The sequence below is a fragment of the Sphingopyxis sp. MWB1 genome, assembly GCF_000763945.1.
Classification (GTDB): domain Bacteria; phylum Pseudomonadota; class Alphaproteobacteria; order Sphingomonadales; family Sphingomonadaceae; genus Sphingopyxis.
The window spans coordinates 1364056-1419810 of record NZ_JQFJ01000002.1; the positions used below are offsets into that span (position 1 = coordinate 1364056).

Annotated in this window: 56 protein-coding genes (2 of these 56 cut by a window edge); 24 read left to right on the forward strand and 32 right to left on the reverse strand. The window is 63.9% G+C overall.

The features are described 5' to 3' along the window. Positions 1-855, forward strand: partial view of a DUF418 domain-containing protein gene (locus JV18_RS0107035; protein WP_033073951.1) — the 3' portion only. 393 nt of this gene lie to the left of the window's left edge; 855 of the gene's 1248 nt are visible here — the last part of the coding sequence; the start codon falls outside the window, past its left edge; it ends in the stop codon at positions 853-855. A 16-nt stretch (positions 856-871) separates the two neighbouring features. Here the strand turns inward: JV18_RS0107035 and JV18_RS0107040 are convergent, their stop codons facing one another. From JV18_RS0107040 to JV18_RS0107080, 9 genes are all read right to left on the reverse strand, one after another. Then, positions 872-1282: an Hpt domain-containing protein gene (locus JV18_RS0107040; RefSeq protein ID WP_200879074.1), complete on the reverse strand. Its 411-nt coding sequence runs from the start codon at positions 1280-1282 to the stop codon at positions 872-874. Between the two features lie 114 nt (positions 1283-1396). Continuing rightward, complete coding sequence (locus tag JV18_RS0107045; protein ID WP_268746265.1) at positions 1397-1624, reverse strand: sulfurtransferase TusA family protein; 228 nt, start codon at positions 1622-1624, stop codon at positions 1397-1399. A gap of 24 nt (positions 1625-1648) precedes the next feature. Further along, positions 1649-3019, reverse strand: coding sequence for a ribosome biogenesis GTPase Der (gene der, locus JV18_RS0107050; RefSeq protein ID WP_033073952.1), 1371 nt, complete (start codon positions 3017-3019; stop codon positions 1649-1651). 42 nt (positions 3020-3061) lie between these two features. After that, complete coding sequence (locus JV18_RS0107055; RefSeq protein ID WP_033073953.1) at positions 3062-4396, reverse strand: outer membrane protein assembly factor BamB family protein; 1335 nt, start codon at positions 4394-4396, stop codon at positions 3062-3064. Position 4397: 1 nt separating this feature from the next. Continuing rightward, positions 4398-5192 carry a tetratricopeptide repeat protein gene (locus JV18_RS0107060; protein ID WP_033073954.1) on the reverse strand — a complete coding sequence of 265 codons (795 nt, stop codon included), beginning with the start codon at positions 5190-5192 and terminating at the stop codon, positions 4398-4400. Between the two features lie 121 nt (positions 5193-5313). Continuing rightward, positions 5314-6177: a 3-methyl-2-oxobutanoate hydroxymethyltransferase gene (gene panB, locus JV18_RS0107065; protein ID WP_033073955.1), complete on the reverse strand. Its 864-nt coding sequence runs from the start codon at positions 6175-6177 to the stop codon at positions 5314-5316. A gap of 69 nt (positions 6178-6246) precedes the next feature. Continuing rightward, positions 6247-7305, reverse strand: coding sequence for a glycerophosphodiester phosphodiesterase (locus JV18_RS0107070; RefSeq protein WP_033075070.1), 1059 nt, complete (start codon positions 7303-7305; stop codon positions 6247-6249). After that, positions 7302-7652, reverse strand: coding sequence for an ArsC family reductase (locus JV18_RS0107075; protein ID WP_033073956.1), 351 nt, complete (start codon positions 7650-7652; stop codon positions 7302-7304). The genes JV18_RS0107070 and JV18_RS0107075 overlap by 4 nt, the downstream gene beginning before the upstream one ends. 4 nt (positions 7653-7656) lie before the next feature. After that, the gene (locus tag JV18_RS0107080; RefSeq protein WP_033073957.1) at positions 7657-8334 is read right to left on the reverse strand and encodes a Crp/Fnr family transcriptional regulator; all 678 of its coding nucleotides are present in this window, start codon (positions 8332-8334) and stop codon (positions 7657-7659) included. A gap of 267 nt (positions 8335-8601) precedes the next feature. On the opposite strand from JV18_RS0107080, the gene JV18_RS0107085 reads away from it, so the two are divergent. After that, positions 8602-9975, forward strand: coding sequence for a class II 3-deoxy-7-phosphoheptulonate synthase (locus JV18_RS0107085; protein ID WP_033075071.1), 1374 nt, complete (start codon positions 8602-8604; stop codon positions 9973-9975). 102 nt (positions 9976-10077) lie between these two features. On the opposite strand, the gene JV18_RS0107090 is transcribed toward JV18_RS0107085, so the two are convergent. Both JV18_RS0107090 and JV18_RS0107095 read right to left on the reverse strand, forming a co-directional pair. Continuing rightward, positions 10078-11598, reverse strand: a complete 1521-nt coding sequence (locus JV18_RS0107090) for a M28 family peptidase (RefSeq protein WP_235302940.1) — start codon at positions 11596-11598, stop codon at positions 10078-10080. 111 nt (positions 11599-11709) lie between these two features. Then, the gene (locus tag JV18_RS0107095) at positions 11710-12519 is read right to left on the reverse strand and encodes an HpcH/HpaI aldolase/citrate lyase family protein (RefSeq protein ID WP_033073958.1); all 810 of its coding nucleotides are present in this window, start codon (positions 12517-12519) and stop codon (positions 11710-11712) included. An 83-nt stretch (positions 12520-12602) separates the two neighbouring features. On the opposite strand from JV18_RS0107095, the gene JV18_RS0107100 reads away from it, so the two are divergent. Next, positions 12603-13526, forward strand: a complete 924-nt coding sequence (locus JV18_RS0107100; protein ID WP_033073959.1) for an SPFH domain-containing protein — start codon at positions 12603-12605, stop codon at positions 13524-13526. A 1-nt stretch (position 13527) separates the two neighbouring features. Next, positions 13528-13974, forward strand: coding sequence for an NfeD family protein (locus JV18_RS0107105; protein WP_033073960.1), 447 nt, complete (start codon positions 13528-13530; stop codon positions 13972-13974). Positions 13975-13977: 3 nt separating this feature from the next. Here the strand turns inward: JV18_RS0107105 and JV18_RS0107110 are convergent, their stop codons facing one another. Next, a complete protein-coding gene (locus tag JV18_RS0107110; RefSeq protein ID WP_235302942.1) occupies positions 13978-14547 on the reverse strand; it encodes a GNAT family N-acetyltransferase in 570 nt (189 codons plus the stop codon). A 269-nt stretch (positions 14548-14816) separates the two neighbouring features. On the opposite strand from JV18_RS0107110, the gene JV18_RS0107115 reads away from it, so the two are divergent. From JV18_RS0107115 to sppA, 6 genes are all read left to right on the forward strand, one after another. Further along, the gene (locus JV18_RS0107115) at positions 14817-15431 is read left to right on the forward strand and encodes a TetR/AcrR family transcriptional regulator (protein ID WP_033073961.1); all 615 of its coding nucleotides are present in this window, start codon (positions 14817-14819) and stop codon (positions 15429-15431) included. Positions 15432-15610: 179 nt separating this feature from the next. Next, positions 15611-16651, forward strand: a complete 1041-nt coding sequence (gene obgE, locus JV18_RS0107120) for a GTPase ObgE (protein WP_033073962.1) — start codon at positions 15611-15613, stop codon at positions 16649-16651. 57 nt (positions 16652-16708) lie between these two features. Next, positions 16709-17506 (forward strand): MipA/OmpV family protein, encoded by a 798-nt coding sequence (locus tag JV18_RS14655; RefSeq protein WP_052071803.1) that lies wholly within the window; start codon positions 16709-16711, stop codon positions 17504-17506. 43 nt (positions 17507-17549) lie between these two features. After that, entirely contained in the window at positions 17550-18653 is a 1104-nt protein-coding gene (gene proB, locus JV18_RS0107130; protein ID WP_033073963.1) for a glutamate 5-kinase, read from the forward strand. A gap of 44 nt (positions 18654-18697) precedes the next feature. Next, positions 18698-19597, forward strand: coding sequence for an NAD-dependent epimerase/dehydratase family protein (locus JV18_RS0107135; protein ID WP_033075075.1), 900 nt, complete (start codon positions 18698-18700; stop codon positions 19595-19597). A 77-nt stretch (positions 19598-19674) separates the two neighbouring features. Beyond that, complete coding sequence (sppA, locus tag JV18_RS0107140) at positions 19675-21660, forward strand: signal peptide peptidase SppA (RefSeq protein WP_052071804.1); 1986 nt, start codon at positions 19675-19677, stop codon at positions 21658-21660. A gap of 66 nt (positions 21661-21726) precedes the next feature. Here sppA and JV18_RS0107145 read toward each other — a convergent pair whose 3' ends face one another. Further along, on the reverse strand, positions 21727-22353 hold the full coding sequence (locus JV18_RS0107145; RefSeq protein ID WP_033073964.1) for a trimeric intracellular cation channel family protein: 627 nt from the start codon (positions 22351-22353) through the stop codon (positions 21727-21729). Positions 22354-22433: 80 nt separating this feature from the next. Between JV18_RS0107145 and JV18_RS0107150 the strand changes: the two genes are divergently transcribed. After that, positions 22434-22952 (forward strand): GNAT family N-acetyltransferase, encoded by a 519-nt coding sequence (locus JV18_RS0107150; RefSeq protein WP_033073965.1) that lies wholly within the window; start codon positions 22434-22436, stop codon positions 22950-22952. 395 nt (positions 22953-23347) lie between these two features. On the opposite strand, the gene JV18_RS0107155 is transcribed toward JV18_RS0107150, so the two are convergent. The 6 genes from JV18_RS0107155 to mdh form a co-directional block, all read right to left on the reverse strand. Continuing rightward, positions 23348-24733: an amidohydrolase gene (locus tag JV18_RS0107155; protein WP_200879075.1), complete on the reverse strand. Its 1386-nt coding sequence runs from the start codon at positions 24731-24733 to the stop codon at positions 23348-23350. 17 nt (positions 24734-24750) lie between these two features. After that, complete coding sequence (gene lpdA, locus JV18_RS0107160; RefSeq protein WP_033073966.1) at positions 24751-26163, reverse strand: dihydrolipoyl dehydrogenase; 1413 nt, start codon at positions 26161-26163, stop codon at positions 24751-24753. 222 nt (positions 26164-26385) lie between these two features. Beyond that, complete coding sequence (gene odhB / locus JV18_RS0107165) at positions 26386-27615, reverse strand: 2-oxoglutarate dehydrogenase complex dihydrolipoyllysine-residue succinyltransferase (RefSeq protein WP_033073967.1); 1230 nt, start codon at positions 27613-27615, stop codon at positions 26386-26388. 17 nt (positions 27616-27632) lie between these two features. Continuing rightward, positions 27633-30446, reverse strand: coding sequence for a 2-oxoglutarate dehydrogenase E1 component (locus JV18_RS0107170; RefSeq protein WP_033073968.1), 2814 nt, complete (start codon positions 30444-30446; stop codon positions 27633-27635). Positions 30447-30749: 303 nt separating this feature from the next. Continuing rightward, entirely contained in the window at positions 30750-31640 is an 891-nt protein-coding gene (gene sucD, locus JV18_RS0107180; protein WP_033073970.1) for a succinate--CoA ligase subunit alpha, read from the reverse strand. A 33-nt stretch (positions 31641-31673) separates the two neighbouring features. Next, positions 31674-32636, reverse strand: a complete 963-nt coding sequence (mdh, locus tag JV18_RS0107185; protein WP_033075078.1) for a malate dehydrogenase — start codon at positions 32634-32636, stop codon at positions 31674-31676. 312 nt (positions 32637-32948) lie between these two features. Here mdh and JV18_RS0107190 point away from each other — a divergent pair, with 312 nt between their 5' ends. Then, positions 32949-33992 (forward strand): polysaccharide deacetylase family protein, encoded by a 1044-nt coding sequence (locus JV18_RS0107190; RefSeq protein WP_033073971.1) that lies wholly within the window; start codon positions 32949-32951, stop codon positions 33990-33992. On the opposite strand, the gene zapE is transcribed toward JV18_RS0107190, so the two are convergent. The 3 genes from zapE to JV18_RS0107205 are packed head-to-tail and all read right to left on the reverse strand — an operon-like array spanning position 33945 to position 36447. Beyond that, a complete protein-coding gene (zapE, locus tag JV18_RS0107195; protein ID WP_200879110.1) occupies positions 33945-35075 on the reverse strand; it encodes a cell division protein ZapE in 1131 nt (376 codons plus the stop codon). The genes JV18_RS0107190 and zapE overlap by 48 nt on opposite strands. An 11-nt stretch (positions 35076-35086) precedes the next feature. After that, positions 35087-35611, reverse strand: coding sequence for a PaaI family thioesterase (locus JV18_RS0107200; RefSeq protein ID WP_052071805.1), 525 nt, complete (start codon positions 35609-35611; stop codon positions 35087-35089). 53 nt (positions 35612-35664) lie between these two features. Further along, positions 35665-36447 (reverse strand): succinate dehydrogenase iron-sulfur subunit, encoded by a 783-nt coding sequence (locus tag JV18_RS0107205; RefSeq protein ID WP_033073973.1) that lies wholly within the window; start codon positions 36445-36447, stop codon positions 35665-35667. Positions 36448-36609: 162 nt separating this feature from the next. Here JV18_RS0107205 and JV18_RS0107210 point away from each other — a divergent pair, with 162 nt between their 5' ends. From JV18_RS0107210 to JV18_RS0107230, 5 genes are read left to right on the forward strand one after another with little or no spacing between them, the layout of a single operon-like run. After that, a complete protein-coding gene (locus JV18_RS0107210; protein WP_033073974.1) occupies positions 36610-38154 on the forward strand; it encodes a lipopolysaccharide biosynthesis protein in 1545 nt (514 codons plus the stop codon). Beyond that, a complete protein-coding gene (locus JV18_RS0107215) occupies positions 38151-38864 on the forward strand; it encodes an HAD family hydrolase (protein ID WP_033073975.1) in 714 nt (237 codons plus the stop codon). The genes JV18_RS0107210 and JV18_RS0107215 overlap by 4 nt, the downstream gene beginning before the upstream one ends. Then, positions 38861-39973 carry a hypothetical protein gene (locus JV18_RS0107220; protein WP_033073976.1) on the forward strand — a complete coding sequence of 371 codons (1113 nt, stop codon included), beginning with the start codon at positions 38861-38863 and terminating at the stop codon, positions 39971-39973. Before JV18_RS0107215 ends, JV18_RS0107220 begins: the two co-directional genes overlap by 4 nt. A gap of 28 nt (positions 39974-40001) precedes the next feature. Beyond that, complete coding sequence (locus tag JV18_RS0107225) at positions 40002-41111, forward strand: CDP-alcohol phosphatidyltransferase family protein (protein WP_033073977.1); 1110 nt, start codon at positions 40002-40004, stop codon at positions 41109-41111. Beyond that, positions 41108-41536, forward strand: coding sequence for an HIT family protein (locus JV18_RS0107230; protein WP_033073978.1), 429 nt, complete (start codon positions 41108-41110; stop codon positions 41534-41536). The genes JV18_RS0107225 and JV18_RS0107230 overlap by 4 nt, the downstream gene beginning before the upstream one ends. On the opposite strand, the gene JV18_RS0107235 is transcribed toward JV18_RS0107230, so the two are convergent. Genes JV18_RS0107235 through JV18_RS0107245 form a run of 3 tightly spaced genes read right to left on the reverse strand, consistent with a single transcriptional unit; the run spans position 41524 to position 44044 of the window. Continuing rightward, on the reverse strand, positions 41524-42288 hold the full coding sequence (locus tag JV18_RS0107235) for a phosphocholine cytidylyltransferase family protein (protein WP_033073979.1): 765 nt from the start codon (positions 42286-42288) through the stop codon (positions 41524-41526). The two genes, JV18_RS0107230 and JV18_RS0107235, sit on opposite strands and share 13 nt — an antisense overlap. Before the next feature lie 20 nt (positions 42289-42308). Beyond that, complete coding sequence (locus tag JV18_RS0107240; RefSeq protein WP_033073980.1) at positions 42309-43091, reverse strand: nucleotidyltransferase family protein; 783 nt, start codon at positions 43089-43091, stop codon at positions 42309-42311. Beyond that, on the reverse strand, positions 43088-44044 hold the full coding sequence (locus tag JV18_RS0107245; protein ID WP_052071806.1) for an alpha/beta hydrolase: 957 nt from the start codon (positions 44042-44044) through the stop codon (positions 43088-43090). Before JV18_RS0107245 ends, JV18_RS0107240 begins: the two co-directional genes overlap by 4 nt. Before the next feature lie 125 nt (positions 44045-44169). Here JV18_RS0107245 and JV18_RS0107250 point away from each other — a divergent pair, with 125 nt between their 5' ends. Next, on the forward strand, positions 44170-45000 hold the full coding sequence (locus JV18_RS0107250) for a diacylglycerol/lipid kinase family protein (RefSeq protein ID WP_033073981.1): 831 nt from the start codon (positions 44170-44172) through the stop codon (positions 44998-45000). Then, positions 44997-45845: a metallophosphoesterase family protein gene (locus tag JV18_RS0107255; protein WP_033073982.1), complete on the forward strand. Its 849-nt coding sequence runs from the start codon at positions 44997-44999 to the stop codon at positions 45843-45845. Before JV18_RS0107250 ends, JV18_RS0107255 begins: the two co-directional genes overlap by 4 nt. Before the next feature lie 91 nt (positions 45846-45936). On the opposite strand, the gene JV18_RS0107260 is transcribed toward JV18_RS0107255, so the two are convergent. Further along, positions 45937-46158 (reverse strand): hypothetical protein, encoded by a 222-nt coding sequence (locus tag JV18_RS0107260; protein ID WP_033073983.1) that lies wholly within the window; start codon positions 46156-46158, stop codon positions 45937-45939. A 20-nt stretch (positions 46159-46178) separates the two neighbouring features. Beyond that, positions 46179-47294, reverse strand: coding sequence for an alanine dehydrogenase (gene ald / locus JV18_RS0107265; RefSeq protein ID WP_033073984.1), 1116 nt, complete (start codon positions 47292-47294; stop codon positions 46179-46181). A 180-nt stretch (positions 47295-47474) separates the two neighbouring features. On the opposite strand from ald, the gene JV18_RS0107270 reads away from it, so the two are divergent. The 4 genes from JV18_RS0107270 to JV18_RS0107285 all read left to right on the forward strand — a co-directional run bounded on the left by JV18_RS0107270 (position 47475) and on the right by JV18_RS0107285 (position 51276). Further along, positions 47475-47948 (forward strand): Lrp/AsnC family transcriptional regulator, encoded by a 474-nt coding sequence (locus tag JV18_RS0107270; protein WP_033073985.1) that lies wholly within the window; start codon positions 47475-47477, stop codon positions 47946-47948. A 123-nt stretch (positions 47949-48071) separates the two neighbouring features. Beyond that, on the forward strand, positions 48072-49424 hold the full coding sequence (locus JV18_RS0107275; protein WP_033073986.1) for a methyl-accepting chemotaxis protein: 1353 nt from the start codon (positions 48072-48074) through the stop codon (positions 49422-49424). A gap of 58 nt (positions 49425-49482) precedes the next feature. Continuing rightward, the gene (locus JV18_RS0107280) at positions 49483-50175 is read left to right on the forward strand and encodes an SDR family NAD(P)-dependent oxidoreductase (protein WP_033073987.1); all 693 of its coding nucleotides are present in this window, start codon (positions 49483-49485) and stop codon (positions 50173-50175) included. Positions 50176-50304: 129 nt separating this feature from the next. Further along, positions 50305-51276: a 50S ribosomal protein L11 methyltransferase gene (locus tag JV18_RS0107285; protein WP_033073988.1), complete on the forward strand. Its 972-nt coding sequence runs from the start codon at positions 50305-50307 to the stop codon at positions 51274-51276. Between the two features lie 41 nt (positions 51277-51317). On the opposite strand, the gene phhA is transcribed toward JV18_RS0107285, so the two are convergent. From phhA to JV18_RS0107310, 5 genes are all read right to left on the reverse strand, one after another. Further along, the gene (gene phhA / locus JV18_RS0107290) at positions 51318-52187 is read right to left on the reverse strand and encodes a phenylalanine 4-monooxygenase (protein ID WP_033073989.1); all 870 of its coding nucleotides are present in this window, start codon (positions 52185-52187) and stop codon (positions 51318-51320) included. Positions 52188-52250: 63 nt separating this feature from the next. Beyond that, positions 52251-52868: a molybdenum ABC transporter ATP-binding protein gene (locus JV18_RS0107295; protein ID WP_033075081.1), complete on the reverse strand. Its 618-nt coding sequence runs from the start codon at positions 52866-52868 to the stop codon at positions 52251-52253. Next, positions 52858-53553 carry a molybdate ABC transporter permease subunit gene (gene modB, locus JV18_RS0107300; protein WP_033073990.1) on the reverse strand — a complete coding sequence of 232 codons (696 nt, stop codon included), beginning with the start codon at positions 53551-53553 and terminating at the stop codon, positions 52858-52860. The genes JV18_RS0107295 and modB overlap by 11 nt, the downstream gene beginning before the upstream one ends. Continuing rightward, on the reverse strand, positions 53554-54324 hold the full coding sequence (gene modA / locus JV18_RS0107305) for a molybdate ABC transporter substrate-binding protein (protein ID WP_052071807.1): 771 nt from the start codon (positions 54322-54324) through the stop codon (positions 53554-53556). 52 nt (positions 54325-54376) lie between these two features. Next, complete coding sequence (locus JV18_RS0107310) at positions 54377-54997, reverse strand: Crp/Fnr family transcriptional regulator (RefSeq protein ID WP_033073991.1); 621 nt, start codon at positions 54995-54997, stop codon at positions 54377-54379. 101 nt (positions 54998-55098) lie between these two features. Between JV18_RS0107310 and JV18_RS0107315 the strand changes: the two genes are divergently transcribed. Continuing rightward, a protein-coding gene (locus JV18_RS0107315) for a sterol desaturase family protein (protein ID WP_033073992.1) crosses the window boundary here: on the forward strand, positions 55099-55755 show its 5' portion. 207 nt of this gene lie beyond the right edge of the window; the window shows 657 of its 864 coding nt (coding positions 1-657); its start codon is at positions 55099-55101; its stop codon lies beyond the right edge, outside the window.

Here is a 55755-nt window from a genome sequence, read left to right on the forward strand (position 1 = left end):
TTTCTGATGCGCGGTTGGAGCCATCAGCGTCTGATCCGCTGGGCCATCGGCCTGTATGCGCTCGGAACGCTGGTGATGACCATCCTCATGGGATCCAGCCTCGTCAGCATCCGCATAGGGGAAAGCGCGGGCGCTTCCTCCGAACAGGTTGAGCTTGCGCAGGAAATGCGCGCCGAATACTCGCTCACCGATGAGGAGATTGACGAGGAAGTTGCCTTTTACCGCAGCGATTATTGGACCATCACCGCCGACCAGTTCGCCAATGTCTCTGATCTACTCGTGGGCGTCGCATGGAGTTTTCTCGAGACCCTACCGCTTATGATGCTGGGCATGGCCTTGTTCCGCAGCGGTTTTCTGGTCGGCGGCCGGGAACGAGCCATCTATTGGCGCAGCGTCGCCGCCTTTCTGGTGCCAGGTTTTTTGCTCACGCTTGCCCTGCTGTGGGTAGAGTGGCGCACTGGTTTTGATCCGGTCATCGGAGTCAATATATTTGCAGCTTGGGGAATGCCCGCGCGTCTGATGATGACCATCGGCTATGCGGCGCTCCTTCTTCTGCTAATCGGGCGATACGCCCAAAGTGGCTGGATGATGCGGGTCGCGGCTGCCGGGCGGGCGGCTTTCACCAATTATCTGGGCACCAGTCTGGTGATGACCTTCATCTTCTATGGATATGGCTTAGGTTTATTTGGCGCTGTGCCGCGCGCCGAGCTTTATCTTTTCGTGCTCGGGGCCTGGGCGCTCATGCTGCTCTGGTCCAAGCCATGGCTCGATCATTTCCGTTATGGCCCGCTCGAATGGCTGTGGCGCTGTCTCGCGCAAGGGAAATGGGTACCGCTACGTCGCGGCAACGCTTAAGCCCCCCAGGAAGGGGTCAGAGTCGCGAAATCGCCCGGCCGAAACCGCTACGCGACGGGCGCGCAACAAGCGGGTTCGCTTCCTTGTCCAGCGCGCTGAGCGTCTCCTCGAACAATGCCCGCAGACCCGCCACGCGGGGAATAAACTCCTCCGGGCTGTGGCGGCTTTCGACGCAGCGGCGCGCGAACATCTCGATATCTTCGGCAAGCTGCCCCAGCCGTTCGGCGCCGAACTGACGCGCTTCGCTTTTCAGCGTATGGGCGGGCATGACCAGGCCGCGCGCGTCGCTTTCGCGCATTGCCTTTTCAATGGCCGCGACCGATTTGATGCCATCTTCCTGGAAATAGCCCAATATGCGCACAAACTGGTCGCCCAACTGGGCGCGTGTGGCGCGAAACTCGTTCCAATCCACCAGCGGCTCTGTCACTTTTCCATTCCTTGGCGTCCATCGACCAGCAGTCTTCGCTCACACATGCACCAAAAGCGGTTAAAGCGAAGTTACGCCAACCGCTTACTTGTGCCGATAATGGACCCAAATCTTTCAGCCTTTGCGGATGAGCCACCGCTCTTCGGTTGCTTCTGCCGCGCTCTGCGGCTCCATCGTCCACCCGTGCTGCGCCGCCAAAGCCGCAATTTCAGCGGGTGCGCGCGGATCGTCGGCGACCAGCAGCACGGCCTTTTCCTCGCGCATGGCGCGCGCCAGCCGCAGCGCGGGCCAGGGACAGCGCATGCCGCGGGTATCGACCAGCAGGGGAGAGCGTGACGTCAAGGCAGCAGGCCGCGACGCGGCCTCTTATTCATCATAGGGGTTGCGGCTGTTCCGGAAATTCAGGCGAACCGGAACCCCCTGAAACCCCAGTTCCTTGCGCATCCCGTTCACAAGATAGCGTTCATAGCTTCCCGGCAGCGCGTCGGTGCGGGTGCCAAAAACGATGAAGGTCGGCGGGCGGGTGCGCGCCTGGGTGATATAGCGAAGCTTGATGCGCTTGCCCCCCGGCGCGGGCGGCGGATTTGCTGAAACCGCCCCTTCGAACCAGCGGTTGAGCCGCGCGGTCGACACCCGGTTGGTCCAGATGTCGCGCTGTTCAAAGGCGACGCGGACCAGCGTGTCGATCCCCTTGCCTGTCGCGCCCGATATGCTGAGCAAGGGAACCCCTTTCACCTGGCTCAGCCCGTCATCAAGCGCATTCCGCACCCCGTTGAACAGAGCGGACGGCTCTTCGGCGACATCCCATTTGTTGAGGGCGACGATCAGCGCGCGGCCTTCCTCCAGCACCTTGTCGGCGATGCGCAGATCCTGCGCTTCCAACCCCTTGGTCGCATCGAGCAGCAGGACAACCACTTCGGCAAAATCAACGGCATGCAGGGCATCGGCGACCGACAGCTTTTCCAGCTTGTCCTGCACCTTGGCCCGCTTTCGCATGCCCGCCGTGTCGAAAAGCTGGATGGGGTGAACCGTGCCGTCATTTTCCCACTGCCAGTCGACGCGAATCGAATCGCGCGTAATCCCCGCCTCCGGCCCTGTGATCAGGCGGTCCTCGCCGATCATCCGGTTGATCAGCGTCGATTTACCGGCATTGGGGCGCCCGACGATAGCCAGCTTCATCGGCCCCAGCGGCGCCTCATCCCCCGCTTCCAGTTCGGCGGCCTCGGCCTCCATAAAGGGTTCGACAATGGGGCGCAGCGCATCGAACAGATCGACCATGCCTTCGCCATGCTCGGCGCTCAGCGCGATGGGGGTTTCAAACCCCAGCGCATAGCTTTCCATCAGCCCCGCTTCGCCCTGTTTCCCCTCGGCCTTGTTGACCAGCAGGATGATCGGCGCATTTTCGCTGCGCAGCCAGCGGGCGATTTCCTCGTCCAGGGGCGTGACGCCAGCGCGCCCATCGATCATGAACAACGCGGCATCGGCCTCGCGCACGGCTTTTTCGGTCTGGACCCGCATCCGGCCCGGCAGGGTCGCGGCATCCTGATCCTCAAAGCCCGCCGTATCGACGATACGGAAATTCAGTCCCAAAAGCTCGCCGTCGCCTTCGCGCCGGTCGCGGGTCACCCCCGGCTGGTCATCGACCAGCGCAAGCCTTTTGCCCACCAGACGGTTGAACAAAGTCGATTTGCCGACATTGGGACGGCCGACAATGGCGATCGTCGCGGACCGCGCCATGCTATTATCCTATCTTTCGGCGGGGCAAATCGCCCCGCCCATTTAACGCCAGGCGGTCAAACGCCCGTCGTCGGCCAGAATATAAAGAATATTGTTGGCGACAACCGGCGGCTGCGACAGCGGCGTCTTGAAATCGGTGGTGGCAAGGACCGAACCATCGGTCGGCGAAAATTCGACCAGCTGCCCCTCGCTGTTGACCGCAATCAGGCGGCCACCCGCCAGAATCGGGCCGGTCCAGCGGATCGGGTCCTTTTTCTTCTTCTCGGTTTCGACGCGGTAGCGGGCGAGCTGCTGCAGCCAGCGAACCTTGCCCGTTCCCCGCGCGACGCACAGCAGCTTGCCGTCGTCGGTCATCGCATAGACCCATTCGCCCACCACATAGGGGGTCGAAATGCCCGCGATGGAAATTTCCCAGATGCGCTGACCGGTGACCAGCTCATAGCTCGCCATGCGCCCGCCCTGCCCCAGCGCAAAGACGCGGCCCCGGTCGATGACCGGATCGGCATCGACGTCGGTCAGCGTGGAAACGGACAGCGCCATCGAGGTGCGCGCCAGCGCATCTTCCCAAAGGTCGCGGCCATTTTCATAGCGATAGGCCTGAACCTCGCCCGATGAATAGCCCGCGACGAGGGTGCTCTGCCCCGCGGCAGGCGAAGCGGCGCCAAAAACGCTGCCCGGCTCCAGCGAGGCCGTTGCCTGCCACAACACCGCGCCATCGGCGGCGTTGAGCGCAAGAAGCTGATTATCCTGCGTCACCACATAAACACCGCCATAGGCGATGGTCGGCGCGCCGCGCAGCAGCCCGGCGGGCTTCGTCTTCCAGATCAGCGAACCATCGGCGACGTTCAGCGCCGCAACATCGCCCGCGCCGCTGGTGGCATAAACGATATTGCCGTCAACGCCCGCACCGCCGCCGAACAGCGAATTCTGATAATCCTTGCCGGTGCTGCCGATCGACACGCTCCACAGCTTTGCGCCCGTATCAGCGGCAAAGGCGGTGACGACAGCATCGGTATCGACAACGAACAGCCGGTTGTCAGCAATAACAGGGGCGGCCGCGAGCCGCTGTTTCGTCGTACCGCCCGCCACATTGGCTGCCCACAGCTGCGTGCGCGTGGCGGCAAGCGCGGGATGGCCCATCGACTTAGAGGCATTGCCCCCCGATTGCGCCCAGTCGGCATTGACCGCGGGCGGCGGCAGGACCACCGCCGCCGAAGCGGTCGCCGGGTCCACCTTGATGCTGTCATCATTCGACAGGATCGAAATACGCTCGCCCACCGTCGGCGTGCGCGGGCCACCATCGCTTTTGAAAGCGCCGCAGCCGGCAAGCGGCAACGCCAACAGCGCGGCGTAAAATCCATAACGCCTTTTCAGCATATTATTTGGCTTCCTCAGTCTTGGCTGCGGCCGCTTCTTTTCCGGCGGCCTTCTTCGGGTCTGGCGCGCCGGCCTTGGCCGCACCGGCCTTTTCCGTCTCGTCGGCGTCGTCGGCGACCGCATCGACGCCCAGCATCCCGGCCATCTGGACGCTGCGCGATTGCAGCGAACGCGGCAAATCGGGCATCTCGGCAATCCGCCCATACAGGGCGCCCGCCTTGTCGAACTGGCCCATGCGATAATAGGCAATGGCGCTCAATTCCGCGGCGCTGGGGAAAAAGCTGGACACCGGGTCCTTGGCATCGACGATCGGCTTCATCCGCGCGATCACATCTTCGGCTTTCAGCGTATCAAATTCGAACGCGGTCTGGCGGATCAACGCCAGATCGCGCAGCGTCGAATCGAGTTTCGGATCGGCGGCAACCTTCGCCATCAAGGCCGCGGCACCTTTCAGGTCGTCACGTTCGGCGGCCATATTCGCCTGCTGGATCAACGCGGCGGCGCGATAGGCAGCTTCATCGCCCGCCTCGATCGCTTTCAGCGCCTTGGTCGCTGCGTCACCCTGACCGCTCGCCACCTTGTCGAGGGCGGCGACAAGCTCTTCGGCGCTTTCGCCGCGGGCCACATTCTGCTGGTGATCCCAATAAAGATAGCCGCCAAAGGCCAGCAATCCCGCGACCGCGAGACCGATGATCCACAGGCCATAGCGCTGCATGATCGTGTCGAGCCGATCCTTGCGAACCGCCTCATCCACTTCCTGTAGCAAGGCGGCATCGTTCGTGGGGCTCAGCGCCAATCAAACCTCCATAATCTCGTCTGCGATTGCGGCCAAAGGGGCCAGCGGATCGTTTCCTTAGCGGCCACGCCCGCAAAGGCCAAGCGTTTCGCTCAACCCAGCCGCCGCAGCGCGCGTCGGATCATCCAGCGTAGATTTGATCGTCGGTCGGGAATGAACGGGACCTGACCTGATCGGCATATTCCTGCACCGCGCCCTCGATCACGCCCGCCATATCCTGATAGCGCTTCACGAATTTCGGCACACGTTCGAACATGCCCAGCATATCTTCGGTGACAAGGACCTGCCCGTCGCAGCGTGCCGATGCGCCGATGCCGATGGTCGGGCACGCGACCTTTTCGGTGATTTCAATGGCAATCGATTCCAGCACGCCTTCGATCACGATCGAAAAGGCGCCGGCCTGCGCCACCGCGACCGCATCCTCGACAATCGAGCGCGCCTCTTCCTCGCTCTTGCCGCGCACGCCATATCCGCCCAGAATATTCACTGCCTGCGGCGTCAGGCCGACATGGCCCATCACCGGAATGCCGCGCTGGGTCAGAAATTCAATGGTCGGCGCCAGTACCTTGCCGCCCTCCACCTTCACTGCCGCCGCGCCGGTTTCCTTCAGCAGGCGCGAGGCATTGTCGAACGCCTGCTCCGGGCTGCCTTCATAGCTGCCAAAGGGCATGTCGACGATCACCGCCGCATGATAGGAACCGCGCACCACAGCGGCGCCGTGCAGCGCCATCATGTCCATCGTCACGCCGACCGTATGCGGCATGCCGTAAATCACCTGCGCCAGCGAATCGCCGACCAGCAGCATGTCGCAATGCGGATCGAGCAGTTGCGCCATCCGCACCGTATAGGCAGTCAGCATTACCAGCGGTTCCCCGCCCTTGCGCTGGCGGATGCGCGGCACCGTCAGCCGCTTCATCGGCTGCGGCGTCGGATTCGCCCGGCTGGTCGATGTATCGAGGGTGAGCATTTTGGAGGTCGTAGACATGGCGCGGGAGCCTAGCGATTTATGCTGCGCTGCGAAAGCGGCAATGCAAGGCGCGCTCCCCGGCGCGATTCAACGCCGCGCCGCGGTCGCCTCCGCCACATTGTCGCTGAACAATCCGTCGATGCCCGCGGCCAGATAGGCGCGAATTTCGGCCTGCACATCGCCATGCCCCGCCGGATTGACCCCCGCTTTCATCTCCAGCGGCAGGAAATAATTCTCGCGCCGAAAGGTCCAGGGATGCACCTTCAGCCCCGCCGCATGGGCATCGCGCACCAGCGTCGTCGGCTCTCCCAGCGCACCGAGCGCGCCGCGCGGGATCACCATCGCCTTGTTCGGCCCGATGCCGTCGGCATAGGCCGCCACCGCTTTCAACCCCTCCGGCGATGCCATCGCCGCATAACTGGCGCCGGGCTGATCGGCGGGCCCGCCTTCGGCATCCATCAACTGGATCAGCGGCAAGTCGCTCTTCGCGCGCAGCGCCTTCAGATTTCCGACTTCAAAGCTCTGGATAAAAACCGGCGCGGCGCGCCCGCGATAGCCAAAGCGCGCGAGCGCCGCGAGCAGGGGCGCTTCATGCGGCAGGCCAATCGACGCGAAATAGGCAGGATGCTTGGTTTCGGGATAAACGCCAATGGGCACCTCCCGCCCCTCATTCACCTCTTCGAGCAGCGCAAGTATTTCCTCAAATGTCGGCACGTCATAACGGCCATCATGCCCCGTACCGCGCAGTTGCGGCAGCCGCTCACGCGCGCGCAGGGTCTTGATCTCCGCCAGTGTGAAATCTTCGGTGAACCAGCCGCTCACTTCGCGCCCGTCAATCGTCTTTACCCGCTTGCGATCGGCAAATTCGGGGCGGTCTGCGACGTCGGTCGTTTCCGAAATCTCATTCTCATGCCGGGCGATCAGCACGCCATCGCGGGTCAGCACCAGGTCGGGCTCGATAAAATCGGCGCCCTGCTCGATCGCCAGCCGATAGCTCGCCAGCGTATGCTCGGGCCGTTCGCCCGAAGCGCCGCGATGCGCGATGATGATCGGCGGCGCGCCGGTCAGCGTGGGGGTCACCACCCGCTCCTCAGCCGCGCAGCCGGTGGAAAGCGCCAGCAGGACGGCAGCAAGCAGCGCCCTCATGCCGCAAGGCGCGCGCGCCATTCATCGGCCGAAAAGCCGACGCTGACCCCCTCGCCCCATTCGGCGACGGGCCGCTTGATCATCGCCGGCTGGTCGAGCATCAACATCTTGGCCTTCGCCGCATCGAGACCGGCCTTGTCCGCCTCATCGAGCTTGCGAAAGGTCGTGCCCCGCTTGTTGAGCACAGCCTCCCAGCCCAGCGCATCGATCCAGCCTTGCAGCCGCTCAGGCTCCAGCCCATCCTTGCGGAAATCGTGAAAATCATAGGCGACCCCGGCATCGTCGAGCCAGCGCCGCGCCTTTTTCACCGTGTCGCAATTGGGAATACCGTAAATTTTGATCATCATCCCGCTATGATAGCGGCCCGCGTTCGCTAAGGCGAGCGTTGCTGCTCGACAATTTTCCCCGCAAGGCGCGCGCAAAGCCTTCGTGCAGGCGTGCCGCCACATCGGGATTGGCCGCCAGATAGGTGCGCAACATCGTGGCGGGAATGAACCAGAGCCGGGCATCCCTGGCCAAGGTCAGTTCAGCGCGGGAGGCTCCCCCCTCCAGCAGCATCGCCTCGCCAATCAAAGCGCCTTCGGCAATCAGCCCCGCATCCTTCCCATCCCGCACCATCGCGGCATCGCCCTCGGCTATGTAAAAAAGCCCCGGCGCCGCCTCTCCGTCGCGAATCAGGAGCTGCCCGCGCCTGGCGCTGATCCATTCGCCCTGGTCGATCAGCCGCCGGGCAGCATCGGGCGACAATTGCGCCAGGTGCGCGCGGCGCATCGCCTCTTCTTCCGGAGAGAAAACCGGGCGCCCCTCGTCCAGCCAGCCTCGCACCAACAGCAGCATATTGGCCGCCGCGATCAGCCCCAGCAGCATCAGCGCTATCACGTCCGGGCCCAAGGCCAGCGCGGGCATCGCAGCCAGCAGCGCGGCGCCGACCAGCCCTAAGCCCAGCGCAGAGACGCGCGCGCCAAGGCTGGCAAGCAGAAGCAGTGCCAGGGCCGCATAGCCGAACCATAGGGAACCGAAGCTCGCCATAGCCAAATCGTCCCGTGTCGCGCCTCCCCACAGAGCCGCAAAAATTTCGTTGTCGATTTGCCCAGCGCCCGGTGCCCGTCCTTCGAAGCACCCAAATCGGCAACAAATTATCATTTTTCGCCAGTCAAGAAAAGCATAGGTGCGAAAAAGTGGCTAAAATGCTAATAATCTCAACGCAGAATGGCGCGCGCATTGCTTCCCCGACCCTTTCGGGCCATGTCCACGCGCGATTCGACGCATTTGGTAGAAATTTGTAGAAGACGGATGATGACGAAAAATTGGCAACCGCACAGCTGGCGCGATTTTGATGCCCGGCAACTTCCCACCTATGGCGATACGGAAAAGCTCGCCCGCGTGGAGCGTGAACTTGCCGATTATCCGCCGCTCGTCTTTGCCGGCGAAGCGCGCGAATTGACCAACGAGCTCGCCCGCGCGGCCGAGGGCAAGGCCTTTTTGCTGCAAGGCGGCGACTGCGCCGAAAGCTTTGCGGAATTTCACCCGAATAATATTCGCGACACTTTCCGTGTGCTTTTGCAAATGGCGGTGGTGCTGACCTTCGCCTCGAAAATGCCGGTGGTGAAGCTTGGCCGCATGGCCGGGCAGTTTGCCAAGCCGCGGTCGGCGGACATGGAAGAGGTGAACGGCACCGAATTGCCGAGCTATCGCGGCGATATCATCAACGATATCGCGTTCGAGGCAGAGGGCCGCGCGCCCGATCCGCAGCGGATGATCAGGGCCTATAACCAGTCGGCGGCCACGCTCAACCTGCTGCGCGCCTTTGCCCATGGCGGCTATGCCAATCTGCATCAGGTCAACGCCTGGACCCATGATTTCATGGACCGCAGCCCCTGGGCGCAGAAATATCAGGAAACCGCCGCGCGCATTTCCGAAGCGCTCGCTTTCATGGAAGCTTGCGGCGTGACCCCCGAAACCGTGCCGCAGATCAAGGGCACCAGCTTTTACACCAGCCACGAAGCGCTGCTGCTCCCCTATGAGCAAGCCCTCACCCGGCAGGACAGCCTGACCGGCGGCTGGTATGACACGTCGGGCCATTTCCTGTGGGTCGGCGACCGCACCCGCTTCGAAGGGTCGGCGCATATCGAATATCTGCGCGGTATCGGCAATCCCATCGGCATGAAATGCGGCCCCAGCCTGGAGGCCGACGCGCTGCTGCGCCTGCTCGACACGCTCAACCCCGATCATGTGCCGGGGCGGATGACGCTGATCACCCGCTATGGCCATGACAAGATCGAGGCGCATCTGCCCAAACTGGTGCGCGCGGTAAAGGAATCGGGTCATCCCGTCGTCTGGTCGTGCGACCCGATGCACGGCAATGTCATCAAGACGGGCAATGGCTATAAAACCCGGCCCTTCGAACGCATCCTCGCCGAAGTGCGCGGTTTCTTCGCCGTTCACCGCGCCGAGGGCACCCATGGCGGCGGCATTCATATCGAAATGACCGGCCAGAATGTCACCGAATGCACCGGCGGGGCGATGGATGTGACCCAGATGGATCTGGCCGACCGCTATCACACCCATTGCGACCCGCGCCTCAACGCGGGCCAAAGCCTCGAACTCGCCTTCCTGCTGGCTGAAATGCTCAATCAGGAAGTGAGCGACCGCGCCCGACAGGCGGCCTGATTCCCGTCGCCCCCGCGAAGGCGGGGGCCGCTGGAAGTCTAAAAAAGCGCCGTCTGGAAAGGCCGACCACGGCCCCCGCCTGCGCGGGGGCGACGAAAGGGCTTAATCCCCCGTCCCCGGCCACCGCTGCTTGTCGGCAAAGGCCCGGCCCAGCGCGACATGCAGATCGGCATCCTCTGCCGCCCCGCCCAGCGGGATCTTGTCCGAAAATTCATCGCCGGGGCCGTGGTAATCATCGCCCAAAAAGGCTTCGAGCAGGGCCATGTCGGAGAAGCTGCCGCCCACCATCAGCGATGCGACGCCCTTGGCGCCCAAGGCCCAGCCGTCCTGACGCTGGACAAAGGGGTCGGCTTCACCATCGCTGTCAATCTTGCGGCCGAGCCGCGTCGCGACTTCGGTGACCAGCGCATCATGGGCGGGGCGCCCGCGTCCGATGGTCGCCACCGGCGTGCCCCGCGGCGAGATCGCCACCGTATCGAGGTTCAACGCCACCGTGATGTCGGACAAGGGCACCGCCGGATGATCGGCGAAATGATAGGCGCCGAGCAGCCCTTTTTCCTCGGCCGTGGTGGCAAGGAAATAAATATCGCGGTCGGGGCGCGGCCCCTTGGCCAGTCGTTTTGCCACTTCGATCAGCACGGCGATGCCGCTCGCATTGTCGACGGCGCCGTTGCAGATACGGTCGGCGGCCCCTTCGGGCGCGCAAAGGCCCAGATGGTCCCAATGCCCCAGGAACAGCACCGCCTTGCCATCGGGGTTGGCGCCGGGAAGGCGGGCGATCACATTATGGCTGTCAAAGGCACGCACCTCGGTCCGCGCGGACAGGTCGGCGGTCAGCGGCAGGGCCGCGCCGCGATAGCCGGGGTCGCTGGCCGCCTGCCGCAATGGGTCCACCGCAAACCCGGCCTGTTTGAACAGCGTATCGGCCGCGGCCTGCGACAGAAAACCGCTGATGGCGGGTTCGCCGCTTTCCTGCACGCGCTCGATGCTGGCAGCGCTCATCGCGCCGCGCAGCCGCTCCCAACCCAGCGCCTCCGGCGCAACGACCAGCACCGCCTTGGCGCCCGCTTCGGCGAGCATCCGGCGCCGCTCGCGATAGCGGGGCAGATCCTTGCCATAGGGCGGATTTTCAAAGAACATGATCGCGGCCTTGCCCGCGACATCGGCGGTCACATTGCCCTCCGCATCGACGCCATAGCCGACAAACATGACCGGCAGATTGTCGAGCGAAGCTTCGGCATCGCGGCTGTTCAGCAACAGACCCTGCGGATCGAGCCTGATCGCCCGTCCCTTGGCGCGAAACTGCGCTTCGCCGCCCAGTGACCGGCTTTCGACCAGCGGCACCGGCTGAAGCCAGGGCGTGTCGCTGCCTTTGACGGGCTCCAGCCCCGCCCGCGCCCATTCGCCGGCAATATAGGCGATGGTGCGATCCTCGCCCGCCGTGCCGGGCGCGCGCCCTTCAAAGGCGTCGCTCGCCAGCACCCGGATATGCGCGGCAAGCTCTGCCTCGGTGATGGGTGTGTCGGCGGCGACGGGAGCAGCAAAAGCGGCGGGGATGGCGGGAACGGCAAGGCCGATCAGGGCGGAAGCCGCCAGCGCGGCTCGAAAGGTCGGTTTCTTCATCCCTCGCCGCATTGCATGATCGCCCCACCCCGGCAAGATGCGTTGGTCGAACGCTCGGCATCGCTGGCCGAGAATATCGCCCCCTTGAGGCGGCTGCCCACGCGGCGATCTTCAGCGGCGGGCGCGTTCGAGCAGCGCGCGCGCCGCGGCGACATGCATGTCCTCGATCATCCGTCCCGCATGACGCTGGGCTCCGCCGGTTGCAGCGGCAACCAGCGCTTCGGCCTCGGCAATCTCGCGCGCATTGGGCGCAAAGGCGCTATTGCAGGGTTCGACCTGCGACGGGTGGATCAGCGTCTTGCCATCGAACCCCAGCCGCCGCCCTTCGGCGGCTTCGGCGGCAAAGCCCGCGGCATCGTCGATCGCATTATAAACCCCGTCAAAACCCCAGACGCCGCCCGCGCGCGCGGCCAGCACAATCGCCTGAATGGCATGGCTCATCGCGCCGCGATCCATCGCGTCGGGAAGCCGCAGCTCATGGGCAAGGTCGTTGAGCCCCGCGATCAGCGCGCGCACCGCCGGGTCAGCGGCAATGTCGCGCGCGGCATAAATGGCCGCCGGGGTCTCGATCATCGCGAACAGCGGCAGGCCGCAGCCGCGCAAGGGATCAAGGTCGGCGGGCCGCTCGACCTTGGGCAGCACCAGCGCATCGAGCGCCAGCCCCGCGATGGCGGCGATATCCTCGGCCTGATGCGCGCTCCCCGTGCCATTGATCCGCACGGCGACCCTCTTTCCTGCAAAGCCCGCCTCCACCGCCGCGCGCATGGCGGTGCGCGCTTCGCGCTTGCGCTCCTGGGGCACCGCATCCTCCAGGTCGATGATGATCATGTCGGCTTTCAGTCCCGGCGCCTTTTCCAGCGCGCGGGCATTGGATGCGGGAACATAAAGGAGCGAACGGGGGGCAATATCGGGCACAAACATATGCTTTTGTCTGGCTTAACCGCGCCTGCCGGGCAATAAGGAAAGCAGGTCGCACCGCTTTATTCTGATTGGGGAGATATATGATGGCCTTCGCTTTGACGCTGGTGGTGCTGGCACTGGTGTTTATCGTGTGGACGCTGACCCCGGTTCGGCAGGGCTATGCCTATACCATCGAACGCTTTGGCCGTTACACGCGCACCGCGCAGCCCGGGCTCAACTTCATCATGCCGATCTTCGACCGCGTCGGACGCAAGGTGAATATGATGGAGCAGGTGCTCGACATTCCGGGGCAGGAAATCATCACCAAGGACAATGCGATGATCGCGGTCGACGGGGTGGTGTTCTTTCAGGTGCTTGACGCCGCCAAGGCCGCCTATGAGGTCAGCGACCTTTATCTCTCGATCATGAACCTGACGACGACCAATCTTCGCACCGTCATGGGGTCGATGGATCTCGACGAAACCCTGTCCAAACGCGATGAAATCAATGCGCGGTTGCTGCATGTCGTCGACGATGCCACCACCCCCTGGGGCGTGAAGATCACCCGCGTCGAGGTCAAGGACATCCGCCCGCCCGCCGACATCTCCAACGCCATGGCCCGCCAGATGAAAGCAGAACGCGAAAAGCGCGCCGCCATCCTCGAAGCCGAAGGGATGCGTGCTTCGGAAATCCTGCGCGCAGAGGGCGAGAAGCAAGGACAGATATTACAGGCCGAAGGGCGCCGCGAAGCCGCATTCCGGGACGCCGAAGCGCGCGAACGCGAGGCCGAAGCCGAAGCCAAGGCAACACAAATGGTGAGCGACGCCATCGCCAATGGCAATGCGCAGGCCATCAACTATTTCATCGCGCAAAAATATGTCGAAGCGGTGGAGCAATTTGCCACCAGCCCCAACAGCAAGACCATCCTCTTCCCCGTCGAGGCGACGCAACTCATTGGGACATTGGGCGGAATCGGTGAACTGGCACGCGACGCCCTTGGCCGTCCGGGAAATCAGGCGGAGAAATAATATGGCAGACAGTCCGTTAGTAATGGCCCCCCACTGGCTCTGGCTATCCCTCGGCGTGCTGCTTGTCGCGATCGAGATTTTGGTGCCGGGCTTTTTTCTGATCTGGCTGGGCACAGCCGCGATCATTACGGGTGCGCTGGTGTGGGTGCTGCCACTGGCCATCCCCGCCCAATTAGGCCTGTTTGCCGTGCTGTCCTTCATCGTTCTCTATGGCGCGCGACACTGGCTTCGTGACAATCCGATCAACAGCAGCGATCCGCATCTCAATCAACGCGCCGGACGACTCGTCGGCGAAATACTGACCGTAACCAAAGCGATTGAGGATGGTCGGGGCCGCGCGAAGGTCGGCGATGGCGAATGGCCGGTCTGCGGACCCGATGCAGCAGCGGGCAGCAAGGTGCGCGTTGTTACCGCAGACGGCGGCGTCCTGGGGGTAGAGCCAGCGTAGCAATCATCCCCCTCGCGGCCGACTATATATCGCCACAATATGCCCGAGCGCATCGCTTTCGCCGATACGCCGAAAGCCGAGTTTCGCCGATACGCGTTCCGAAAGTGCGTTGTCAGGATCAATAATGCAGCGTATCTCTTTGGCGTCCAGATTTTCGTCAGCCCATCCAAGCGCGGCGCGCATCGCCTCGGTGGCATAGCCCGCGCCCCAATGGTCGGCATCAAAGGCCCAGCCGGCCTCCGGCAGATCTTCCAATTCGGGGATACCGCGGCAGAAATAGCTCAGGCCGCCCATGCCGATCAGCTTATCGCTTGTTCGATCAGCGAACACCCAATAGCCAAAGCCCATCACCGGCCATAGCCCCGCCGCTCCCAAAAAGCGCTGCCAACTGGCGTCCGGTGCGCGGGGATCGCCCCCAATGAAGCGCGTGACGCGCGGATCGGCCCACATGGCGATATGCGCCTGCTTGTCTGCAAAACGCTGGGACCGAAGACAGAGACGCTCGGTTTTGAGCATAGGGGCCGCACGGATCATCATCCAGTCATGCCCATCCGGGCTGCCCCGGTCAATCACCTCTCCTCTTCCTTACCTCAAAGGAACATGGAGCTGCCACAGGGGTGCACTGGCGCGGGAAAGGGAAGCATACCCGCCACTGCGACCCCCGGTGTCAGGCGAACGAGACCGCCAACCAAAAGCGTCTTTCTGCCTCAATTTCCGGGCCCGCAGTGCAAGCAGCAAGCTCTGTTGCGGAGGACATAGGTTCACCTTCGCCAAAAAGGGGCGTAAAGGCGCACATAAGAAAGGCCCAAAGGCCTTGGGGTAATAGATAGGAATTACATACAGTGGCAACGATCACCAAGAAGCGGCTCACGCCGGAGGAAAGCCGCTCCGTCGCCTTGGAGGCCGCACGCCTGATACTGATCGAAGCGGGGCCACAGGCCGTCACGCTGAAGGCGGTAGCGGGGCGCATCGACCGCACGCACGCCAATCTTCTCCACCATTTTGGCAGCGCGGCGGGACTGCAAAAGGCACTTGCGGCCTATCTCGCCGAAACAGTCTGCGCGACCATTGGCGAAAAAATGGCATCGACTCCTCCGGGTGAGCGTAATGTGCGCGAGATCGTCGATCTGGCCTTCGATGCTTTTGACGAAGGCGGTGCGGGGGGCCTTGCTTCCTGGATGTTGATGAGCGGCAATGAAGATGCGCTCGACCCGATCATCGAATCAATCCATCGGTTGATCGACGGCATGGCGCCCGATGCACAGGAAAAGAGACTGATGCACGAAGATACGCTGGCCTTGGTGCTGATGGCACTAGGGGATGCGCAGCTGGGCGGACCTATGGCGGCAGCACTTGATCTTCCCCGCGATACAGCCCGTGCATTGGCCGCCGAGTTGATCTCCAACCGCATGGCCGCCTTTTGGGCGGAGCATGGGGGAAAGCCCGTCAACGGATAAGGGTATCGGGGAAAGGCTGCGACGGACTCGCTAATCGCCCACATACTCGCTAAAGCCCCCGCTCTTCATTTCCCGCGCCCCGGCAGAAGCAGTGCAAAATGGCTCGCGGCTGGTCGGCCTCATCGTCGCAGCGCGCCTTCCTACTTCGCTTTTGACGCCCGGCGTCGTAAAGGTCTTCCATGCATTTTCTCGATCAAGCCAAGATTTTCATCAAGTCGGGCGACGGCGGACCCGGCGCCGTCAGCTTCCGGCGCGAGAAATATATTGAATATGGCGGCCCCGACGGCGGCAATGGCGGAAAAGGCGGCGATATCGTCTTCGAAGCGGTCGCCGGGCTGAACACGCTGATCGACTTTCGCTATACGCAGCATTTCAAGGCACGGCGCGGAACCCCCGGCGCGGGACGCGACCGGACCGGTGCGGGCGGCGACGATCTGGTGATCAAGGTGCCCGTGGGCACGCAGATACTTGCCGATGACGACGAACGCAGCTTGCTCGCCGATCTGACCAAAGAAGGGGACCGTGTTGCCTTTCTGCGCGGCGGCGATGGAGGGCGCGGCAACGCCAGCTATAAAAGTTCGACCAATCGCGCACCCCGCCAACATGGGCCGGGCTGGCCGGGCGAGGAAATGTGGGTGTGGCTACGGCTGAAGCTGCTGGCCGATGCCGGCCTGGTCGGCCTGCCGAATGCCGGAAAATCGACCTTCATAAACGCCGTCACCAATGCGCAGGCCAAGGTCGGCGCCTATGCCTTTACCACCACCCGTCCTCAGCTCGGCGTCGTGACGCACAAGGGACAGGAGTTTGTCGTCGCCGATATACCGGGACTGATAGAGGGCGCCGCCGATGGTGCGGGAGTGGGCGACCGATTTCTTGGACATATCGAACGCTGCCGTGTACTTTTGCATCTGGTCGACGCGAATGACGAGGATGTCGGGACAAGCTATCGCATCGTGCGCGACGAGCTAGAAGCTTATGGTGGCGGGCTTTCCGACAAGCCAGTGATCGTGGCACTGAACAAGGTCGACACCCTCGACGAAGAGCTGATCGCCGCTCTGTCAGCCGAGCTGGAAAGTGAAAGTCGCCTGCCGGTGATGGCTCTGTCGGGAGCCAGCGGAACAGGGATAGATGCCGTCCTCGACAAGCTGCTCGAAGCCATTGGCCCGAGTCGAAAGTCGGCCGCAGAAGCGCAGGAAAACGGTGACTGGTCGCCGCTCTGACCGCCAAGAGGGAACGAAAAGCCGCGCCGGGGATATGAGATCTACCAAGGAGTAAGCATGTCCCCCAAAATTATTGTTCGCTCATCGATCGCTGTATTTCTGGTCACAGCGACACCCGCCCCGCTTCATGCTCAGACCGGCGAAGAGGCGCCGATGCGTACCCGTGTGTTTTTGGGGCCGCAGATGACGCCCGAATATCCTGGCTCCAAGGATATGAGTATAGGCCCCTTCCTCGACCTCTCCCGTTCACCTGTCGGCACGCCCATGGAATTTGAAGCGCCCGACGAGAGCGCGGGTTTGGGTCTTTTGGGTGATCATCGTTTTTCTATTGGCCCGGCGGTCAATCTGCTTGGCAAACGCCGCGCCTCCGATACCGATGATATTCTCCCGTCCATCAAACGCAGCATCGAGCTGGGGGGCTTTGTCCAGGCATGGATCACTCCCGAATTTCGCCTCCGCGCCGAAGCCCGCAAAGCGGTGAGCGGGCACAAGGGCTGGAATGGCGATATCGGCGTCGATTATGTTGCACGTGAAGGCGACGATTGGCTTTTGTCCGTCGGGCCCCGCGTCACGCTGGGCGATGCCCAAATGCATCGCACCTATTTCGGCGTAACGCCGAGTGAAGCTGCGGCTTCGGACCTCGACGCCTTTGACCCCGGCGGCGGGATTCGCTCAGTCGGCATGACGGTCGGTTATCTGCACCAGTTCGATCGTCATTGGGGCGTCGCGGGCTATGCGCGCTATGACCGGCTGGTCGGCGACGCCGCCTCTTCGCCTGTCACCCGCAGCTTTGGCACACGCAGCCAGCCGTCGGCCGGTATTGCGCTCAGCTACACCTTCGGCGGCGCGCGATAAGCTTGGCATTGGCGCGGACGACGTCCCGCGCTATCGGCGGGACATGTTGTTCGCGCCCGCCACCTGTTCCCGGCTGATCGTCAAAATCGGATCGGCGCTGCTTGTCGATGACAGCGGCGCGGTCCGGGCCGACTGGCTTGCCGGAATCGCCGCCGATATCGCCCTTCGCGCCCAAAGCGGCCAGCAAATCGCTGTGGTTTCCTCCGGCGCTATCGCGCTCGGCGCGCGAAAACTCGGCCTGTCCAAAGGGGGGCGCGCCAGTCTGGAAGATGCGCAGGCGGCGGCGGCGACAGGGCAGATTGCGCTCAGCCGCGTCTGGGCCGATGTTTTGGGCGCCGAGGGACTGACGGCCGCCCAGATACTCGTGACACTGGACGATCTGGAACATCGCCGCCGCTATCTGAACGCCGCCGCAACGCTCAATCGCTTGCTGGGTCTGGGCGTTGTGCCGGTGATCAACGAAAATGACAGCGTCGCGACTGAGGAAATTCGTTTCGGCGACAATGACCGGCTGGCGGCTCGGGTTGCACAAGCCGCGGGGGCACAGGGCGTCCTGTTGCTTTCCGACATTGACGGGCTTTACGACCGTAATCCTGCCCAGCCCGGCGCCCGCCACATTGAGCGGATTGAGCGGATCGACGCCGTGGTTGAGGCGATGGCGGACACGGGATCGGCATCGGGGATGGGATCCGGCGGCATGGTGTCCAAAATCGCCGCCGCACGTATCGCCAATGCAGCGGGAGCCCATCTCGCCATTGCATCGGGCCGGGTCGAACGGCCCCTGTCCACAGCGGCGCGGCACAGCTTGTTCGTTGCCGATAAAAGCGCCGGCGCACGCAAGGCTTGGCTCGCGGGCGGACTGACCGCCAAAGGGCGGCTGACCATCGACGCGGGCGCAGTCAAGGCGTTACGCGGCGGAGCCAGCCTGCTCGCCGCCGGGGTTCGCGCCGCCAGCGGCGATTTCGCACGCGGCGATATTCTCGATATCGCTGATCCAGATGACCGCGTTATCGCACGCGGCCTGTCCGAATATCCCGCCGTCGATGCCGCCGCCATATTGGGGCTGGGACGCGAAGCGCAGGCTGCAGCGCTTGGCTATGCTCCGCGCAGTGCAGTGGTGCACCGCGACCATATGGTGCTGCTGTGACCATCCTGCCGCCCGATCAGGCGCCCCCCCCGCCCATCCTCGCGATGACCGGCGCCACTGGCTTTGTGGGCCGGGCATCGCTGACCCGGGCGCTTGCGACGGGCTGGCAGGTGCGCGCCCTCACTCGGCGGCCACAGCCCGCACGCAAGGGGGTGACATGGATTTCGGGCGCGCTCGACCAGCCTGACAGTCTGGCAGAAATGGTTGCAGGCGCCGATGTGGTGCTGCACATCGCGGGGGTGGTCAACGTCCCCGACCGCGCTGCTTTTGAAGCGGGCAATGCCGTGGCGACGAGCCATGTCGTCGATGCCGCACGGACAGCGGGAACCAGCCGTTTTGTCCATGTGTCTTCACTCGCCGCGCGCGAGCCCGATCTATCGAACTATGGCTGGTCCAAAGCGCGCGCCGAGACGGTGGTGCGAGCAAGCGGGCTAGACTGGACTATTGTGCGGCCGCCTGCCGTGTTCGGCCCCGGCGACACCGAAATGCTCGACCTGTTCCGCATGGCACGACGCGGCATTGCCCTGCTGCCGCCCACTGGTCGCATGTCCGCGATTTATGTCGAGGAGCTGGCGCGCCTGCTCGTCGCTCTCTGCGGCGACCGCTATGCGAGCATCGGCGCGACCTATGAGGTCGACGATGGCCACCCCGGCGGATGGTCGCACCGCGCCTTTGCCCAGGAAATTGGCCGCGCCGTTGGGCGCCGCCATGTGTCAACGCTCGCTATCCCGACGCTGCTACTCAAGGCAGGAGGGCGCATCGACAAGGCGCTGCGGCGGAGCGGCGCCAAGCTGACCCCCGACCGCGCGCGCTATATCGCCCATCCCGATTGGACCGCAGGCCCCGATGCTGCGCCTCCTCCTGAACTATGGAGGCCGGAAATAAGCACGCGCGATGCACTTGCTGAAACGGTGCGATGGTATCGCCGCGAAAAATGGCTGTGACGCCGCCGGTGGAAAAGATTGGTCCGCCGGTCGATCCACCAATTGCCAAACTAGCACGCGCCTCCTAATTTGCGGCAATGACGGACAATAGCGCACTCCCTCCCAAGGATTCCACCGGCCCCTGGGCCATTCCGCTGCGGAACACCGGTTCCAAAAACGAGAAGAACGGAACCGCCACTAGCTTTCCGCGCAAAATATGGCGACTTCTCGTTGGGATAAAGGACGGGCTGGCGCTGGTTTTTCTGCTTTTGTTTTTCATCGCTTTATTCGCCCTTTTGACCGGGCGACCCAATGCGGCGTTGCCGGTGGACGAAGGTGCGCTGCTTGTCGAGCTGGACGGCATTCTGACTGAACAGCCGGCCGAGATCGACCCGCTGACCGCTGTGTCGGGCAGTGACCCTTTGCGTGAAATTCGCGTACGCGATGTGGTCCATGCACTCGAAACGGCCGCGACCGACCAACGCGTCAAAGCGGTCGTGCTTGACCTCGACCGCTTTCTTGGCGGCGGACAGGTCTCGCTTTCGGAGGTTGGGGAAGCCATCGACAAGGTGCGTGCCGCGAAGAAGCCGGTGCTGGCCTTTGCCACCGGCTATAGCACCGACAGCTATCAACTGGCCGCCCATGCGAACGAAGTGTGGACCGATCCCATTGGCGGCGTTGCCGTTGCGGGGCCCGGCGGATCGCGCCTTTACTACAAAGGGCTGATGGACCGGTTGGGCGTTACCGCGAACATCTATCGCGTCGGCACTTTCAAAAGCGCGGTCGAGCCTTTCCTGCGCAGCGACCAATCGCCCGAGGCGAAAGAAGCCAATGTCGCTTATGCCAGCGTCCTGTGGGACAATTGGCTTGAGGACGTGAAAACGGCGCGCAAGGCCGCCAAGATTGAGCCTTTCCTCGCCGATACCGCAGGCGCTGTGACAGCGGCGGGTAATGATCTCAGCAAGGCATCACTGGATGCCGGGCTGGTCGACAAGGTTGGCAGCCGCATGGCGTTCGAACGCCGCGTGGCCGAAATTGCGGGTGTCGCCGATGACAGTCGCCCTTGGGAATATAAAGCGATTCCGCTGCAAAACTGGGTCGCGGCCAACCCGCCGGAAATGCCCGGTGAGACCATCGCCGTGGTCCCGGTGGTAGGCGAGATCATCGACGGCGAAGCCACAGGCGGCACGGCGGGCGGGGAAACTATCGCCGGGCATATCCTCGACGCCGTCGCTGACGACGGCGTGAAGGCCATCGTGCTGCGCGTCGATTCGCCCGGCGGATCGGTCACGGCATCGGAAGAGATCCGCCAGGCGCTGCTCGCGGCCAAGGCGAAGAAACTGCCCGTGGTCGTTTCCATGGCCAATGTCGCGGCGTCGGGCGGTTATTGGGTATCTACCCCCGCCGACCGCATTTTTGCCGAGCCCGATACGATTACGGGTTCGATCGGCGTTTTCGGAATTTTGCCGAGCTTTGAAAAGACGCTCGCCAATATCGGTGTGACCACCGACGGCATAGCCACCACGCCCTTGTCGGGACAGCCGGACATTTTGGGCGGGGTGAACAGCGAGTTTAATCAGCTTGCTCAGGCGAGCGTCGAAGACATCTATAATCGCTTCACCGGGCTGGTCGCCAAGAGCCGCAAGCAGCCGCTGGAAAAAGTGCAGCAGATCGCCGAAGGGCGCGTCTGGGCAGGTGGAACGGCGCATCAACTGGGGCTGGTGGACCAGTTCGGCGGCCTGTCCGACGCGCTTGCCGACGCTGCCAAGCGGGCTGGCATCAAGGGCGAATATCACGCCAAATATTTTGAGGACGAGCCAAGCGAATTTTCCAAGATGCTGGCCCAGTGGATGGGCGGCGAACAGGAAGAAACCGCCACCGCCCCGCGGGGCTGGTTTGGCCTGGCGGCGATGAACCGCCAGCTCACCGAACGGCGGGTGATCGCCGATATCGCGCTGCTTACCCGCAGCGGATCGATCCAGGCCGCCTGCCTCGATTGCCGCGCCTATCGCCCTGCTACTCCCCGGAGCGCGGGGGCGGAGAATAAGGCCTGGGTTACAGCGCTTGCGACTCTGTTGCGGTAGGATCGCACCGGATCTGGGTCGCGCGGCGGTGCCGTGCCCCTGGGCCCAGGCTATTGCTGTGCGGTGTCAGGCGCCATGGGTCTGGTCATAGGTGGGCAATCCCAAATGCCAGCGGATCGCCGCCCCGCGCAGCGCAAAGCCGGCGAGCGCGCCGGTCACGGCGGCAATGGGAGTGCCCGCGCCGAGCCATAGCAGCAGCAGATAGAGGCTGGAGGCGAGCGCGGCGGCGGTGACGTAGATTTCCGGGCGCATGATGATCGACGGTGCACCGGCCAGAACGTCGCGGATAATCCCGCCGACACAGCCGGTGATAATCCCCATCAAAAGCGCGGGAACAACGGGAACGCCCCACGCCATCGCCTTGGCGGTGCCGAAAACCGCATAGCAGGCGAGACCGACGGCATCGGCCCACTCGAGAAGCTGGCCCTGCCACCAGCGTTCGGGGGTGAACCAGACGATCAAAGCCATGCCGATGCAGACGACCGCAACCGCGCCGTCCTGCACCCAGAAAACGGGTGCGCCGATGAGCAGATCGCGCACGCTGCCGCCGCCGACGCCGGTGAGCAGCGCAAAGAAGCTGGCAGTCACGAGCGTCTGGCGCATCCGCACGGCCATCAATGCGCCAGAGAGCGCGAAAACGCCAATGCCCGCAAGATCGATAATGCCAACAAAGGGAGTGAGATCGGGAATCATGGCGAGCGCTATACTGCCAAATCCGGTGACTGTCGCGTGGTGGTGACAAGGGGTGGCCGCTCTGGCAAGTGGGGACCATTATGGCTCAATCCCCCTCCCCCCAGCAGCGGCCCCAATGGCGGCTGATGCGTGTCAGCGACCTTGATGATGTCGTGGTCATCGCCGATGCCGTTCACGGCCCCGCCTATAGCGAGGAGCGGCCCGCTTTCGCCGAACGGTTGGCGCTCTATCCCAGCGGCTGCCGGATGCTCGAACGCGATGGCACGCCGCTTGGCTATCTGATTTCCCACCCCTGGCACCGCGCCACACCGCCTGCGCTCAACGAGGTTTTGGGGGCGATTCCGGCGGATGCCGATACATTTTACCTGCATGATATCGCGCTGCTTCCCGCGACGCGGGGGAGCGGCGCGGGGGCCGAGGCGGTGGCGCATGTCGTGGCGTGCGCCCGGGCGGAAGCCTTGGGCGAGATCGGCTTGATCGCGGTCGCCGGGGCCGACAGCTATTGGGAGCGGCAGGGCTTTGCCCGCCTGTCCCCCTATCCCGCCTATGGCCCCGAATGCTGGCTGATGCGGCGGATTGTCGAGGACGATGAGGCCTGATTTTCAGCAAGGGCGGAAGTTGGCGAAAGTACCACGCAGCGTCACCTAGGGCTGGCAAGCAGCTTGGTATAATATTGTTATTATTCAATAAGTTAAATGGAATTCTATGTCTCTCACGGTCGTTTTTGCGGCGATAAGTTGAAAGGGATGGCGACGGGGGGACTTCCCTTTGCTGCTGCGTCCGTAAAGGCCCGTTGTGCGGCCGGCGAAAGTCGGCGGCGTGGGCATTGCCTGTGGGGCGGATAGCTGGAGATTGCTTCGGCGCCCGGGCGGGGCCGGGCTTCTCGCAATGACGAGGGTGGTGGCCGCCGGGGTTGGGGTCATTTTTGGCGGTCGGAGACAGGCTCCCGCCTGCGCCGGAGCCCCTAGATTTGCGTCTTCAAATATCCCCTGGCCTAGCCAGCGTCTGGGCGCACGCCTCCGATGATGGACAGGGTGATCGCGGTCACCGCGTTACGGATCGCCGGGTCGGCATTGGGCGCGAAAAAGGGCGAGTGATTGGTCGGGGTCGCCTCCCCCTTTTCCTTGAGTGCCGCGAGCGCCGCCGGATCATATCCGCCGATACCGAAAAAGAGCGACGGCACCCCTGCGTCTACATATTCCGAGAAATCCTCGCTTCCCGACAAGGGAGCCGCATCGGCGGGGGCAAAGATCAGCCCCGAACCGAACACGGGTTTCAGCAGCTCTGCGCCCGCCGTGGCCATGGCGCGATCATTGACCAGCACGCCGGTGCCGCCCAGATAGTCGATCGTCGGATCGGGGGCCGCACCCATTTGTGCCGCCGCCTTGGCCGCGCGGATGGTGCCGCCCTTGAGCAAATCGCGCACATCCTGGGCCTGCGAGCGGAGATTGACCTTCACCTCGGCGCTGTCGGGGATGATGTTCGGCGCGCTGCCCGCATTGATCGCGCCGATGGTGAGCACGCCAAAGGCCGCGGGATTTTTTTCGCGGCTGATCACCGTTTGCACATCGGTCACAAAGCGCGCCGCCATTGGAATGGGGTCGATGGTCGCGGCGGGCATCGAGCCATGACCACCGCGCCCGTGAAAAGTGATGGCATAGCTGTCCGATGCCGAAGTGGTCGGCCCCGATTTGATCACAACGCTGCCCGCCGGAAGATTGCTGACATGCGCAGCAAAGCCGAAATCGGGCTTGGGAAAACGGGTCAGCAATCCGTCATCAAGCATCGCGCGGGCGCCCTGAAGCGTTTCTTCCGCCGGTTGCCCAATCAGCACCACCGTGCCCGACCAGCTGTCGCGCAGCGCCGACAGGGCGCGGGCCACGCCGACCAGATAGGCGACATGGGTGTCATGGCCGCAGGCGTGCATCACCGCCGTTTCACGCCCTTCATAGGTGGCGCGCGCTTTGCTGGCCCAGGCGAGGCCGGTCTTTTCCTCCATCGGCAGGCCGTCCATATCGGCGCGGACCAGGATGGTGGGGCCTTCGCCGTTGCGAAGCACACCCACAACGCCCATGCCGCCAACCTTTTCGGTGACGGTAAAGCCGGCCTTGCGAAGTTCCCTGGCAAGAAGACCTGCGGTGCGGACTTCCTGCATCGCCAGTTCGGGATGCGCATGGATATCCTTGTACAGCGCCTCCAGCGAGGGATACTCTCGGTCGAGGAGCGCAGTCAGTCGCTGGTTGACGGCGGCGATATCGGGGGTGGCGGAAGCAGCCGCCATCGGGGCAACCGGCGCGGCCTGCGCCGGGGCGATTGCCGATCCGAAGAGGAGAGAAAGGGACAGCGAAACCGTCCCCAAGAGCCGATGTTTCGCCGTCATATCCTTTTCCCTTAATCTTATATGTGAATGGGTTTGCCTGTCACCGCCATGGCCGCTTCCTTCACCGCTTCGCTATGTGTCGGATGGGCATGGCAGGTATAGGCGATATCCTCGCTGGTCGCGCCAAACTCCATCGCTTGCGCGGCCTGGGCGATCATCGTGCCCGCAACGCTGGCGATACACCAGACGCCCAGCACGCGGTCGCTTTTGGCGTCGGCGATCACCTTTACGAAACCATCGGGTTCGTGATTGGTCTTAGCGCGGCTGTTTGCCATCATCGGGAATTTGCCGACCTTGACCGCCGCCTTGTCGCCGCCCGCCTTTTCAATCGCTTGTTCCTCGCTGAGGCCGACGCCGGCGATTTCCGGGAAGGTATAGACGACCGAGGGGATGACATCATGGTTCACGATGCCGGTCAACCCCGCGATATTTTCAGCGCAGGCAATGCCTTCATCTTCGGCCTTGTGCGCGAGCATCGGGCCGGGGACGACGTCGCCGATCGCCCAGATGCCATCGACCGTCGTGCGGAAATCATGGTCGGTTTCGATCTGGCCGCGCTGGTTGACCGTCAGCCCCGCCTTGTCGAGCGCGAGGCCATCGGTGTTCGGCTTGCGCCCGATCGACACGAGCACCACATCGGCCTCGAGCGTTTCCGCCTCGCCGCCGGCCGCCGGCTCGAGGGTGAGCACCGCCTTCTTGCCCTTCACCTCGGCCTTGGTCACCTTGGTCTTGAGCTTAAATTCGACACCCTGCTTCTTGAAAATCCTGTTCGCTTCCTTGCGAACATCGGCGTCCATGCCGGGCAGGATCTGGTCGAGATATTCGACGCAGGTGACCTTGGCGCCAAGGCGGCGCCAGACGCTTCCGAGTTCGAGGCCGATCACGCCGCCGCCGATGACGACCATGTGGCCCGGCACCTTTGCCAGTTCGAGAGCGCCAGTCGAATCGACGATGATCTGCTTGTCATTGTCGACCTCGACGCCCGGAAGGGGCGTCACCGACGATCCCGTCGCGATGATGATATTCTTGGCGCGATAAGTCTTGCCCGCGACCTCGACGCTGTCCTTCGACGTGAATTGGGCATAGCCCTTCAGCCAGTCGACCTTGTTCTTCTTGAACAGAAATTCGATCCCGCCGGTCAGGCCCTTGACTGCATCCTTGCGCTGGCCGTGCATGGTGGGCAGGTCAAGCTCGGGCTTTACCTTGATGCCCATCGCCGCCATCGCGCCGCCCGCCGCCGCTTCGAAATATTCGGACGCGTGGAGCATCGCCTTTGACGGAATGCAGCCCACGTTGAGGCAAGTGCCGCCCAGCGTCTCGCGCCCTTCGGCGCACGCGGTCTTGAGCCCCAGCTGCGCCGCGCGGATCGCCGCGACATAACCGCCGGGACCGGCACCGATGACAAGGACGTCGTAGTCGTAATCAGCCATAACTCACTTCCATGGATTGTCCCGGATCATAGCGTAAGTGCCGCGCCACATCTCCGGTTCTGGATAACGTCGAACGTAATCGTCAGCAGCATGATCATTCAATGCGCTGAAAAATTATAGAACATATCCCAAAACAACTTTCCCTGCCCCTTACGCCAGCCAACTGACCCCGCCGGAATCTCGGTAAAAGCTAGCCAAGGGGGATTGAGTTCGTCGTTCACGTTACAAATCAATCAGCAGCCGCGTCGGGTCCTCGATCGCTTCCTTGATCGTCTTGAGGAAGGTCACCGCTTCGCGGCCGTCGATCAGGCGGTGATCATAGCTGAGCGCCAGATACATCATCGGACGCACGACGACCTCGCCGTTCACCACCACGGCACGGTCCTCGATGCGGTGGAGACCCAGCACCGCCGACTGCGGCGGGTTGATGATCGGGGTCGACATCAGCGATCCGAAAACGCCGCCGTTCGAAATGGTGAAGGTGCCGCCGGACATATCGTCCATCGTCAGCTTGCCTTCCTTGGCGCGCTTGCCGAAATCGCCGATCGTCTTTTCAATCTCGGCAAAGCTCAGCGCTTCGGCGTTGCGGATGACCGGAACGACCAGGCCGCTGGGGCCGCTGACCGCGACCGAAATGTCCATATAATTATGATAGACGATTTCATCGCCGTCGATCTGGCCGTTGACCGCCGGAATATCCTTGAGCGCGAGGCAGGCCGCCTTGGTGAAAAAGCCCATGAAGCCGAGGCGCACGCCATGCTTCTTTTCGAACAGATCCTTGTAGCGGGTGCGCGCCTCAATCACCGCCGACATGTCGACGTCATTGAAAGTGGTCAGCATCGCCGCCGTGTCCTGCGCGGACTTGAGCCGCTTGGCGATGGTCTGGCGCAGGCGGGTCATCTTGACGCGCTCTTCCTGGCGGCCCGGCGCGGCAGAGGCCGCGGCGGGGGCGTCGGCCGCTTTGGCCGCGGGCGCAGCGGCAGCCTCGGGCGCATTATTGGCGGCGGCCAGCACATCTTCCTTGGTCAGGCGGCCATCCTTGCCGCTGCCCTTGATCTTCGTGGGGTCGAGGCCATGCTCGAGGACGAGGCGGCGCACTGCGGGCGACATGGTCGTCACCGTATCAACGCTGGCTTCGCTGGCCGCAGCGGATGCGGGGGCGGCGGCTTCGGCCTTGGCGGCAGGGGCGGCTGCGGGAGCGGCAGCCTTTCCATTACCGGCTTCAATCGTCGCGATGACTGCGCCGACATTCACCGTATCGCCAACGGCAACAATCTGCTGCCCCATGACGCCGGCGACGGGCGAGGGAACCTCGACCGCGACCTTGTCGGTTTCCAGGCTGGCAATGGGTTCATCGACGGCGACCGCGTCGCCCGGCTGCTTCAGCCATTCGCCGATGGTGGCTTCGGTCACGCTTTCGCCCAGGGTGGGGACTTTGACTTCGGTGCTCATAATCAGTTCCTCGGCAATCAGGCTTTATTCTTGGTGCGGCGGATTTCCGCGCGAACATTAAGGCCGAGCGCATCGGCGACCAGCGCCGCCTGCTCGGTCTGGTGGCGGCTCATCAGGCCGGTCGCGGGCGATGCGGCGGCGTTGCGCCCCGCATAGCGCGGACGCATGCCCTTGTGCCCGGCGTCGTTCAGCGATTCCTCGATCAGCTCCTCGACAAAGAACCAGGCGCCATTGTTGCGCGGTTCCTCCTGCGCCCAGACGACGGTTTCGAGATTTTTCATCCGCTTGAGCCGCACCGCCAGCGCTTCGCCCGGGAAGGGATAAAGCTGTTCAATCCGCACGATGCTGACATCGTCGAGCCCCGCGCTGTCGCGCGCCTCCATCAAATCATAGGCGACCTTGCCCGAGCAAAGGACGAGGCGCTTGATCTTTTCATCGGCAGGGGGCGTCATGTCGGACTTGATCCGCATGAAGTGGCTGTCGCCCAGAAATTCCTCGCGGCTGCTGACCGCCAGCTTGTGGCGGAGCAGCGACTTGGGCGTCATGATGATCAGCGGCTTGCGGAAGTCGCGGAGCATCTGGCGGCGCAGCACGTGGAAATAATTGGCCGGGGTGGTGATGTTGCACACCTGAATGTTGTCGCCCGCGCAAAGCTGCAGGAAACGTTCGAGGCGCGCCGAGCTATGCTCCGGCCCCTGCCCTTCATAACCGTGCGGGAGCAACAGCACGAGGCCGTTGGCGCGCAGCCATTTGGCTTCGCCGCTGGCGATGAACTGGTCGATCATGATCTGCGCGCCATTGGCAAAATCGCCGAACTGCGCTTCCCACAACACCAAGCTTTTGGGATCGGCCATGGCATAGCCATATTCAAAACCGAGCACGCCATATTCGGACAAGGGGCTATCGAGCACCTCGAACCGGCCATGCGGCAGGGTTTTGAGCGGCACATATTTTTCCTCGGTCGTCTGGTCGACCCAGACGGCATGACGCTGGCTGAAGGTGCCGCGCCCCGAATCCTGGCCCGACAGGCGGACCTGATAGCCTTCGCTGAGCAAGGTGCCAAAGGCGAGAGCTTCGCCGGTCGCCCAGTCGAAATTCTCACCCGTCTTGAACATGGAGGCGCGCGCGTCGATCACACGGCGGAGCGTCTTGTGGACATCGACATCGTCGGGGATCGTCGTGATCGCACGGCCGACCGCGTCGAACAATTTGCGCTCCACTCCCGATTCGACATTGCGACGGGCATTCTCGCCGTCCTTGGGCGCGTAAAGCCCGGACCAGCGGCCTGCGAACCAGTCAGCCTTGTTGGGCTTGTAATTGGCGCCGAGTTTGAACTCATCCTCCAGATGGGCAATGAATTCCGCGCGATGCTGATCGGCAAAATCGGCGTCGATCACGCCTTCGTCCACCAGCCGGGCGCCGAACAATTCGCTGACGCGCGGATGCTTGCGGATTTCCTTGTACATCAGCGGCTGGGTAAAGCCCGGCTCGTCGCCTTCATTATGGCCGAAGCGGCGATAGCACCACATGTCGATGACGATATCGCGCTTGAACTGCTGGCGAAAATCGATCGCGAGCTTGCACGCAAAGGTTACCGCTTCGGGATCATCGCCATTGACGTGCAGGATCGGCGCCTGAACGCCCTTTGCCACATCCGACGGATAGGGGGACGATCTGGCAAATTGTGGGCTCGTAGTGAAACCAATCTGGTTGTTAACGATGAAGTGGATGCAGCCGCCGGTATTGTAACCGGGAACGCCCGAAAAGCCGAGGCATTCCCAGACAATGCCCTGCCCCGCAAAGGCGGCGTCGCCGTGGATGAGGACCGGGAGCACCTGTTCGTGCTTGGCAAGATCGTCGCGGTGCACCTGCTGCGCGCGCGCCTTGCCGAGCACGACCGGATCGACCGCCTCCAGATGCGAAGGATTGGGGGTCAGCGACATATGGACGCTGACCCCGTCAAATTCGCGGTCAGTCGAGGTGCCGAGGTGATATTTGACGTCGCCCGACCCGCCGACATCGTCGGGGTTTGCGCTGCCGCCCTGAAATTCGTGAAAAATGACGTGATAGGGTTTGGCCATCACATTGGCGAGCATGTTGAGCCGCCCGCGGTGCGCCATGCCATAGACGATTTCGCGCACGCCGTACTGGCCGCCATATTTGATGATCGCTTCCATCGCGGGGATCATCGCTTCGCCGCCGTCGAGGCCGAAACGCTTGGTGCCGACATATTTTTTGGCGAGGAATTTTTCCCATTCCTCGGCGTCGATCACCTTCTTGAGGATGGCCTGCTTGCCTTCCTTGGTGAATTCGACGCGCTTGTCGGGGCCCTCCATCCGGTCCTGAAGGAAGCGGCGTTCCTCGACATCGGCGATGTGCATATATTCAAGGCCGACATGGCCGCAATAATTGGCGCGCAGGATCGAGACAATCTCGCGCACCGTCGCGCGTTCAAGACCGAGCGCGCCGCCCAGATAGACGGGGCGATCCTGGTCGGCGCCGGCAAAGCCGTGATATTCGGGCGTGAGATCGGCGGGCTGTTCGCGCTTCGTCAAGCCGAGCGGATCGAGCTGCGCCGCGAGATGGCCGCGCACACGATAAGTGCGGATGAGCATCATCGCGCGGATCGAATCATTGGCCGCACGTTCGACTTCGGCGTCAGACAGCGGCGCGCCCGCCTTCGCGGCGGGGGCCTTGACCGCGACCTGCATCTGCTGCGGATCGAGCGCCGCAGTCCAATCGTCCGTGTCGATCAGCGGCCAGCTCTTCGGCGCCCAGCTGGGGCCTTGCTGCACTTCATCGACGTCGAAATCTTGTCGTTCGAGGGTCATGATACATACTCACCGGGCCCCGCTGTAAGCGCGAAGCCGTCTCCTGGGGGATCAGAGCATGCCCAATAGGCTGAATTGCTGAACATATGGTTCAGCGCCCCGCCATAGGCATGCTCGCTATGAATGGTCGGAATCTGCGCGTCCCTATGCTGCCTGGCAATTCCGGCTGACCATTGAAAGGACAGATCCGGAAATGCCATTATCAGCTCTCTTTCATCCGCCCTGACGGGCTGGGCGATGATGGAGACATCAGCCTGCACCATTTCGCTGCCCGGCACTCCGGCGGCCAAGAGATGGGATGGCTCACACCCGCTCCTTCAGCACCTCGGCCAGCGTGGTGCCAAGTTCGGACGGGCTCGCCGAAACGGTAATGCCCGCAGCTTCCATCGCCGCGATCTTGCTTTCGGCATCGCCCTTGCCGCCCGAGACGATAGCGCCGGCATGGCCCATGCGGCGGCCCGGAGGCGCAGTGCGACCTGCGATGAAGCCGACCATCGGCTTTTTGCGGCCGCGCTTGGCTTCGTCGATCAGGAACTGCGCCGCCTGCTCCTCGGCATCGCCGCCGATTTCGCCGATCATGATGATCGACTGGGTCTCATCGTCGGCAAGGAAAAGCTCGAGCACGTCGATGAAGTTGGTGCCATTGACCGGGTCGCCGCCAATGCCGACCGCCGTCGTCTGGCCAAGGCCGACGTTCGAGGTCTGGAACACGGCTTCATAGGTGAGCGTGCCCGAGCGCGAAACGACGCCGACGCTGCCCTTTTTGAAGATGCTGCCGGGCATGATGCCGATCTTGCATTCATCGGGGGTCAGCACGCCGGGGCAGTTGGGGCCGATCAGCCGCGATTTCGAACCCGAAAGCGCGCGCTTCACCTTCACCATGTCGAGCACCGGAATGCCCTCGGTGATCGCGACGATGAGCTCCATTTCGGCATCAATCGCCTCAAGGATCGAGTCGGCAGCGAAGGGCGGCGGCACATAGATGCAGCTTGCGGTCGCGCCCGTCGTCGCCTTGGCCTCGGCAACAGTGTTGAACATCGGCAGACCGATGTGCTGGGTGCCGCCCTTGCCCGGCGTCACGCCGCCGACCATCTGCGTGCCATAGGCAAGCGCCTGTTCGGTGTGGAAAGTGCCGGTGGCACCGGTCATCCCCTGGGTGATGACCTTGGTATTCTTGTCGATGAGAATGCTCATAACTCTACTTCCGTTTCCGTGTGCCCCCGCTTGTTAAGCGAGGCTGGGGTCCAGCTTCTTGCACGCGTCGAGCAGTTCCTTGACCGCGTCGACCGAGACCTGCAGGCCCGCCTTGTCGGCGTCGTCGAGCTCGATCTCGACGATCTTCTCGACGCCGCCAGCGCCGATCATCACCGGCACGCCGACATAGAGGCCGTCGACGCCATACTGGCCATCAACATAGGCGGCGCAGGGAAGGATGCGCTTCTGGTCGCCGAGGTAAGCTTCGGCCATCGCGATGCCCGAAGCGGCAGGCGCATAGAAAGCCGAACCGGTGCCGAGCAGCGCAACGATTTCGCCGCCGCCGCCGCGGGTGCGCTTGACGATCGCGTCGATCTTGTCCTGCGACGACAGGCCCATCTTGACCAAATCGGGCACCGGAATGCCATTGACGGTCGAATAGCGGACGACGGGGACCATCGTGTCGCCATGGCCGCCGAGCACGAAGGTATTCACATCCTTCACCGACACGTCGAATTCGTCGGCGATGAAGTGGCTGAAGCGCGCGCTGTCGAGCACGCCCGCCATGCCGACGACCTTGTTGTGCGACAGGCCCGAAAATTCGCGCAGCGCCCAGACCATCGCGTCGAGCGGGTTGGTGATGCAGATGACAAAGGCGTCGGGGGCGTTCGCCTTGATGCCTTCGCCGACAGCCTTCATGACCTTCAGGTTGATGCCGAGCAAATCGTCGCGGCTCATGCCCGGCTTGCGCGCGACACCGGCGGTGACGATGATGACGTCGGCGCCCGCAATGTCCTTGTAATCGTTCGATCCGGTAATCTTCGCGTCAAAGCCCGCGATCGGGCCGACCTGCGACAGGTCGAGTGCCTTGCCCTGCGGCACGCCTTCGACGACGTCGAACAGGACAACGTCGCCCAATTCCTTCTGCGCGGCGAGCAGCGCCAGCGTTCCGCCGATATTCCCGGCTCCGATCAAAGCGATCTTTTTGCGTCCCATGGCGCGCGGCACTCCCTTCCTGGCAAGCCCGGCAATTTGGTTCCAGACCGGCAGGGGCACGGGCCAAAGCCCCTTGTCGATCCCAAGACTTGACGACCCCCTACGCCGATTCCTTACCCGAAACAACCGCCAAAAAGCCGGAAAAAGCGGGTTTTTCTGCAAATAGTTTGCAATAGCGATAAAAGAGCAGATTGTGCCGATGAGGGGCAGATATGCTCCGCGGAGGCAAGGCTATCGCCCGTCTCGGAGGCCGCGTTATAATTGGTCAGACCAATTAATATTCCTTTATGGGGCAGCGAGTATGAACACCGCGTGACACGGGCCATCATCAGTTTTGACACCGAATTATCCGCCGGGCTGTTCCAGCGCGGCGCCGATGCGCGCGCCAATTTCGAAAGCTCGATCCTCGGCCGCTGCCGCGAAGGCGATTTCGGCATAAGTTTCCAGATGGATATGCTGGAGCGCCATGGGCTGAAGGGCGTTTACTTCGTCGACCCCATGCCCGCACTGGTCTATGGCCCCAGCGTGATCCGCGACATTGTCGCGCCCATCGTGGCACGCGGACATGAGGTGCAGCTGCATATCCACACCGAATGGCTGGCCTTTGCACGTTTCAACCCGGTCGGAAAGCTGACCGGGCGCAACATCGGTGATTTTCCGCTGGCCGCGCAGAAAAAGCTGATCGGCCTTGCCCGCGACATGCTGGTACGCGCGGGCGCCCCGACGCCCACCGCCTTTCGCGCGGGTAATTTCGGCGCCACTGACGATACGCTGCGCGCGCTCGCCGCGCTCGGCTTTCGCTATGACAGCAGTTTCAACGCCGCCTATGTCGGCCAAGGCTGCGGCATCGGGCTCGACAGCAAGAATATGGGAATGCGCGACCATCATGGCGTGGTCGAAGTGCCCGTCAGCGGATTGATGGAACGCGCCGGCCGGTTTCGCCCCGCCCAGCTATGCGCCATGTCGCAGGAGGAAATGCGCGACGCGCTGGATCATGCGGCGCGGCGCGGCGCAGTGCAGTTTTCCGCCTTCAGTCACAGTTTCGAATTGCTGAGCCGCGACCGCGAAGCGCCCAATGGCCTCGCCATTACCCGCATGGACGCTTTGTGCCGCGCGGTGGCCGAGGATCCGCGCCTGTCGAGCGGCGGATTTGCCGATCTGGCGCCGCCCCCCGGTGCCCCGGCCCCCATTACCGTGCCGGGACCGCGTCCCTTGCGAACATGGCGCCGCGTGGCGCAGCAAGCCTGGGGACATTTGCGCCACGAGGTCGGCTATATCCGCAGCATCATTTATGTCACGCTGAACACGTCACGCTGGGGGAAGGTCGCCGGCGGCGTCCTCCTGGCCATGGCCTAGCGCGAGATAATCATCCGACTGCATTTCGGCGAGACGGCTGGCCGTGCGTTCAAATTCAAAGGCGCCATCGCCCGCGACATAAAGCTGATCGGGCGGCGCCGCGGCGCTGGCGAGCAGCTTGACCTTATATTCGTAAAGCGCGTCGATCAGCGTGACGAAACGCGCGGCTTCGTTGCGGTTTTCCGGGCCCATGCGCGGAATGCCGACGATGATGACGCTGTGGAAATGGCGCGCGACGGCCAGATAGTCGGTCGCCCCGCGCGCTTCACCGCAGAGGCGCTTGAAGGAAAAGACCGCAACACCTTTGAGCGCCTTGGGCACATGGAGCATGCGTCCGCCGCCGACGTCGAGGTCGAACGAGGGGACGTTGGCACGGTCTTCCGGCGGATAGTCGGTGAGGCGGAAAAAGGCCGCCGACAACGCCTCGGTCGCCGCATCATCGGCGGGAACGAACCAGCGGGCGCCATCGCCCAACCGGTCGCGGCGATAATCAACGGGGCCGTTCAGCCCCAGCACGTCGAGCCGATCCTCGATCAGTGCGATGAAGGGCAGGAAATGTTCGCGGTTGAGCCCGTCCTTGTAAAGATCGGCAGGCGGCCGGTTCGACGTCGCCACCACAGTCACTCCCTGCTCGATGAGCGCGGTGAACAGGCGCGAGAGGATCATCGCATCGGCGCTGTTGTTCACCACCATTTCGTCAAAGGCAAGGCAGCGGACATTTTCGACGAGCGCAGCGGCGACCTGCGGGATGGGATCGCCGCTTTCGCTCTTGCGTGCTTCCCGGATGCGCGCATGAACATCGAGCATGAAGGCGTGGAAGTGGACGCGCTTTTTGCGCTGAATATTCAGCGCTTCATAGAAAAGGTCCATCAACATGGACTTTCCGCGCCCGACCGCGCCCCACATATAGACGCCGCGCGGCGACGGCGGTTTGCGCCCAGTGATGCGCCAGAGCAGGCTGCCGCGCGGTGGGGTTGCTTCGAGCTCGCGCTGGAGCTGGTCCAGCCGCTCGGCGGCAGCGCGCTGTTCGGGGTCGGGCCGAAGCTCCCCGGCAGCGACGAGCGCGTCATATTGAGCAAGCAGGGTCAAGCGAGTCAGGCCCCGGCGGGTTGGTCGCTGGGCGGCTTTGCCTTGCCGCCGCCCTTGCGGATCGTGCCTGCAAAGCTCAGCACAATATGCGCATCATCGGCGCCCTGCACGACCAGCCCGCGCAGAAAGACCAGCCGCCCGGTTTCACGCACCAGTTCGACAACAGCGTCGAGCGGTTCGCCGACACGACCCGCGCCGACAAATTGCGTCGACAGGTCGAGCGTCACCGAATGGCCCGCATCCAGCGACCCGAATTGGTGCGAGGCGGCGAAGAGCGCGACATCGACCAGCGCAAGACTGACTGCGCCATGGACATTATCGCCCAAATTGCTGTGCTGCCGCTCTGGCACCATCCGCACCCGCGCGCGCGGACGGCCATCGGGGGTCGGCGTCTCGAGCCGCACCGACAGGGGTTCGATGAGCGCGTTGAAGCGCGACGGGTCCTTGAGGTTCCAGCTCACCCAGCCATCGCCCAGCAGCTCGGCGCTGAAATTATCGCGCCGCTTCGGCTCTTCGGGGCGATCATTCATGGCTGTTCATCCCGCGAAGGCGGAGCGGTCGCTGCCGTTACTGGCGCAAGCCATCAGACCTGCCGCTCGGCCTCCATCTTCTTGATTTCGGCGATGGCGCGCGCCGGATTCAGCCCCTTGGGGCAGGCATTGGCGCAGTTCATGATCGTGTGGCAGCGATAGAGGCGGAAGGGATCTTCCAGCTCATCGAGCCGTTCGCCGGTCATTTCATCGCGGCTGTCGGCGAGCCAGCGATAAGCCTGAAGCAAAATGGCGGGGCCAAGAAACTTGTCGCTGTTCCACCAATAGCTGGGACAGCTCGTCGAGCAACAGGCGCACAGGATGCACTCATAAAGCCCATCGAGCTTTTCGCGTTCGGCGGGCGACTGCAAGCGTTCCTTGCCACTCGGCGTCGGGGTCTTGGTCTTGAGCCAAGGTTCGATCGACGCATATTGGGCGTAAAAATGAGTGAAGTCGGGCACCAGATCCTTGATCACATCCATCGCGGGCAGCGGGGTGATGGTGATATCGCCCTTCAATTCCTCGATGGCGGTGGTGCAGGCGAGGCCGTTCTTGCCGTTCATGTTCATTGAACAGCTGCCACAAATGCCTTCGCGGCACGAGCGGCGGAAGGTCAGCGAGCTGTCCTGCTCGCTCTTCATCTTGATCAGCGCGTCGAGCACCATCGGCCCGCATTTGTCGGTGTCGATCTCGAACGTGTCGAAGCGCGGATTTTCCCCGCTGTCGGGATCGTAACGATAAACTTTGAACGATTTGACGTTCGCCGCGCCCTCGGCCTTGTGGATCTTGCCCTTTTTCTGCGGGCGGCTGTTCTTGGGCAGGCGGAATTCGGCCATTGCTTACGCTCCTATGCAATTGCGCCGCTGACTAGACCCGATTTCGGGCAACGACAAGGGGGAGGGGCGGAGATTTTCCTTCCTTTTTCGCTTCGGACGCTGGTCCGTGGACGCGGGGATTGCGCTTCCCTCGGCCGCGCGCAGGCGCTAGGTGCCCGGTTGATGAGCGAAGAAAACGCCCGCCCCCCCATCACCAGCCGCCACGTCGCGCGCGGGTTGGGCACAACGGTGCTCGCGCGGCTGGGTGCCGTCGTCGAAATCGTCGCGCAGCCGCTCTATGTGCTGATGTTCGGCCTCGCCGGTTATGGGCTCTACTCCGTCCTGTGGGCGGCGGTGAATCTGATCGAAAATATCTTCGATCTCGGCATGACCAGCGCCATGCAGCGCACCGTCCCGCGTTCGGCAAGCGATGCGGATGCGGCAGCGGCGCTGCGCACCGCGCTGTTCTTCGGGGTCGGCCCCTGCCTGATCGTCGCGGGTGCTATCGCCTATTTCGCCGCCGACCTCGCGCCGCTGCTCAATGTCGCGCAGCAGGACCAGCCGCTGCTGATCCCCGCCATCCGCATTTTCGTCTGGGCGCTGCCTTTATGGGCCTTTGTCGAAATTGCGACATCGGCGATGCGCGCGCGCATGGCCTTTGGCCCCGAAATCCGGCTGCGAATCCTGTGGGAACAGATTTTGCGGCTGGTCTTTGCGGTGCTTTTCTATTTTGCGGGGCTGGGCCTCACCGGGCTTTTGCTCGCGCATCTTTGTTCGCTCGGCGTGACCGCGCTGCTCTCGCTGCGGATGCTGGGGCGTTATTACAGCCTGTCGGCCATGCTGCGAACCCCACGCGGCAATCCGGTGGCGCGCCACACTTTCTGGGCGGGGCTGTCGGTGCTGCCCTCCAACATCATCGCGCGCCTGTTCGGCGATGCGCCGACGCTGATCCTCAACATGTTGCTGCCCGGTGCGGCGGGGGCCAAGGCGGCGGGGCTGTTCACCATCGCCCGCAAGCTGTCGAGCGTCGTCCAGCTTGTCCGCATCGCCTTCACCTATGTCATGGCGCCGCTGGCGGCGAGCGCCGAAAGCACCGAGCGGAAACAGGTCGCGGAAATCTATGCCTATGCCACGCGGCTGATCACCGCCATCGCCCTGCCGCTCGCCGCTGTGCTGGCGGCAGGCAGCGCGCCGCTGCTGGGCCTGTTCGGGCCAGAGGCGCATATCGCGCAGGCCGCGCTTATCATCCTGTTATTCGCCCGCGCTGGCGAAGCAGTGCTCGGCATTTCGGTGCCCGTGCTGCAAAGCGTCGCGGCGCTCCATCATCAACTCACCGCCAGCCTGTTCGGCGTTGGCGCGGCGCTGGCGGTCGGCGCGCTGGCGGTCGGCCATCTCGATCCGCTGACGGGGGTGACGCTGGCCATGGCGTGCGGATTGATCGTCATGGCGGCCATTCCAGCGCTGTTGCTGCTGGCGACCGAAAAGCTGATGCCCTTTGACCACGACTTTGCCGCCGTGGCACTGCGCGGGGGCGCCATCACCCTGTGCGGCGGCGCGGCGGCGCTAGGCGCGAGCCATTTGCCCGACGCGGCAGCGCTGCCCCTGATTACGCTCATCGCCCTGATCGCCATCTGGTCGTCGATGCGCTTTGCCCTGCCCCATGCCGATCGCGCTTCGCTCGGCAAGACCGGCCGCCGCCTGCACCTGTTCAAAAAGGCGCCCGCATGAACGCCCCGGCCCGCATCGCCATTTATGATCTCGACCGCACCTTACTGCGGCGCCCCACCTTCACCCTGTTCCTGCTGTGGGCCGCTTGGACAGGTGCGCCTTGGCGCCTCTTGCTGCTGCCGCTCCTGCTGCTCGCTGGCCTCGGCCATGCGCTGCATCTGTTCGGGCGCGCGCGGTTCAAGCCGTTCGCCATTCGCCTGATGCTCGGATCGTCCATGAGCGAAGCGCGCGCCGCCGACCTAGCCGCGCGCTTTGCCGCGTGGCGTGTGCCCGCCGATGTGCCGCCGGGCGCTCGCGCGGCGCTTTCGCGCGACCGGGCCGAAGGCTATGGGCTGGTGATGGCCACCGCCGCACCCGAATTTTACGCCGCCGCCATCGCAAATGCCCTGGGGTTTGACGCCCTGCTGGCGTCCCGCCATCGCCGCGATGACAAGGGCCATTGGCTGCCCGCGCTCGATGGTCCCAATTGCTATGGCCCCGAAAAAACACGGCGGGTCGCCGAATGGCTGGCCGCCAATGTTCCCGACGCGCCGCGCCATATCCGCTTTTATTCGGACCATCCGAGCGACGCCCCGACCTTTGCTCTGGCCGATGAGGCGTGGCTGATCGGGCGCGGCGACAAGCTCGCGCGCATCGCCGCGCGCGAAGGCTGGCGGCTGGTCGATTTTGAACGCGCCGATGCCGGAGCAAAGGCCGGAGCCGAGAGATGACGCGCATCCTCTTCCTTTTCATCGGCGAGCCGCATCAGATTTTCCACGCGCTTCCCATTGCCGCCGAAATGAACGCAGCGGGCCAGCGAGTCGAAGTGGCGGTCGCGAGCCGCGACCATTTGCGCATGATCGAACAGGTCGCCGCCCTCTATCCCGGCTTTGCGCCCCGCATCCACCTGCTCGGAGAGCGCGGCCCTGCGCATTGGCTGCGCGCCGCAGGACTGGTCCGCAATCCGCGCCTGCCGATGCTGGTCGGCGCGCTGCCGCTGCTGCGCCGGTTCGATGCGATTATCGTTCCCGAACGCACGACGACCGCGATCCGCCATTTTCTACCGGGCCGCACGCGGTTGATCTTCACCCCGCATGGCGCGGGCGACCGGGCGATCATGCTCGATCCGCGCGACCGTCATTTCGACTTTGTGCTGGTTGCGGGGGAGAAAAGCGAAAAGCGGCTGCTGGAGGCCGGAACCATCCGGCCCGGCGCCTATGCGGTCAATGGCTATGTAAAGCTCGACTTGATGGCGCGCATGCAGCGCAGCCGCGCGCCCCTGTTCGACAATGATCGGCCAACGGTGCTTTATGCGCCGCATTTTCGCCGTTCGCTTTCCTCCTGGGATCGGTTCGGCACCGGTCTGATCGCCTGGTTCGCGGCGCAGGAGCGTTATAATCTGGTCGTCGCGCCGCATGTCCGCCTGTTTGCCGAAGCCAGCGCGGCGCAGCGCGCGGCGGTCGAGGCGCTCGCCATAAAGGGCAAGGTCTTCGTCGATCTAGGATCCGATCGGCTCTTCGACATGAGCTATACCGCCGGGGCCGATCTTTATATCGGCGATGTCAGCAGCCAGGTGTATGAATTTCTGGCGACCCCGCGCCCCTGCCTGTTCCTCAACGCCCATGGCGTGGCATGGCGCGACGATCCCGATTATCTTTTCTGGACGCTCGGCGATGTTCTGGGCGATCTGGGGGGGCTGGAAGCAGCACTCGACGCAGCACCCGCCCGCCATGCCGCCTATGTCAGCGCCCAGCAGCAGCGATTATATGAATCGATCGGCGGCAATCCCGCCGGAGCGGCAGCGCGCGGCGCGGAGGCCATTTTGGCTTTCTTGCAATGAACCGGCCAAACGATAAGAGCGATAAGCCATGACCGACACAGCTTCTTTCCTCACCCTCATCGGCGACAATGCCACTCCCATTTGGGGCATGACCAATGCCGAGCGGGTGCGGCGGCTGGTGCGTGCCGAAGGGGCGGCGGACAAGCTGGGCGAGGGGGCGCGATTGTTTGTCAATCTGGCCTATGTTTTTGATCCGCTGTGGTTGCGCCATATTATCGCTCACCCTGATATGATTGTGACCGATGGCGATGCGCTGGTGCTTGCGCATTTGACCGGCGGAAAGACCCCTGACGCGCTGGACGCGGCGGGAGGAAGCGACGGGGTGACCCGGCTCGACTATCGGGATCAGCCGCAGATTTACAATCGCCAGCTTCGCAAGCTCGACTGCCCCTTTATCGAGCAGCTGGCCCCCGACACACGGCGGGAAATCGAACGGAAAAGCTATTTCGGCGCGTATAAGGGGGTGACCGATCTGCTCACCAAATATCTGTGGCCCGAACTGGCGTTGTGGCTGACGCGCGGGGCGGCGCGGATCGGCATGACCCCCAATCTGGTCACTGCCATTGGCGCGACGCTGTGTCTTTATGCAACCTGGCTGTTTTCACAGGGGCAGTTCGGGGCGGGGATGCTCGCGGGCTTTGTCTTCATGGTGCTCGACACGGTCGATGGAAAGCTCGCGCGATGCACCATCACCTCGTCCAAATGGGGCAATGTCGCCGACCATGGCGTCGACCTGATCCATCCGCCCTTCTGGTGGTATTTCTGGGGGGTCGGTCTTGCGGCGTGGGGCCTTGCCCTGCCCGGCCAGACTTTCCTGCTGGTGATGGTCGCAGTGATCGCGGGCTATATCCTCCAGCGGGTGATCGAAGGGCTGTTCCTCAAAGATTTCGGCATGGACATCCATGTCTGGCAGCGTTTTGACAGCCGCTTTCGCCTGATCACCGCGCGGCGCAATCCCAATATGCTGATCCTGTTCGTCGCGCTGCTCGCCGGGCGGCCCGATATTGGCCTGATCCTGCTGGCATGGTGGACGGTGATTTCGCTGGCCGTGCACGCCGTGCGGCTGGCGCAGGCCTATGCCGCGCGGCGGCGCGGGGAAGCGATTGTGAGCTGGATGGAGGATAGGAGGCCCGCATGAACGCAACCATGGAGAAATTCGGCTATCCGGCGACGCTGATCGCCGAATATGAGCATTGGGTGGTGCTGCTGCGCCCGGCCCAGCCCACGCTCGGCGCGCTGGTGCTCGCGGCCAAATCGGACGCGACGGCCTTTGGCGACCTGCCCGCCGCCGCCCATGCCGAGCTGAAGCAGGTGACCGCCGCGATTGAGGCGGCGCTGCGGCAGGCGAGCGATTATGCGCGGATCAACTATCTGATGCTGATGATGGTCGATCCGCATGTCCATTTCCACGTCCTGCCCCGTTATGAGGAGACGCGCAGCGGCGCGGGGCTGACCATCGCCGATGCCGGCTGGCCGGGGCCGCCCGATCTGGCGCAGGCGGTAAAGCTGGACGAGGACCAACAGGCAGCGATGACAGCCTGGATCAAAAGCTATTTCGTATAGCGGCCTTCGGCGGCCCAGCGCGCGGTCAACGCCTCGGCAGCCTCGACATCCTGCGGGAAGTCCACCTCCTGCCAGCCCATTCCCTCGATCGACACGGTGCCAACGCGATTGCCCTTGGCGATGATGTCGATGGCGCGCAGATACCAGCGCTCGACCCCGTCGGGGGTGCGCATCATCTGGTCGATCTGGTTGCGGAAAATCGCAGGGCCGTCGCCGGTGAAAGCCAGCATGCCGATCGATTCGGCATTGGTGTCGGGGGGCAACAGCCTTTTGCCAATGGCGTGGAGCCGTCCCTCGCTATCGCGGTTCACCTTCATATCATCATCGTCATAATCGGATTTGACATCGACGGTGACGGTGATCGGTTCGACCGCGCCCTCAATCAGCCGCGCGACAATTTCGTCCGAAATGATGGTGTCGCCATTGAGGATGATGAAGTCGCGGTCCATTTCCTCGCGCGCGATCCAGCAAGTGCCGAGATTGTCGGCGACCTGGAAGAAAGGATTGAACAGCGTCCGCACCCGCGCGCCGGTATCACGGTAAAGCTGCAGCGCATGATCCTCGACCCGTTCGGTGCGAAAGCCGGTGACGATGACAATATCCTTGATGCCATTGGCGACGAGCGCAGCCACTTGCCAGCTCACGAGGCTGCGCCCGGCGAATTCGATCAGGCATTTGGGAATGTCGCGCGTCAGCGGGAGCAGGCGCGAGCCCTGCCCGGCAGACAGGATGATGGCTTTGGTAATGCTCATAGTCGCAGCGCTATAGCTGTTCACCGCCGCGCGGCAAATATGCGTTCGATCAATTCGATATCGCTGGGCTTGTCAGCGTCGATACAGGCTTCGGGCGCGCGCATCGGCACGACGCGGGCGTCGAGGCCAAAGCGCCGTCCCGCGCGCGCCACCCCCTGTTGGATCGTGAAGAGGCGAAAGAGCGCGCCCAAGAGCAGCCAGGGGCCAAAGGCGGCGACGATCTTCAGCCCCTTTTTCCGGTCGCGCTCAATCCTGCCCCAGAAGTCGAGGAGGGGGAGGACGCGGCGGCCGCGCAGGCGGAAGAGATTGGCGCCCGACCACCAGCCGCCCCGGAATTTGAGCCAGGTGCGGCGCGATTGCGGATAGCGGGCGAGAAGCACATCGCGCTCGACCATCGCCACCGCGACATCGCTGTCCGCCGCGCGCGTCAAAAATTCGGCGACCATCGCGGGGGTCAGCAGCACATTGTCGGCGGTGGTGACGAGCAGCGGATCGTCATTATCGGGAAGCGCGGCGGCGAGCGAGGCGCTGATCCCCGCGCCCGAAGTGGCGAAATGAAGATCGGCGAAATCGGCAAGGCCCGGTTCGGCGGCGAGCGCAGCGCTGTCCTGCGCCAGAATATGGATGGCGCCGATTTCGGGGGCGGCGCGCAGCGCACGCACGACATGAACGATCATCGGCGCGCCCGCGACCCGAAGCAGCGCCTTGGTCGCGGCACCGCTGCCGCTGAGCAGCGGATCGGGGCCGGGGCGGCTTCCCGCCAAAATGATCGCAGGGATGGGCACAGACAGGGAGACGCTCATTCGGCTGCGCTTTCGCGCGCCGCCGCCGCCGGAGGGGCCGCGCGCGCCGCGACCAGCCGCCGCCCGGTGACGCCGCGCAGAAAATCGCTGACCTCTGCCAGCACCGGCGCGCGAAAGCGAAAGGGACGGGTCATGGCGAGAATGATGCCCGCATGGCCCAGCCGGGGATAGAGGCGCAGCACCGCCGAACCGCCCGCGCGCCGGATCGCGGCGGCGAGCTGACGGCTGCTGCGCGGGCGCACCGTCCGATCCTCCTCGCCGCTCGCCAGCCAGAAAGGCGGCGCATCGCCGCGGGCGAAACTGACCGGCTGGGTCCGTTCGGCGGGGCGGACCTGGCCCATCGCCCGGTCCGCGCGGTCGCCCCTTTTTATCGGCAAAAAATCATAAGGCCCGGCGAGCGCCGCGACGCCGCGCAAATCGGCGGGGTCGCTCCCGGCGCGCTGGAGCCATGTCGGATCGAGCGCGAGCATCGCGGCGATATAGGCGCCCGCCGAATGGCCCATCAGCGCGATGCGGTCGGGGTCGCCGCCCAGGGCGCCGACATGCGCGCGCGTCCAGGCGATGGCCGCCGCGCCATCCTCCAGAAAATCGGGCCAATGCGCCTGCGGCACGAGGCGATAATCGGGGATGACGGTCATGAAACCTTCGCGCGCCAGCGCGCGGCCGATGAAGCCATAATATTCGCGCTGCCCGCTGTCCCAGCCGCCGCCATAGAAAAAGACGATCACCGGTAACGGGTCGCCCTCCTGCACATTGTCGGGTGCCCATATATCGAGGAAGCGCCGCGCTTCGCGGCCATAGGGCTGATCAGCGACGCGCAGTCCCGCCCCTCCGCGCGGCCCGATAATCCGGTCCGCCATTTCGAGCGATTTGGCGCCGCCCGCGACGAGCAGCCGCGCCGCACCGCCAAGCGCGATCAGCAGGACGATCGTCACGAGCAGGAATTTGATCAATTCTTCTTCCTTCGCCGCGCGGTCTGGCCGCCCCCTTTGCCCTACAAGCGGCGCCGATCAGCGGCAAGCGCTTCCCCACCTGCTTTTCTTGCGCCACCTTTTTCCGCGCCGCGCGTAGGAGGTATATGCACGCCTCTTTCCTGCGCCCCGCCCTCCTCTGCAACGGCCAAAGCGGCAGCCACGATCCCGAGGTGCGCGCCGCCATCGAGCAAGCCTGTATCCGGCTCGGCTCCCCGCTCGTCGCCACCTTTGCCCTGCCCGATCAGTCGCTGCCCGACGCGGGAGCGCTGCGCCGGGTCGATGCCGATCTGCTGCTTGTCTGGGCCGGCGACGGGACGATCAATGCCGCCTATGCGGCGGTGGACGGCTGGTCGGGGGCGCTGCTGCCACTTCCCGGCGGCACGCTCAATCTCTTGTCCAAGCAGCTCCACGGCGACCGGCCCGCGCCCGATATTGTGGCCGACGCGCTGTCGCGCCCCGCGCGCCGTCGTCCCATTCCCGTTATTCGCGCGGCGGACCGCGAAGCGCTGATCACCATCGTGGCGGGACCCGCCACCCATTGGGCCGATGTGCGGGAGAAAATGCGCCGCGACGGGCTGATGGCGGCGGGCCGCGAAGCCGCCGAAGCGCTGGACGACATGCTGAGCGCAACGGGGGTGCGCCTGGCGGGGCAAAGCGAAAATTATCCCGCAATCATCCTGACCCCGACGGAGACAGGACTGGTCGCCGACGGCATCAGCCATGACAATGCTCTCGACCTGCTGCGCCATGGTCTTGCCTGGCTGGAAGGCGATTTTCGCGATGGCCCCAGCGAACGGATTGGCGAAGGCGAAACGATCCTGATCGAAAGCAATGCGCCGATCAGCCTGGAATATGATGGCGAACGCGATGAAACCCCCTCGCCCGCCCGTTTTGCGCTGGGAATGAGCCGGATCGACTTCGTGGACACGGCATGATGCGTCTTTTCCATATCAGCGATTTGCATTTCGGGCTGGAGGACAGGGCCGCGCTGCAATGGTTTTCGGGCTGCGTGCGGCGCGAACGCCCGGCGGCGGTGCTGATTACGGGCGATCTGACGATGCGCGCACGGTCCCGCGAATTTGCCGCCGCCTGCGACTGGATCGAAACGCTCGACGTTCCGGTGACGGTCGAGGTCGGAAATCATGACCTGCCCTATTTCAACCCCTTTGCGCGCTTCCTGTGGCCCTATCGCCGTTTCCGCCGCATCAAGCAGCTGGTCGAACGCGAGCTGGATTTTCCCGGCCTTGCCATCGTGCCGCTGAAAACCACCGCGCGCGCGCAGTGGCGGCTCGACTGGTCAAAGGGCCGCGTGACGCCGCGCGCGCTCGACAAGACGCTGGCCGCCATCGATGCGCTGCCCCCCGGGACCACCACGCTGGTCACTGCCCACCACCCGCTGGTCGAGGCGGGCACCAAGGGCCGCGCGCTGACGCGGGGCGGCGAAAATGCGCTGTGCGAGCTCGCCGCGCGCAATGTCGCAGCGGTGCTGACCGGCCATGTCCATGACGCCTTTGACCTGTGGAAAGAGACGCTGGCCGGGCCGATCCGCATGATCGGCGCCGGAACCCTGTCGCAGCGGGTGCGATCGACCCCGCCCAGTTTCAACCAGATTGATGTGTCGCGGCGCGGCCTGAACGTCACGGTCCGCAATCTGGCCGACGCATCGACGCCGATGATGCAGATATCGGACATTCCCCCCGACGCCCTGCCCCCGCGTGAGGCGGGCGAGCCGGTCGCCCCCATCGGCGCGGTGCCACCGGTCGATCCGCCAGTGCATTGATGGAGCGCCGCCCAGCGAAAAGGGCCGGTCGTCCATAACGCCCGGCCCCTTGCTCATGCTGTACGGCTACGCCGCTCGTGGGCGGAACGACCTATTTATTCTTGTCGCGGCTCGCGTAGAGAAGCGCGGCGAGCACCGCGGCCGATCCAATGCCGATTCCCGCCGCGGCTTTCCATCCGCCGCGCTTTGTGCCCTTGCCGCGCGCCGCTTCGCTTTCGGCAGCGGCCTGTTGCTGCGCGCGCATTTCGCGGGTTTCGCGCAGCACTTCATTTTCATCGTCATCATGGGGCGGAGGGGGATTTTGGTCGGTCATCGTCTCTCTGGTCCTGTTGGTCAGGCAAGTGCCTGATCAACAGGCACATAGTCGGTTCCGATCGCTTCCGCTACGGCTTCGAACGTCACCTTACCATTCCATACGTTCAGTCCGTGCGAAAGATGCACGTCGCGGCGCATCGCTTCCTTCCAGCCGAGGTCGGCAATCCGCAGCGCATGGGGCAAGGTGACATTGTTCAGCGCATAGGTGCTGGTGCGCGCGACCGCGCCCGGCATGTTCGCCACCGCATAATGAACAATGCCATCGACGATATAGGTCGGGTCGGCGTGGGTCGTGGGATGGCTGGTTTCGAAACAGCCACCCTGGTCGATGGCGACATCGGCGAGCACCGCGCCCGCGCGCATCGTCCCCAGCATCTCGCGCGTGACAAGCTTGGGCGCCTCCGCCCCCGGAATCAGCACCGCGCCGATAACGAGATCGGCCTCGGCGACGCATTCGGCGAGATTGGCGCTGTTTGAAAAGCGCGTCTTGGCGCGTGATTCAAAGAAGGTGCCGACGCGTTCGAGCACTTCGGGATCGCGGTCGAGGATGGTGACATCCGCGCCCAGCCCCGCCGCCATTTGCGCGGCGTTGAAGCCGACGACGCCGCCGCCGATCACGCAGACCTTCGCGGGTGCCACACCGGGCACCCCGCCCAGCAATACGCCGCGTCCGCCATGCGCCTTTTCGAGCGCGGTCGCGCCCGCCTGGATCGACATGCGCCCCGCAACCTGGCTCATCGGTTTGAGCAGCGGCAGGCCGCCATAGGGGCTGGTCACCGTTTCATAAGCGATGCAGATCGCGCCCGATTTCATGAGGTCGCGCGTCTGTTCGGGATCGGGCGCAAGGTGCAGATAGGTGTAGAGTATCTGTCCTTCGCGCAGCATCGCGCGTTCGCCCGCCTGCGGCTCCTTCACCTTGACGACCATGTCGCAGCGCGCGAAAATTTCCTCGGCGCTGGCGACGATCGTCGCGCCGGCTTCCTCATAATAGCGGTCATGCGCGCCAATACCTTCGCCCGCGCCGGTTTCGACCAGCACATCATGGCCGTGAACGGTGAGTTCGCGCGCGCTTTCGGGGGTCAGACCGACGCGATATTCGTGATTCTTGATTTCCTTGGGGGTGCCGATGATCATGGCCGCGCTCTCCTGGGGTTGGTTTGATTATACCCGCGACAGCCCAAATATGTCCCTGTTTTTTGGTGTCCCGAGCCTTTGGACAAATATAAGGGTGAATGCGCGCCATGTGTTTGCATTTTACCGCGCCATGGCATTTTTTATGCACAAATCTTGCACATATTACCCTAATGGCGCGTAATGTTTGATCGAATCGATGCCAAGCTGCTCAACCTGCTGCAAAAGGGCGGACCTCGAGCCGCCGCCGAACTGGGCGAACAGGTCGGCCTGTCCCCTTCCGCCTGTCATCGCCGCATCCGGGCGCTGGAGGCCGAGGGGGTGATCGCGGGTTATAGCGCGCGGCTCAACCCCGACCGCATCGGCCTTGGCCTTCATGTCTTTGTCGACATCAGCCTGCGTTCGCAAAGCGAGGAGGCGCTCGCCGCCTTTGAAGAGGCGGTGAAAAGTTTCGACGAGATATTGGAATGCCAGCTTTTGTCAGGCGCCGCCGATTACCGGCTGCGCGTCGCGGCGCGCCATGTCGCCGATTTCGACCGGCTGCACCGCCAATGCCTGTCGCGCCTGCCCGGTGTCGCGGCGATGCACAGCGCCTTTGCGCTTCGCACTATCAAGCCTTTCGAAGGCTATCCCATCACCGCAACCGCGCCGCGCTGATGCGACCGGCCATTTTTTAAGTTAACGCCGAATTTACCAACGGCGCGGCATAGCCGGTCCGCTACGCGGGCGCGCGCCCTTTCCTGCGCCCGGCCTGTAGCGGAGTGGGGCGAGGGTGATGTGATGGTGAAGGCTAATCCTATCTTGCGGCAACAAATTGATCCGGTGCTGATGGCGGATCGTTTTTCCTTTTACGACCTTGACGGTCGGCTGGCCGCCAATGGAGCGGAAATTCACGCGATTATCGCAGGCCGCGAGGAAGTTGTCGGGCGCGCCTATTGGGAGGCGTTCAACGCCCTGCCCTCGATCGAACGTCCGGTCGAAGGCGATTTGTTCCAATCCTATATCAAGGGCAGCGCGCGCCACGCTTTCGCCAAATATGCCGACGCCAATGGCCAGGAAGCCGCAACCATCACCTGCCAGAATGCGCATATGGCGCGGCGGGTGAAACTGCCGCTCGCCTCGGTCATGTCGTGCATGGCCGAAAGCCAGCGCATCGTGATGGAATATATTATCGAGGCGTGCGGGGATGATGTGCCGCGGCTCGTGCGGCTGGTGGGGGCGCTCAACCGCCTCGCGCTGCTCGAAATGGATATCATGCAGCGCTATGCCGAAAAGCTCGACCGCGCGGTGATTTCGGGCGAGCGGCAGGCGCTGGCGCGCGATTTCGACCATTCGATCGCCTCCTTGGTGCAGGATTGCGACGGCGTGCGCCAGAAGCTCGCCGAGCAGGCGATTTCCGCCGATCAGGCCGCGAAGGGCATGATCGCCAAGACGAGCGAAGTCGCCGCGGCTTCCGAGCAGTCGGCGATGGCGATGCGCGAGGCCGCCTCGACCGCCGCCGGGCTGATCCGCGCCATCGAGGATGCACGCACCGAGGTCGAAGCCTCCGCCGGGGTCGCGACCCGCGCCTCCGAACAGGCGGGCGAAGCGGTCGCCATGTCCGAAACCTTGTCGCATCACGCTGAATCGATCGAGTCGATTTTGGGGCTGATCCGCGAAATTGCGGGGCAGACCAATCTTCTGGCGCTCAACGCCACCATCGAGGCGGCGCGCGCGGGCGAATCGGGGCGCGGCTTTGCCGTCGTCGCGCAGGAGGTCAAAAGCCTCGCCAATGAAACCGCGCGGGCGACCGACGATATTGCCGGCAAGATCACCGCAATCCAGCAAGCGACCAAGGGATCGGTCAGCGCCAACCAGTCGATCCAGCAGACGATTATCGAGGTGCAGGAATCGGCGCAGCGCATCCGCGACGCGATGGATGCGCAGGCGCAGACGGTGACATCGATCACCGCCGCGGTCGATGAAACCGCGCTCGCCGCCGATTCCATGTCCTCGACCATCGCCAGCATCCGCAATGATTCGGGTACGGTGGCGGGCGAGATCAGCACGCTGAGCCAGGAATTTCTGAAAATGGGCGAGCGGCTGCAATCGCTCGAAAAGGCCGCGAGCGAATTCAGCCGCCGCGTCGCCTGAATCGCCTTTCATGAGGCACAGACTTTGCGCGGGCCGCATCGTCCGTTAAGGCGGGCGCATGCAACGCAATATCCTCATCACCGGCGCGAGCCGCGGCATTGGCGCGGCCATTGCCGAAGCGCTCGCGCATCAAAATCACCGCATCATCGCGCTGTCGAGCAGCGACGGCGATCTGGGCGATCCCGATGTTCCGCCGCGGCTGTGGGCGGACAGCCTTGACCGGCTCGACGGGCGGATCGATGTACTGATCAACAATGCCGGGGTGTTCGAGGCCAATCCCATCGGCAGCGACGGCGCGGAGTGGCTCGCAAGCTGGAACCGCACGCTGCAGATCAACCTGACCGCCGCCGCCGCGCTCTGCCGCCTCGCCGTGCTGCACTGGCAGGAGACCGGCCTGCCAGGGCGGATCGTCAATATCGCAAGCCGCGCCGCCTATCGCGGCGACAGCCCCGCGCATTGGCATTATGCGGCGTCCAAGGCCGGAATGGTCGCGATGACCAAGACCATCGCCCGCGCCCATGCCAAGGAGGATATCCTCGCCTTTGCCATCTGCCCCGGCTTTACCATGACCGGCATGGCCGATGAATATATGGCGAGCCGGGGCGGCGACAAGTTGCTCGCCGACATTCCGCTGGGCCGCGTCGCCATGCCGGGCGAGGTTGCCGAAATGGCGCGCTGGTGCGCGACCGACGCGCCGCCGTCGATGACCGGCACCGTGCTCGACATCAATGGCGCCAGCTATGTGCGCTGAGCGGCGCTTGCCTTATGCCCCCGCAAAGGCGGGGACCCATGATGCGGCGTCGCCGATTTCCACGGCAGAAGACGGGCCCCCGCCTTCGCGGGGGCACAGCGCCTATCCTGCCCTTTTGGTGGCTCGTCCATGAGCTGGATCGCCTCCCTCCCCTGCACGCGCGATGAGGCCGAGGCGCTGTCGGGCGAAATCCCCGAACTCGACGCGCGGCCCGATGCGCCGGTGGTCGTCACGCGCGAAATCAACGAAGGGAAGGGCTTGTGGCAGCTCGATGCCTATATGGACGACAAACCAGACGCGGCGCTGCTCGCGCTGATCCAAAGCCTCGTGCCGAGCGCCAAGGGCCGCAAGCCCATTGTCGAACTATTGCCCGAGGAAGATTGGGTCACCCTGTCGCAGCAGGGACTGGAGCCAGTCGAGGCTGGACGTTTTTTCGTCCATACCAGCAGCTATGCCGGTGCGGTTCCAGAGGGGAGCACATCCTTTCTGATCGACGCCAGCCAGGCATTCGGCACCGGGGGGCATGATACGACGGCGGGATGTCTTGCGATGCTCGACCGGCTTGCCCGGCGGGGCGGTGCGCCGCGCAATATCGCCGATATCGGCACCGGCACCGGGCTGCTCGCCTTCGCAGCCTTGGCCTTATGGCCGCGTGCGCGCGCCATCGCGTCGGATATCGACCCGGCGAGCATCGCGGTGACGCGCGGCAATGCGGCGGTGAACCATGTGCCGCTGGGACGCTGCGGCGGCAAATTGGCGCTCGCTGTGGCGCCGGGCACCGACCATCCGGCGATCCGCCACCGCGCGCCCTATGATCTGGTCATCGCCAATATATTGGCCGGGCCGCTTATCACGCTCGCCCCCGATATTGCGGCGGCGACCGCGCCGGGCGGCCATTTGATCCTGGCCGGGCTGATCACGCGGCAGATGGACGATGTGCTCGCCGCCTATCGCGCCCATGGCTTTCGGCCTCTTGCACGCGGGGGAACGGACGACTGGCCTTGCCTGATGCTCGTCAAGCGGCGGCGCCATGGTTATCGGCGCAAGGAACGCGCGCTCCACCGCGCCAATCCGGCGGACGCCAGCTTCGGGAGCTGGTGAGCAAGCGTCATTGCGAGTGAAGCGAAGCAATGACGCTTCGTTTACGCCTTCGCCGTCGCATAATCCTGTGTGCCGCGTGTGATCACTTCATCCTCGGGCAGAATGTCCGCGATGGAGATGGGCGGCAGCATCGCATTGGCGGCGTAAATGGGCGCAAAATCGGTTTCGACCGTCAGCTTCAGCAATTGGTCGAGGCTGTCGATCACGAAATAATTCTGCTGGAAATCGTCGATCCGGTAATCGGTCCGCATCACCCGCGCGAGGTCGAAACCGATGCGGTTCGGGCTGTCGCTTTCCAGCGCAAAGACGCTTTCGGCATAGGAGGACACAATCCCCGCGCCATAGATACGCAGCGCACCATGTTCGCGGATCAGGCCAAATTCGACCGTATACCAGTAAAGCCGCGCAAGCTGTTTCAGCGCATCGAACTTGAGCGCGCGCAGCCCGCCCTTGCCATAGGCGACCATATAATCGGCGAACACCGGATCGGCGAGCATCGGCACATGGCCGAAGACATCGTGGAAAACATCGGGTTCCTGCAGATAATCAAGCTGTTCGGGCGTACGGATGAAATTGCCCGCGGGAAAGCGGCGGTTGGCGAGATGGTCGAAAAACACATCGTCAGGAACCAGCCCGGGCACCGCCACCACTTCCCATCCGCTCGCTTCCTTCAGCCGCGCGTTGAGGTCGCGATAATCGGGGATCCCCGGCTTTTCGAGGCGCAGCACGTCGATGCCGCGCAAAAAGGCTTCGGACGCACGGCCCGGCAGCATTTCGGCCTGACGCGCGAAAAGCCGGTCCCACATCGCATGTTCGTCGGCGGTGAACGCCTCCCAATTTTGCGGGATCGTCCAATCGGGCGCGGCGCCCGGCGGCGGAGTGTCGTGAACATGGGTCAATTGTTTATCCATCGCCTCACGCTAGCATAATATGGTTTCAAATGAAACTTGATCTGACAGGCGCGAGTCGATTTTTCACGCCATCGGCACGATCTGCGTCGCCAGCCGCTCGACCTCCGCCCGGTCGTGGCTGACATAAAGGATCGGCAGCTTTAACCGGTCGCGCACTCGCTCGATCACCCGCATCACTTCCTCGCGGCGCGGGGCGTCGAGCGCCGACAAAGGCTCGTCCATCAGCAGACAGGACGGAGCGCAAAGCAGCGCGCGGCCAATGGCGACCCGCCGCGCCTCGCCTCCCGACAGGCTGGCGGGCGCGCGATCCAGCAAGTGGCCAATGCCCAGAAAATCGCTCGCTTCGTCCAAGCTCATCCAGCGCGCCTCGGCGCGCGCAAGCCGCTGGCCGTAGAGAAGATTGTCGCGCACCTTCAGATGCGGGAACAGGCGCCCTTCCTGAAACACATAGCCGATGCGCCGCGCTTCGGGGGGAAGATTGACGCTGGCATCGAACAGGGTTCGGTCGCCGACCCGGATATAGCCTTCGTCTGGGGTCAGCAGCCCGGCGATCATGTTGAGCACGCTTGTCTTGCCCGCACCCGAACGACCGAAGAGCGCGGTCAGCCCCGATGCGGCGCGAAACTGCACCGCGATGCGGGTTTCGCCCAGCCGGCGCGCAATTTCGACGTCAAAGGACATGGCCGCTCCGCCCCCGCTGTCCACGCCGGACGAGCATTTCGGACACAAGCAATGCGCCGAGCGACAGCGCCACCGACAAAAGCGCCAGCCGCGTCGCCGCCCCCTCGCCCCCCGGCATTTGCAACGCCGCATAAATGGCGAGCGGCAAGGTGCGGGTTTCGCCGGGGATGTTCGACACAAAGCTGATCGTTGCGCCAAATTCGCCGATCGAGCGGGCAAAGCCCAAGATCAGCGCGGCGCCAACGCCGGGAAGCGCCAGCGGCAGGCTGATCGTGCGAAACATATGCCAGCGCCCCGCGCCCAATGTGCGCGCCGCCCCCTCCAGCCGGAGGTCGATCGCCTCGATCGACAGCCGCATCGCGCGCACCATCAGCGGGAGCGCCATAATCGCGGCGGCGAGCGCCGCGCCCGTCCAGCGGAACATCAGGCTGACCCCGAACCAGCTTTCCAGCCAGCGCCCCATCGGCCCCATCGGCCCGAAGGCGATGAGCAGCAGCCAGCCCGTCACAACCGGCGGCAAAACCAGCGGCAGATGCACCAGCGCATCGAGGAGGAAGCGCCCCGGAAAGCGCCGCCGGGCCAGCAGCCAGGCGAGCGCGAAGGCGAGCGGCAGCGCCGCCAGCACCGCGGCGGTGCCGACCTTCAGCGACAGGGCGACAATCTGCCATTCCTCCGCGCTCAGCATTCAGGACGTCCGAAAGCCGTGCCGCCGGAAAATGGCGCGCGCGGGGGAGGAGCGGAGAAAGGCGCGGAAAGCCGCCGCATCGCGGTGCCGCGACGTCTTGAGCAGCGCCGCCGGATAGCGGATCGGCGGATGGCTCGACAGCGGAAAGCGCCCCGCCACGCGCACCCGGCGCGAGGCATAGGCATCGCTGGCATAGACGATCCCGGCGGGCGCCGCCCCGCGCTCGACCAGCGCCAGCGCGGCGCGGACATTTTCAGCGGGCGCCAGATGTTTCTCCACGCTGCGCCAGACCCCCAGCCGGTGCAGCGCAACCCTGGCATAGCGCCCGGCGGGGACGCTGCCCGGATCGGCAAGGGCGAGGCGTCCGCCCCCCAGCATTGGCGCCAGCGCAAAGCCGGGCGCGGGATCGAGCCGCACCGCCCTGCGCCGCGGCACGATCAGCACCAGTTGATTGCCCAGCAGCACGGTGCGCGTGCCCGAACGCAGCCGTCCCGCCCGCGCCGCCGCATCCATCCAGCCCTCATCGGCGGAAATAAACAGATCGGCGGGCGCGCCTGCGATAATCTGCCGCGCCAGCGCCGAGGATGCCGCATAGGAAAGGCGCGGCCGCGCATGGCCCTTGGCCGCCCAGGCATCAGCCACCTCGTCGAGCGCGCCTTGCAGGCTCGATGCCGCCAGCACCAGTGGCCCGCGCTCCGCAGCGCTCGCCCCCGGCAGCATGGTCAGCGCCGCCACCCAATATCCGAAAAGAAGAAGCAGCGCGCGCATCATGCGCGGCTATAACGCGCGTTGCGACGCGGTGAAAGCGATTGGCACCGCCCGTTCACCCGGCGCCCTTGTTCAGTAGCCGGATACGCCCATAGCCTTGCTCGACCCGCCCCTGCGCCACCAGTTCGCGCAGCGCCGTACCCAGCGTCACCCGCGACAGGCCAAGCAGGTCGGCAAGCTGTTGCTGCGTCGCCTGCACCATGTCGCCGCTGTCGCTGTCGCGCGCCATGATCGCCAGAAGCTGGGCGAGCCGGTCGACGCTGCTCAGCCGTCGCTCAGCGTCGATAATATCGAGCGCGCCCGCCAATTGCCGCGACAGGCTGCGCAGCAATAATTCAGCCCAGCCGAGATCGGCGCTCATCAGGCGGCGCAGCAAGGGGCGGTCGATCGCAATCAGTCGTGCGGGACCGCTCGCCAGCGCATCGACCTGACGCGGGACCCCAGTGAAAAAGGCAAGCTCGCCGAACAAATCCCCCGCGCCCAGCACGGCAAAGGCGGTGAAGGCGCCATCCTCGGCAAAGCGGCCGATGCTGACATGGCCTTCGACCACCGCCCAAAAGGCATCGCCTGCATCGCCCTGATGCTGGATGAACTGCCCGTCGGCAAAGCGCCGCTCATGCCCCCAACGCGCGAGCTGCTCCAGCTCGCGGGGGGAGAGGCGCGATCTTTCGGCCATGGAAAAATGATAACTTCTTTGCATTTCAGCGCCGCACGCTGTGCGATGAACGGCGCAAAGGCAAGCGGCAATCACCCGCGCCCTGACGGAGGAGAGAGAGGATGGCGCTGACCACGGGACAAGCGAGCCTGATTGTGCTCGGCATTTATCTGGGCTTCGGCTTGCTCGAACTCGTCTGGACCCGGCTGTTCCGCAAGGATGAGCAGACGCGCAACGACGGCATTTTGGAAGCGGTGAGCACGCTCATGCTGCTTGCGGTGACACAGCCGACCATATTGCTGGTCGTCGGCGGCATCGGCCACCGCTTCTTTCCCGAATATCAGGGCGCGCTTGCGGGCATTTCCCTTTTTGCTGCCATCGCGCTGTTCCTGATTTTCGAAGATATGATGCAATATTGGTGGCACCAGGCGAGCCACAGCTTCGCCTGGCTCTACAACCTTCACCGCGCCCATCATAACGCCCGCTATATGAGCGTGCGGCTCGTCTATCGGAACAACATCATCTATTATGCGCTGATGCCCAGCATCTGGTTTGCGGGGGTCCTCGTCTATCTGGGGCTGGGCTGGTTCTATGCGGGCTATATCATCGTCAAAATGGCGGTGATCATCGGTGCGCACAGCGATGTCGCCTGGGATGCGCCGCTTTACCGGATCAAGGCTCTGTCGCCGCTGATGTGGATCGTCGAACGTACCATCAGCACGCCTGCGACCCATCACGCGCACCATGGCCGCCATGCAAGCGACCCTGCCGTCCATTAC

What these genes read in the sequence shown, in the direction of transcription:
- JV18_RS0107210 (WP_033073974.1), top strand. Translation starts at nt 36,610, where the DNA reads ATGAGCGAAGAAAACGCCCGCCCCCCCATCACCAGCCGCCACGTCGCG.
- phhA (WP_033073989.1), bottom strand. Translation starts at nt 52,187, where the DNA reads ATGGATAAACAATTGACCCATGTTCACGACACTCCGCCGCCGGGCGCC.
- mdh (WP_033075078.1), bottom strand. Translation starts at nt 32,636, where the DNA reads ATGGGACGCAAAAAGATCGCTTTGATCGGAGCCGGGAATATCGGCGGA.
- sucD (WP_033073970.1), bottom strand. Translation starts at nt 31,640, where the DNA reads ATGAGCATTCTCATCGACAAGAATACCAAGGTCATCACCCAGGGGATG.
- JV18_RS0107085 (WP_033075071.1), top strand. Translation starts at nt 8,602, where the DNA reads ATGACGAAAAATTGGCAACCGCACAGCTGGCGCGATTTTGATGCCCGG.
- JV18_RS0107080 (WP_033073957.1), bottom strand. Translation starts at nt 8,334, where the DNA reads ATGGCGAGCTTCGGTTCCCTATGGTTCGGCTATGCGGCCCTGGCACTG.
- JV18_RS0107310 (WP_033073991.1), bottom strand. Translation starts at nt 54,997, where the DNA reads ATGGCCGAAAGATCGCGCCTCTCCCCCCGCGAGCTGGAGCAGCTCGCG.
- JV18_RS0107295 (WP_033075081.1), bottom strand. Translation starts at nt 52,868, where the DNA reads ATGTCCTTTGACGTCGAAATTGCGCGCCGGCTGGGCGAAACCCGCATC.
- ald (WP_033073984.1), bottom strand. Translation starts at nt 47,294, where the DNA reads ATGATCATCGGCACCCCCAAGGAAATCAAGAATCACGAATATCGCGTC.
- JV18_RS0107205 (WP_033073973.1), bottom strand. Translation starts at nt 36,447, where the DNA reads ATGGCCGAATTCCGCCTGCCCAAGAACAGCCGCCCGCAGAAAAAGGGC.
- panB (WP_033073955.1), bottom strand. Translation starts at nt 6,177, where the DNA reads ATGTCTACGACCTCCAAAATGCTCACCCTCGATACATCGACCAGCCGG.
- JV18_RS0107240 (WP_033073980.1), bottom strand. Translation starts at nt 43,091, where the DNA reads ATGAGCGTCTCCCTGTCTGTGCCCATCCCTGCGATCATTTTGGCGGGA.
- JV18_RS0107105 (WP_033073960.1), top strand. Translation starts at nt 13,528, where the DNA reads ATGGCAGACAGTCCGTTAGTAATGGCCCCCCACTGGCTCTGGCTATCC.
- JV18_RS0107285 (WP_033073988.1), top strand. Translation starts at nt 50,305, where the DNA reads ATGAGCTGGATCGCCTCCCTCCCCTGCACGCGCGATGAGGCCGAGGCG.
- JV18_RS0107170 (WP_033073968.1), bottom strand. Translation starts at nt 30,446, where the DNA reads ATGACCCTCGAACGACAAGATTTCGACGTCGATGAAGTGCAGCAAGGC.
- JV18_RS0107275 (WP_033073986.1), top strand. Translation starts at nt 48,072, where the DNA reads ATGGTGAAGGCTAATCCTATCTTGCGGCAACAAATTGATCCGGTGCTG.
- JV18_RS0107220 (WP_033073976.1), top strand. Translation starts at nt 38,861, where the DNA reads ATGACGCGCATCCTCTTCCTTTTCATCGGCGAGCCGCATCAGATTTTC.
- odhB (WP_033073967.1), bottom strand. Translation starts at nt 27,615, where the DNA reads ATGAGCACCGAAGTCAAAGTCCCCACCCTGGGCGAAAGCGTGACCGAA.
- JV18_RS0107055 (WP_033073953.1), bottom strand. Translation starts at nt 4,396, where the DNA reads ATGCTGAAAAGGCGTTATGGATTTTACGCCGCGCTGTTGGCGTTGCCG.
- JV18_RS0107145 (WP_033073964.1), bottom strand. Translation starts at nt 22,353, where the DNA reads ATGATTCCCGATCTCACTCCCTTTGTTGGCATTATCGATCTTGCGGGC.
- JV18_RS0107090 (WP_235302940.1), bottom strand. Translation starts at nt 11,598, where the DNA reads ATGAAGAAACCGACCTTTCGAGCCGCGCTGGCGGCTTCCGCCCTGATC.
- obgE (WP_033073962.1), top strand. Translation starts at nt 15,611, where the DNA reads ATGCATTTTCTCGATCAAGCCAAGATTTTCATCAAGTCGGGCGACGGC.
- JV18_RS0107230 (WP_033073978.1), top strand. Translation starts at nt 41,108, where the DNA reads ATGAACGCAACCATGGAGAAATTCGGCTATCCGGCGACGCTGATCGCC.
- JV18_RS0107150 (WP_033073965.1), top strand. Translation starts at nt 22,434, where the DNA reads ATGGCTCAATCCCCCTCCCCCCAGCAGCGGCCCCAATGGCGGCTGATG.
- JV18_RS0107135 (WP_033075075.1), top strand. Translation starts at nt 18,698, where the DNA reads ATGACCGGCGCCACTGGCTTTGTGGGCCGGGCATCGCTGACCCGGGCG.
- der (WP_033073952.1), bottom strand. Translation starts at nt 3,019, where the DNA reads ATGGCGCGGTCCGCGACGATCGCCATTGTCGGCCGTCCCAATGTCGGC.
- JV18_RS14655 (WP_052071803.1), top strand. Translation starts at nt 16,709, where the DNA reads ATGTCCCCCAAAATTATTGTTCGCTCATCGATCGCTGTATTTCTGGTC.
- sppA (WP_052071804.1), top strand. Translation starts at nt 19,675, where the DNA reads ATGACGGACAATAGCGCACTCCCTCCCAAGGATTCCACCGGCCCCTGG.
- JV18_RS0107100 (WP_033073959.1), top strand. Translation starts at nt 12,603, where the DNA reads ATGGCCTTCGCTTTGACGCTGGTGGTGCTGGCACTGGTGTTTATCGTG.
- JV18_RS0107215 (WP_033073975.1), top strand. Translation starts at nt 38,151, where the DNA reads ATGAACGCCCCGGCCCGCATCGCCATTTATGATCTCGACCGCACCTTA.
- JV18_RS0107255 (WP_033073982.1), top strand. Translation starts at nt 44,997, where the DNA reads ATGATGCGTCTTTTCCATATCAGCGATTTGCATTTCGGGCTGGAGGAC.
- JV18_RS0107155 (WP_200879075.1), bottom strand. Translation starts at nt 24,733, where the DNA reads ATGACGGCGAAACATCGGCTCTTGGGGACGGTTTCGCTGTCCCTTTCT.
- JV18_RS0107200 (WP_052071805.1), bottom strand. Translation starts at nt 35,611, where the DNA reads ATGAATGATCGCCCCGAAGAGCCGAAGCGGCGCGATAATTTCAGCGCC.
- JV18_RS0107270 (WP_033073985.1), top strand. Translation starts at nt 47,475, where the DNA reads ATGTTTGATCGAATCGATGCCAAGCTGCTCAACCTGCTGCAAAAGGGC.
- JV18_RS0107260 (WP_033073983.1), bottom strand. Translation starts at nt 46,158, where the DNA reads ATGACCGACCAAAATCCCCCTCCGCCCCATGATGACGATGAAAATGAA.
- proB (WP_033073963.1), top strand. Translation starts at nt 17,550, where the DNA reads ATGTTGTTCGCGCCCGCCACCTGTTCCCGGCTGATCGTCAAAATCGGA.
- JV18_RS0107070 (WP_033075070.1), bottom strand. Translation starts at nt 7,305, where the DNA reads ATGAGGGCGCTGCTTGCTGCCGTCCTGCTGGCGCTTTCCACCGGCTGC.
- JV18_RS0107250 (WP_033073981.1), top strand. Translation starts at nt 44,170, where the DNA reads ATGCACGCCTCTTTCCTGCGCCCCGCCCTCCTCTGCAACGGCCAAAGC.
- modA (WP_052071807.1), bottom strand. Translation starts at nt 54,324, where the DNA reads ATGATGCGCGCGCTGCTTCTTCTTTTCGGATATTGGGTGGCGGCGCTG.
- JV18_RS0107095 (WP_033073958.1), bottom strand. Translation starts at nt 12,519, where the DNA reads ATGTTTGTGCCCGATATTGCCCCCCGTTCGCTCCTTTATGTTCCCGCA.
- JV18_RS0107225 (WP_033073977.1), top strand. Translation starts at nt 40,002, where the DNA reads ATGACCGACACAGCTTCTTTCCTCACCCTCATCGGCGACAATGCCACT.
- lpdA (WP_033073966.1), bottom strand. Translation starts at nt 26,163, where the DNA reads ATGGCTGATTACGACTACGACGTCCTTGTCATCGGTGCCGGTCCCGGC.
- JV18_RS0107235 (WP_033073979.1), bottom strand. Translation starts at nt 42,288, where the DNA reads ATGAGCATTACCAAAGCCATCATCCTGTCTGCCGGGCAGGGCTCGCGC.
- modB (WP_033073990.1), bottom strand. Translation starts at nt 53,553, where the DNA reads ATGCTGAGCGCGGAGGAATGGCAGATTGTCGCCCTGTCGCTGAAGGTC.
- JV18_RS0107280 (WP_033073987.1), top strand. Translation starts at nt 49,483, where the DNA reads ATGCAACGCAATATCCTCATCACCGGCGCGAGCCGCGGCATTGGCGCG.
- JV18_RS0107075 (WP_033073956.1), bottom strand. Translation starts at nt 7,652, where the DNA reads ATGATGATCAAAATTTACGGTATTCCCAATTGCGACACGGTGAAAAAG.